The sequence below is a fragment of the Pigmentiphaga sp. H8 genome, assembly GCF_003854895.1.
Lineage (GTDB): Bacteria > Pseudomonadota > Gammaproteobacteria > Burkholderiales > Burkholderiaceae_B > Pigmentiphaga.
Genome location: NZ_CP033966.1, coordinates 2,873,857 through 2,930,089, shown reverse-complemented (window position 1 = coordinate 2,930,089; position 56,233 = coordinate 2,873,857). Strand labels below are relative to the sequence as shown.

Below are 56,233 nucleotides of genomic sequence, written 5' to 3'. Positions count from 1 at the left end.
GACCGCGACCTTGGCGCCGCGCGCGGCCAGCAGCCGCGCGGTCTGCGCCCCCAGCCCGGAGGCGCCGCCGGTGACCAGTGCTGCCAGTCCTTCGATCTTCATGATGGGCTCCCGGAGGATGCATGGGGAAGAATGACGCGCGGATCGGTGCCGGCGTACATCAGTTCGACCGCGTCGGCGCGATGTTTGAGCACGTTGCGCTGGTTGATGGAGCCCTTGTCGGTGGCCTCGCCCAGGTCGATCGACGGCGGCGTGTCGAGGACCAGCGCGCGGGCCACGCGGGTCGCGCTGCCGGTGCCCGAGGCCCAGAGCCGGTCGACCAGTTCCTGGAACATCTCGCGCACCGCGGGAGCGGCCAGCACTTGCACGGCCGCGGCGTCGGCGGCGAGGCCCGCGAGCTGGCGGCATTCCGCCATGCGCGGAAAGACCAGGATGCCGACGTCGTTGCGGTTGAGGCCGGCGATGACCACGTCCTGCACATAGGGTTCGCCGGCGGCGATGATGCGGGCCCGCAGCGGTCCGGTCGAGACGAAGGTGCCGGTGGACAGCTTGAAGTCTTCCGAGATGCGGCCGTCGAAGGCCAGGCCCAGCTCCAGCCGCTCGGGATCGATGGGGCGGGCCGCGTCGCCCGAGCGGAAATAGCCTTCCTCGTCGAAGGACTCGGCCGTTTGCTGCGCAGCGCGCCAGTAGCCGGGCGTGACGGTAGGGCCGCGATAGCGGACCTCGAGCTTGCCCTGCACCGGCACGAGCTTGACCTCCAGCCCCGGCGCCGGCAGGCCGATGACGCCGGAAAACACCAGGTCGGAATTGGCGCACAGCGCGAACGGCGCGGTCTCGGTCATGCCCAGGCCGGTCAGCATGCGGATGCGCTCGCCGCACAGGCGCTGCGCGGCCAGGTCCAGGCGTTCCCAGACCTGCGGCGACAGGCCCGCGCCCGAGAAGAAGAAGGCCTTGACCTTGGCCAGGAAGGTACGGCCCAGGGCTTCGTCGCGTTCGATGGCGGCGACGATTTCCTCGAAGCCCTTGGGCACGTTGAAGTAGATGGTGGGCGAGATCTCGCGCAGGTTGCGCAAGGTCTCGGCCATGCCCTGCGGCGTGGGCTTGCCTTCGTCGATGTACAGCGTGCCGCCGTTGTACAGGGCGATGCCGATGTTGTGGTTGCCGCCGAAGGTGTGGTTCCACGGCAGCCAGTCCACCAGCACCGGCGGTTCCTCGGCCAGGAAGCGCAGGCACTGCACCAGCATCTGTTGGTTGGCGCACAGCATGCGTTGGGTGTTGATGACCGCCTTGGGCAATTGGGTCGAGCCCGAGGTGAACAGGAACTTGACGATGGTGTCGGGCGTCACGCGGGCATGGGCGGCATCGACCGCGTCCGTGGCCGGCGTGGCGAGCAGGTCGCCAAAAGGCGTGAGCCGGCGTCCGGGAACCTCGCCGCGCACGGCCACGACCTCGACGCCGGCGGGCACCTTGGCGGCGATGGCGCGCGCATAGGCCGTGGCATCCGAGACGAACACCAGGCCCGGCGTGAGTACGTTGAGCGTGTGCTCGAGCTTGGCGAAGTCCTGCGACACCAGGGAATAGGCGGCGGAGATCGGGGCGTAGGGCACGCCCGCCAGCATGGCGCCCAGCGCCACCTGCAGGTGTTCGAGATCGTTGTCCGACAGCACGACGATGGGGCGGTCCACCGACAGGCCTCGATCGATCAGCGCCTGCGCGATGGCTCGGGCCTTGTGCAGGGTGTCGCCGTAGCGCATCTCGGTCCAGGCGCCGCCGTCCCGGCGCTTGGCGGCGAACAGGCGATCGGGATACATGGCGGCCCAATGCAGCAGGCAGTCCGTCAGGCGTCCGGGGTAGGGGCGCAGCGGTTCGGTCGAGCGCAGGTGCAGCGTGCCGTCGTCCCGGCGCTCGATGTGCGCGGACAGCGAACCGCCCCGCGACGCCTGGCGGTACGGGATGTGGGCGGTGGTCATGGCTTGCCCACCTTGGCGGCGCGTCCTTGCAGGAAGGCTTCCAGCCTGGCCTTGGCGTCGATGTCGCCCTGGGCGATGGCGGCCATCAGCGACTCGGTGAACAGGCCCTCGCTTTGCGACTGGTCGGCGATGCGGGGCAGGGCTTGCAGCACGGCATAGTTGCTGAGCGGTGCGTTGGCGGCGATGCGTGCGGCCAGTTCTTCGGCCTTGGCCAGCCCGCCGCCCTGGGGGACCAGGTATTGCGACAGGCCCGCGGCCAGGCCTTCCTGCGCATCGTAGACGCGGCCGGTCAACATCATGTCGCTCATGCGGGCGACGCCGATCAGGCGCGAGATGCGCACCGAGCCGCCACCGCCGACGAACAGGCCGCGCTGGCCCTCGGGCAGCCCGTAGAAGGCGCTGTGTTCGGCGATGCGGATGTGGCAGGCGCTGGCCAGCTCCAGGCCGCCGCCCACCACCGCGCCATGCAGCACCGCCACGACGGGGACCTTGCCGAACTGTATCTGCTCGAAGGCGGCATGCCAGCTGCGGGAGTGGACGATGCCGTCCGCCACGCTGCGCTGGCGCAGCTCCGACAGGTCCAGTCCGGAACAGAAGTGCTCGCCTTCGCCCGTCAGGATGACCACGCGCACGTGCTCGGGCATGTTGATGAAGGCAATGTGCAGCTGGGCGATCAGGTCATCGTTCAGCGCATTGCGTTTGCCGGGGCGAGCGAGCGCAATGCGTCCGATCGGCCCGTTGGTATCGACGGACAACAAGCTGTCTTCTCCACTGGTATCCGCGGCGGGGGCCGTGGATTGTTCTCTGTATTAGTTATTAGTATGAACTAATTTTTCGTGTGAAACGCTGGGGCTTACCCTAGGTCAACGAGAGGAATACAGAGAGTTGGCGGGAGAAAAGGAAAGACGTTGAGTCCGGCCCGGCGATGACAATATGATTAAGAAGAATAATCGTCTGCCGGGCCGGACACCATGCGGCGTCAGCGCGCGCCGCCCGGTCCGGTATGGGTGATGACCGCGCCTTCGGGCAGCGGCCGCACGACCTGCTCGTACACCGACAGCCAGCCGCGCACCCGTCCCGGGGCGGGCGGCGCGAAGGCCGCGCGGCGGCGGGCCAGCTCCTGCTCGGCCACCTTCAGGTCCACGGTGCGCGCATCGATGTCGATGGCGATGGGGTCGCCGTCCTGGACCAGCCCCAGCGGCCCGCCGGCGGCGGCCTCGGGCGAGACCTCGCCCACGACCAGTCCCTTGTTCACCAGGCCGGAAAGCTGTCCGTCGGTGACGACCGCGACGTGCTCGCCCAGGCCCGCGCCGTCCAGGACGAACACGAAGCGCGAGGCCATTCCCATGCCCGGTCCGCCGCGCACGCCCAGCCCGCGCATCACGACCACGGTGCCGCGTTCGATCTCGCCGCGCTGCAGGGCCGCGATGGCGTCTTCCTGCGACTCGAACACCCGTGCCGGTCCCTCGAAGCGCATGGCCTTGCCGGTGGCCAGGCCCAGCTTGACGATGCCGCCCTCGGGCGCGAGCGAGCCGCGCAGGATGACGATGGAGGGGCGGCTGGACAGCGGCTGGTCGGCGGGGCGCAGGATGGTTTCGTCGCGCACCCGGGCCTCGTCCACGGCCGCGCCCAGCGGGCGGCCGGACACGGTCAGCGCGTCCGGGTGGTAGAGGCCGGCCAGGCGCTTGAACACCGCCAGTGTCCCGCCCGCGCGTTCCAGGTCTTCGATGGAGTGGTCGCCGTTGGGGCGGATGGCGGCGATCAGGGGCGTGGTGTCCGCCAGCCGCTCGAACAATCCGTAGACGTCCACGCCGGCCTGCGCTTCATTGGCGATGGCCTGCAAGTGCTTGACGGTATTGATGGAGCCGCCCAGCGCGAGCACCACGCGCGCCGCGTTGGCGAAGGCCTCGGGGGTCAGGATGGCACGCGGCCGCAGGTCGTCCCAGACCATCTGGACGATGCGGGCGCCGGCCTGCTCGACCGTGGCCATCATGCGCGGACTGTTGGCGGCCACCGGGGCGCTGCCGGGCAGAGCCATGCCCAGCGCCTCGCACACCATGTGCATGGAATTGGCGGTGCCGATGCCGGCACAGACGCCGGGGCCGCGTACCGCCTGCTCGCTCATCGCGGTCAGCTCCGCCGGATCCATGCGGCCGGCCGCGACGTGGCCCGCCGCCAGGAACACCTCTTCGATGTCGACGTGCTGCTGCCGGTGGTGGCCGCTGCGCTGGTAGCCGCACACCACGACCAGCGTGGGAAGGTCCAGGCGGGCCGCCGCCATGAGCTGGCCGGGCGTGGTCTTGTCGCACGAGGCCAGGCAGACCATGCCGTCCAGCAGGGCGCCTTCCACCGCCACCTCGATGTCGTTGGCGATCAGGTCGCGGCTGGGAAGGATGTAGCCGCCGCGCGCGCCGGCGCTGGTGATGAAGTCGCTGGGCGCGGCGGTGCGGACCTCGAAGGGCAGGCCGCCGGCCTCGCGTATGGACCGCTTGACCGCGGCGGCGACGCCGTCCAGGTGGCTGAAGCAGCTCGACAGTTCCGACGAGGTATTGACCACGGCGATCTTGGGTTTCTCCATGTCGGCGTCGCTCAGGCCCAGCGCGCGCCATTGCGCCCGCCTGACCGCCCAGCGCGAGGTGCCGGGTTCGAAGTTGCTGCGCAGCGGTCGGCGGGGCGCCGTCTTGCCGGATTCGGACGAGGACATGAGGTCTCCATAAAAATTTGAAACGTTATTTCAATTTATCATTCAGAAGGTCTTCCGGACAACGATGATCCATGGTTAAAATTAAAATGAAACGTTATTTCGAAAAATATTGACGCCGGGGAACAGGCCGTCGGAGAATCCGACGCGACACGGGCCCCCAAGACCTGAACGCATTGCCGCATCAAGGAGAGTCCGCATGGCAAACCAAGTACGAACCGTCCGACGAACCGAAAACCGCCCCTGGCACGTCGATGCCGACCTGTGCGTGGTCGGGGCCGGCATCTCGGGGGTCTCGGCCGCGCTCGAGGCCGCGGCGCTGGGCCGCCGGGTCGTGCTGGTCGACAGCCTGCCCATGCTGGGCGGCCAGGCGGTGGGGTCGATCATCGGTACCTTCTGCGGACTGTTCTCGAACGGGCCCAACCGCATCCAGCTCACGCACGGCATCGCCGACGGCATCCTCGAGGACCTGGGCAAGGCCGGCGCGCTCCACCACAACGTCGGCCCGCTGACCACGGTCGTCTACTACGACGAGGTGGCGCTGGGCCGCTGGATCGAACAGAAGATCCGCGACGCCGGCATCACGGTGGTGCTGGGCGCGGTGCTGCGCGAGGCGCGGCGCGAAGGCGGCCGGCTGCAGCGGCTGGAGCTGGCTACCCGCTATGGCGACGTGCACGTGGATGCGCGGGGCTATGTCGATGCCAGCGGCGACGCCGCGCTGGCCTGGCTGGCGGGCCTGGACTGCCGCGAGCCGGACGTGCCGATCTTCGGCACCCAGATGTTCGTGCTCGAACACCTGGACGAGGCCCACCTGCCCACGCGCGAGGCCTTCACGGCGCGCATCAAGGAAAAGGCTGCGCGGTACGGCATCTCGCGCGACGATGGGCTCTTCTTCCGCTTCCCCGGACGAGGCGTGGCGGCGATGAACATGACGCACATGGAAACGCCGCTCGACCCGCTGGCGGCCTCGGCCACGGCGCTGGCCGGGCGCGAGCAGGTGGACCGCGTCATCGAGTTCCTGAAGGCGGAATATCCGCAGGCCTTCGGCGCCGCCCGCATCCGCGCCTACGCCTTGCCAGGCATCCGGCAGACGCGCTGGATAGCCGGCCTGCATCAATTGACGACGGACGAAGTGCGGGCGGCCACGCGTTTCCCGGACACCGTCGCGCGAACTTCGTGGCCGGTGGAGCTGCACGACCAGCCCGAGGGCTACGTGTGGGAGCCCTTCGGCGAGGACCACGTGCACACGGTGCCGCTGCGCAGCCTGATCCCGGCCGGTAGCGACAATCTGGTCGCGGCCGGGCGCTGCATCGACGCCGACGCGGCGGCGCTGTCCAGCGTGCGGGTCATGGGGCCGTGCATCGCCATGGGGGCGGCGGCGGCCCATGCCCTGGACCTGACCCTGGGCGGGAAGGTGCAGGACGTGGACGTGCCCGCCCTGCAGGAACGCATACGCGCCAACATCTGACCCAAGCGGGGACACTCCCGCGCCATTCCCGAAGGAGACACCATGAAAATCCTGTTCGCGTCCCTGCTGGGCGCTGCCTGCGCCGCGGGCGCCACCCACGCCGTGGCCGCGGCCGGCCCCGCCTATCCGTCCCGGCCCGTCACGCTGATCGTGCCGAATGCCCCGGGCGGCGCCATCGACATCCTGGGCCGCCTGTTGTCCGAGCGCCTGCAGAAGACCTGGGGGCAGCCCGTGGTGGTGATGTACAAGCCGGGCGCCAACACGGTGGTGGGCACCGACCACGTCGCCAAGTCCGCGCCCGACGGCTATACGCTGGGTATCGTCGTGACCTCGCACGTCATCAACCCCACGCTGCGCAAGAGCATGCCTTTCGACACGGTCAGGGACCTGGCGGGTGTTTCCATGCTGGTGACGTCGCAGATCGTCATCACCGCGACGCCGTCGCTGCCGGCCAAGGACCTGGCCGGCGTGATCGCGATGGCCAGGAAGGATCCCGGCAAGATGAGCTATGCCTCGCCGGGCAGCGGCAGCTCCATGCACCTGACCGGCGAACTGCTCAAGAGCATGACCGGCGTGGAGATGCTGCACATTCCGTACAAGGGCAGCGGCCCCGCCTACACCGAGGTGATGGCCGGCCGCGTGCCGCTGCTGATCGACCCGCTGTTCTCGTCCATGCCCTACATCAAGGCGGGCAAGCTCAAACCCATCGCCGTCACGGGCAAGACACGGGATCCCAGCGCCCCGGACATCCCCACGGTGGCCGAGACCATCCCGGGCTTCAACGTGCAGAGCATCTTCGGCCTGGTGGCGCCGGCGGCGACGCCGCGCGAGGTGATCAACAAGATCAGCGCCGACGTGGGCACCATCCTGCGCAGCGCGGACTTCAAGGCGCGGCTGGCCGAAGTGGGCCTGACCTCGGCGCCCAGCACGCCCGAGGAATTCGACGCCCTGGTCAAGACCGAGATCGAGAAGTGGGCGCCGGTGGTGAAGGCCTCGGGCGCCACCGCCGATTGAGGCTTATCCATGGAAACCCGCCGGCTTCTCTATAAAATGGACGGTCCTTTTTTACCGCCGCATCCGGAGTCCCGCCATGCCACGAAGCGCCCCCCGAGCCCAGCCCGCCGCCAAGAGCCGGCGGGCGTCCACCGCGGCCGAGCCGAGCGGCACCGTGTCCGCCCTGGAGCGGGGGGTCGCGGTGCTGCGCTGCTTCCGCGAGGACCTGCGCGTCTTGAGCAATGCCGAGCTGGCCGCGATGACCGGGATACCCAAGCCCACGGTCACGCGGCTGGCCACCACGCTGGTTTCGCTGGGCCTGATGAAGCAGGAGCCCGAGACCGAGCGGTTCTCGCTGGCGGCCGGCGTGGTGTCGCTGGCCCAGGCCTTCCTGGGCGGGGTGGACACGCGGTCGATCGCGCGCCCGCACATGCTCGCGCTGGCCAACGAGACCGAAGGCTCGGTCTATCTGGCGATACGCGACGAGCTGCACATCGTGCTGATCGAGACGGCTTCGCCGCAATCGGCGCTGCTGCTGGCGCGGCTGCGGGTGGGGTCGCGTTTCTCGGTGGCCAGTTCGGCGCTGGGGCGCGCCTACCTGAGCGCGATGACCGACCAGTACGAAAAGGACCGCCTGCTGCGCAGCATCCGCGCGGAATGCGGCGAGGCGGAGTGGGCGCGGCTCGAGAAAGGACTGGAGCGCGGGCAGCGCGACGCGCGCATGCACGGCTACTGCCTGTCGCTGGGCGAGTTCCACCGCGACATCAATTCGGTGGCGGTGCCGCTGGTCGTGCCGGGCGGCGAGATCATGGCGCTGAACTGCGGCGGCCCGGCCTTCTCGTTCACCGAGAAGCGCCTGCGCAACGAGGTGGCGCCGCGCCTGATCGAGGCCGCGCAGGCCATCGCGCGCGACACGGGCGGCAAGGTGCCGCTGCCGGACAAATTGCTCAAGGTTTCCTGACCCGCGCGGCGTCGCGGGCCGGCTGCCAGGAAGGAGGGCGGCAATGCGACTGACGGATCACGAGAAAGCCATGCTCGATGGCGCGCATGGCGCGGCCAGGCAGAAGGCCATGGACCTGTTGCTGCGCTACGGCAACGCGCTGGGCGCCGAGCGCCTGGTCCAGACCAACAACGTGGCGGGCACCATCGGCGCCACCACGCCTTTCATGCGCAAGTTCGCCGACGAACGCGGCGGCCTGGACGCGGTGTTCTCCGAGTTCAACCTGGACAGCGCGGAGGTGGTCGCCATCCCGCCCGTCGAGGTCTACAGCAGCCACCTGCAACAGGGCATAGACCCCGAGCACGCCGCCCGGCAAGGGGTGGGCGAAGAGGTCGTGCGCATCTTCCGCAAGGGCGATGCCTACAGCGCCGGACTGGGCGTGCAGCTCCTGAACACCTGCACGCCTTATCAGGTCGGCAACCTGCCTGCCCGGGGCGAGCACTGCGCGTGGATGGAGTCCTCGGCCGTCATCTACATCAACGCCGTGCTGGGCGCGCGGTCGAACGCGGAAGGGCGCGAAAGCACGGGCGCGGCCATGCTGACGGGCCGCATTCCCTACTGGGGCTACCACATCGAGTCCGAACGGCGCGGCACCCACCTGGTGGAACTGGATATGCCCGTCGAGACGATGTCGGACTGGGGCATGCTGGGCTACTACGTGGGCGACAAGGTGCAGGACAAGGTGCCCGTCATCACCGGTGCCGGACTGGCGCCCAGCACCCTCAAGCTCAAGCACTTCGGCGCCGCGGCGGCCTCGTCGGGCGGCGTGGAGATGTATCACATCCCCGGCTTCACGCCCGAGGCGCCGACGGTCGAGGCCGCCTTCGGCGGCAACCGTCCACGCGAAGTGTTCCGCTTCGGGCCCAGGGAACTGCGCGAGACCTACGAGAACCTGAACGCCACGGCGCGCGATGCCGACGTCGATTTCGTCATGCTGGGCTGCCCGCACTACAGCATCGAGCAGATCTGGGAAGTGTGCCGGCTGCTGCAGGGCAAGCGCGTACACGAGAACACCCAGCTCTGGATCTTCACGCCCCGGGCGACCAAGCAGATCGCGGACCAGAACGGCTACACCCGGATCATCGAGGAGGCGGGCGGCTACCTGATGTCGGACACCTGTTCGGCGCTGGGGCGCGTGATTCCCCAGGGCACCAAGGTGGCGGCGGTGGATTCGGCCAAGCAGGTCCACTACCTGCCGGCCATCATGGGCATACAGGCCTGGTTCGGCAGCACCGCCGATTGTGTCGAGGCCGCGGTAACCGGCCGCTGGAAAGGAGGTTTGCGATGAGCGGGCAGGACCGTTCCACGGCCGTTTCCGAGGTCATCGTGCTGCAAGGCCGGGGCATCGTGGGTGGACGCGCCGAGGGCGAGGCGCTGGTCACGCGTGACCGGATCTCGGGGTGGGGCGGCATCGACCCCCGCACCGGCACCGTCATCGAGACCCGCCACGAACTGCGCGGAATCAGCTTCGCCGGCAAGGTGCTGGTGTTTCCCGGGGCGAAGGGATCGTCGGGCTGGTCCGGCCAGTTCCACATCGCCCGCATCTCCGGCATGGCGCCCGCGGCGATGCTGTTCAACGAGATGACGACCAAGATCGCGCTCGGCGCCGTGGTCACGCACGCGCCGTCGGTCACCGACTTCGACGTCGACCCCCTGTCGGTGATCGAGACGGGAGACTGGGTCCGGGTCGACGGCGATCTGGGCCGGGTCGAGGTGACCAAGCGGAACAGGGGCTAGGCATTTCCCCGGTCGAGCACGATAATGGGCTGCCGCCCGGCAGTCAGCCGTGGGCGACCGGAGTCCCAGCAAACCAAGGTTCGGAGTTCACGATGAAAAAAACGCTAGCAGTGTCCCTGGCCGCCCTGTTCCTGGCCCTGACCGGCCCCGCCCTGGCCGCCGAAAACACCCAGCAGAACAAGATGACCACCTGCAACAAGGACGCCGGCGACCGCAAGGGCGACGACCGCAAGGCCTTCATGAAAGAATGCCTGTCCGCCAAGAAGATGACCCAGCAGGAAAAAATGACCGCCTGCAACAAGGAAGCCACCGGCAAAAAAGGCGACGACCGCAAAGCCTTCATGAAACAGTGCCTGAGTAGTTGATCCCCCCTACGCCCTTCGGGCGCCCCCCAGGGGGCGGCACTGGCGGACCGGCAAAGCCGGATCCGCGGTGCCCTGGATCAAAGCAAGTAAGCGGTGCTTCGCACCGAGATATCCCACGCAGACCCAGGATGCGGTGGATCCGGCTCCGCCGGTCCACCCGCATCGCCCCCTGGGGGGCGCGCGAAGCGCGTAGGGGGGGCTAAACCTGCAGGCTGTATTCCAGCGTGGCCATGCTGGCGGGCATGTCGACCTTGGCGCCCAGGTCGCGCATGGTCGAACCCAGCGCGTGCAGCGTGCGGAACAGATTGTGGGCCCGGCACTGTTCGCCCATCTGGCCGATGCGCACGATGGGCTGCCCGAACGAGCCCGAGATCTCGACCCGGTAGCGTTCGGAGATGTGGGCGCAGATGCCGGTATTGGTCAGGCCTTCCGGCACCGTGATGCCGACCACCGAATTCAGGCGCGAGGCCGGCGGCGCGAACAGGCGCAGGCCCATCGCCTCGATGCCGTTCTGCAGGGCGAAGGACGAGCGCGAATGGCGCGCGAAGCGCACCGGCAGCGTCTCGGCGCAGACCAGGCGCAGCGCCTCGTGCAGCGCCAGCACGCCCGACACCGGCGCGGTGTAGTGGTAAGACCCCTTGTGCCAGAAATTCTCGGCCAGCCTGGCGTCCAGCACCCAGTGGGTGTTGGGCGTCTTGCGCCGGCTGATGTGTTCCCAGGCGTCGTTGGAAAACGCGATCAGCGACACGCCGGGTATCGACGACAGGCCCTTCTGGCCGCCAGTGATGACGGCGTCGATCTGCCAGTCGTCCATCTGCAGCGGCATGGTGCTGAGCGTGCAGACGGCATCGACCACGACCAGGCAGCCGCGCTTCTTGGCGGCCTTGGCGATGGCGGGCAGTTCGCGGTTGAAGACCGTGTTGGAGGTCTCGCCCTGGACGATGGTCAGGACGTCGGGGCGGTGCTGTTCGATCGCCTGTTCCACCTGCTGGGCGGACGCGGCGTGGTTGCCCTCGATTTCCAGCGTGACGACGTCGGCATCCAGGCGTCGGCTCATCTCGGCCATGCGGGCGCTGAAGAAGCCGTTGACCACGCACAACACCTTGCTGCCCGGGGACACCAGGTTGCAGATCGCCATCTCCATCGCGGCCGAACCCGGCCCGGCCACGCCCAGCACCCACTCCGACTGGGTCTGGAACACATAGCCCGCCATCTGCTTGACCTGCGAGATGATGGTCGACATGGTCGCGCCCAGGTGGTTGATGACCACCGAATTGGCGTGGGCCACCACGTCGGGAATGGGCACGGGGCCGGCGCCCATCATCAGCAGGGGATCGTCGGGCAGGATATCGCTCAGCAGGCGCACGCGGGGCGGCTGCGAGTAGACAAGCGGAGGATGGTCGGTCGAGGAAGCGGTGTCAGCGGTTTCTTCGGCGGCGCGAAGCGGACGGGTAGGCATGTTGGATAAACGGCTGTGCGACAGCGTCAATTATAGATTCACCGCGCGTCCGAGCGCCTGCCCCATGCGGAGCCCGCTAAGCGGCCCGAGCGCATCGCTCCAGTCGACCCGGCCGGCGCCGAACAGCAGGACCACGGTCGAACCGAGCTTGAAGCGGCCCATCTCGGCGCCTTTATCCAGCCGGACGGCGCCGTCGTCGTAGCGTGTGGTCACGATGCGCGAGCCGTGCGGGGCGACCTGGCCGCCCCAGACGGTTTCCATGGCGCCCACGATCATCGCGCCCACCAGCACCACGGCCATGGGGCCGAGTTCGGTATCGAACAGGCAGGCCAGGCGTTCGTTGCGCGCGAACAGGCGCGGCACGGACCGGGCCGTGAGCGGGTTGACCGAGAACAGGCGCCCCGGGATGTAGACGGTTTCGCGCAGGGTGCCGGCCACCGGCATGTGCACCCGGTGATAGTCGCGCGGGGAAAGGTAGATGGTGGCGAAGCTGCCATCCTGGTAGGGATCGGCGCGCCGGGCATCGCCGCCCAGCAGTTCCTCGGCGCTGAAATCATGTCCCTTGGCCTGGAAGACGCGGCCGGCGCGGATGGGGCCCAGCTGGCTGATGGCGCCGTCGGCGGGGCACAGGACGGCGTCCGGGGCGGGATCCAGGGGCCGCGCGCCGGGCTTGAGCGCGCGGGTGAAGAAAGCGTTGAAGTGCTCGTAGGCGGTGGGATCGGGCTCCAGGGCCTCGCTCATGTCCACGCCGTACTGGCGGATGAAGCGGGCGATGGCGGGATTCTTCAGGGCGGCGACGCGGCAGTGCGCGAGGCGTCCGAACAGGCTGGAGACGAGCGCCTGGGGCGCGAGATATTGGCCGTAGATGAAAAGCTGGTCTTTGATGGACATGTCGGGGCCTCGCGCGGGCGAGGCAGGTTCGGGTTTGCGCCTGGGATATTACAGCGGTGCGGAGGAGCCGCGCACGACCAGCTCCGGCCGCAGGACGACCGTGGACGTCGTGCCCGGCACGCCGCGCAGACTGTCCAGCAATAAACGGGCCGCCCGGAAGCCCATTTCGTAGTGCAGGATGCGTACGGTGGTCAGGGGAGGGGAGACGCGGTCCATCAGCGGCATGTCGTTGTGCCCGACGACCGACACGTCCTGCGGCACCTTGCGCCCCTGCGCCTGCAAGGCCTGGATCGCGCCCAGCGCGATCAGGTCGTTGGCGGCGACGATGGCGGTGAAAGCGGCCCCGGTGCCCAGCAGCCTGCGCGTGCCTTCCTCGCCAGCATCGCAGGAATAGGCGTCGCATTCGGCGTAGCCGGCCGGCTCCAGCCCGTGCGCGGCCATGGCCTGGCGAAAGCCGGCCTGCCGCAGCGAGCCGGTGGACAGCGCCAGCGGCCCGGACAGGTGGGCGATGCGGCGGTGGCCGATGGATACCAGGTGGTCGACGGCGAGTTTCATGCCCAGCATGTCGTCGCTGACGACGGCGGGCAGGCTGCCGTCTTCGTCGCGGCGGTTGACCAGCACGACCTTGACCTGGTCGCGCACCAGGCGTTCGACCAGCGGGTCGTGCAGGCTGGAGGTCGCGATGATCAGCCCCTCGACCCGCTGGGCCAGCATGCGGTCCGCCGCCTGGTCGGGCGCCTGTTCGTTGCCGGTGTCCGCCACCAGCACGAAGAAGCCTTCGGCCGCCAGCGCCTGTTCGATGCCGCGCAGGATGGGCGGGAACACGGGGTTGGTGATGTCGGGCAGCAATACCCCGACCGTGCCGGAGCGCCCCGTGCGCAGCGCCGACGCCGCGCGGTTGACGCGGTAGTTCAGGGCGCGGGCGGCGGCCTCGACACGGCCCACCACCTCGGGGCTGACCATGTGGCGGCGTTCGGGATCCAGCGCGCGCGAGGCAGTGGTCTTGTGCACCTGGGCATGCAGGGCGATGTCGGCGAGGGTGGCGGCGGAGGAACGCTTGGGCATGGGCGAGATGATAGCGAAGTGCCGGCGCATGGTTCGAGGGAAATCTCCTTGTTGACAAGCGGAACGAACCGGATAAACTTAATGCTATCGATAGCATGAGGTTTTGCCAAATGTTGCCAAGCACTCCCGAATCACTGACGCCTATCGTTGTGCAATCGATGGCAAATACATCCGACGCCCGGGTCAAGGAACTGCTATGCAGCCTGGTCCGGCACCTGCACGCCTTCGTGCTGGAAACCCGCCTGACCGAGGCCGAGTTCGAATATGCGCTGGGCTACATCAACGCCATCGGCCAGGCCACCTGCGACACCAAGAACGAAGCGGTGCTGGTGGCCGACCTGCTGGGGGTGTCGTCGCTGGTGGCGCTGTTGAACAATGCCGACCACCACGGCGAGTCGGACGCCGCGCTGCTGGGCCCGTTCTGGCGCGCCAATTCGCCCAGCCTGGCGCCCGGCGCGTCGCTCGCGGCGCCGGGCACGCCGGGCATCCCGCTGGAGGGCAGCGGGCGGGTGCAGGACCGCGAGGGCCGGCCGGTGGCGGGCGTCACGGTGGACATCTGGCATGCCTCGCCCAGCGGCCTGTACGAAAACCAGGACGAAACCCAGCCCGACATGAACCTGCGCGGCCGCTACACCACCGACGAAGACGGACGCTTCCGCTTCCGCTCGGTGCGGCCGGCGGGCTATCCGGTGCCGGTGGACGGACCGGGCGGCGTGCTGCTGCGCGCCCAGGAACGCCACGAGTTCCGGCCGGCGCACCTGCATTTCATGTTCTCCAAGCCCGGCTACAAGGTCCTGATCACCCAGGTCTATGCCGACGATTCGGAGTTCCTGCACAGCGATCCCACCTTCGGCGTGACGCGCCGGCTGGTCGGCCAGTACCGGGTGGAGCCGCGCCCGGGCGGCGACGTCGCCGTGTTCGACCACTGCTTCACGCTGCTGGAAGGCGAGATGGTCTTCCCGCATCCCCCGATTCCCTGATTTCCCCACGCATTCCCCTAAGGAACACCCCCATGACTCAAGCAACTCCATTCGCGCCGCAAGACCGCCTGGACGGCAAGGTGGCCGTGATCGCCGGCGGCACCGGCGCGATCGGCCATGCCACCGCGCGGCGCCTGGCGGCCCGCGGGGCCCGCTGCGTGCTGCTGCACAACGGCGATCCGGCCGCAGCGGCCCGGGTGGCCGAACTGCCCGGCGAAGGGCACGCCGACGTCGTCGCCTCCATCACCGACAGCCCGGCCCTGAAGGCGGCGGCCGACCGCGTCCGCGCCGAATTCGGCACCTGCCACATCCTGGTCAACAGCGCCGGCTACACCAAGCCCGTGCCCGCGGCCGACCTGGACGCGCTGACCGACGAACTGATCGACGACATCCTGAAGGTCAATTTCCGGGGCGTCTTCTCGACCATCCGCGCTTTCGCGCCCCTGCTCAAGGAAAGCGGCGACGGCCTGATCGTGACGCTGTCGTCCATCGCGGCCTTCACCGGCGTCGGCAGCAACCTGGCCTACGTCGCGGCCAAGGCCAGCGTGGACGTGGTGGGCGAAGCCCTGGCGCGTGTGCTCGCGCCGCAGGTGCGCGTGCTGTCGGTCAGCCCGGGCGTGGTCGATTCCACTTTCGTGCCGGGCCGGGGCGCCGACTTCAACGCCAAGACGGCCGCCACCACGCCGCTGGGCCGCATCGGCACCACCGACGACATCGCCGCCGCCGTGGAAGCCTGCGCCACCTCGCTGCGCTTTGCCACCGGCACCCGCATCGTGGTCGATGGAGGGCGCCACCTGTGAACCCGACCGTCATCACCTGCGCGATCACCGGCAACCTGACCAAGCCGGAGCAGACGCCGCACCTGCCCATCACGCCTGAACAGATCGCCAATTCGGCGCTGGAGGCGGCCCGCGCCGGCGCGGCGCAGGTCCATATCCACGTGCGCGATCCGCAAACCGGCCGGCCCTCGATGGACGTGGGGCTGTACGACGAGGTCATCCGCCGCATCCGGGCCGAGAACCGGGAAGTCATCATCAACCTGACCACCGGCCCGGGCGGCCGCTACGTGCCGAGCGAGGCCGAGCCGCGCGTGGCCGGTCCGGGCACCACGCTGCTGGCGCCGGAAAAACGCGTCGAGCACGTCGCGCGGCTGCGGCCCGACGTCTGCTCGCTGGACCTGAACACCATGAACTCGGGCGCCGAGGTGGTCATCAACACCCCGCGCAACGTGCGCGTCATGGCCGGCGTGATCCGCGAGGCGGGCGTCAAGCCCGAACTGGAGATCTTCGACAGCGGCGACATCCACCTCGCGCGCGACCTGATCGCCGACGGCACGCTGGACGGGCCGGGCATGTGGACCTTCGTCACCGGCGTCAAGTACGGCTTCGAGGCCACGCCCGAGACGCTGCTGTATGCCCGCGGCCTCCTGCCGGCGGGCGCGTTCTGGTCCGCCTTCGGAGTGGGCCGCCACGAGTTCCCGATGCTGGCGGCCGCCTTCGTGTCGGGCGGACATGTCCGCGTGGGCCTGGAAGACAACATCTATCTGTCCCGCGGGGTCCTGGCGCCCAGCAACGCGGCGCTGGTGGAGCGCGCCGCGCGCATCGTGCAGGACCTGGGAGGCAGCGTGGCGACCGCCGGCGAGGCGCGCGACATGCTGGGCCTGCCCATCAGGAATTGAAGGAACCGCTACCGATCATGTCCACCGTCATGCAAGCAACCCAATCTGGACCGGCCGTGCGCGTGCTGGCGAAAGCCGAGTCCGCCGCCCATCTGGCCCCCGCCATCGAAACCCTGGCCATGCCCCGGCCGGCGCCCGACCATGCCATCGTCAAGGTGGCCAGCGCGGCCGTCAATCCCAGCGACGTGAAGGCGGCCATGGGGCTGATGCCGCAGGCCGTCTGGCCGCGCACGCCCGGCCGCGACTTCGCCGGCACGGTGGTGGCGGGCCCCACCGAGTGGATAGGCCGCCGCGTCTGGGGCTCGGGCGGCGACCTGGGCATCACGCGGGACGGCTCGCATGCCGCCTGGCTGACGTTGCCGCTGGCCGCGCTGGAGGAAATGCCCTCGGGCCTGGACTTCGACGCCGCCGGGTCGATAGGCGTGCCGTTCGTGACCGCCCACGAAGGCTTCCAGCGCAGCGGCATGCCGCAACCGGGCCAGGTGGTCGCCGTCATGGGCGCCAACGGCAAGGTGGGGCAGGCCTCGGTACAGCTCGCGGCGCAGGCCGGGGCGCGGGTCATCGCGGTCCAGCGCCGGCCGGGTCCCTATGCCGGCTTCGCCTGCGCGCCCGTCGAGGTGGTGGACGCCAGCCGGGAAGACGTCGCCGCGCGGCTGCGCGAGCTGACGGACGGCCGCGGCGTGGACCTGGTCTACAACACCGTGGGCAGCCCGTACTTCCAGGCCGCCAACCAGGCCATGGCCAAGCGCGCCACGCAGATCTTCATCTCGACGGTCGAGCGCCCCGTGCCGTTCGACATCTTCACGTTCTATCGCGCCATGCACACCTACGTGGGCGTGGACTCGCTGGCCATGGACTGCACCGAGGCGGCCGCACACCTGCGGGCGCTGCGGCCGGGGTTCGAGGCCGGTACGCTGCGGCCTTTTCCGGTGGGCGCCGATGCCGTCTACGCGCTGACCGACGCGCTCGAGGCCTATCGCACGGTAATAGGCGGGTCGGACCAGCGCATCGTGCTGCGGCCGTGGGACGCCGGGGCATGAACGTCACCCGCTATCCCGAGGCCCCGGTCTACGAGGCCCCCAACCACTTCGACATGCGCTGCGTGCGCCTGCAGGGCCGGGAAGCCGGCCCGGCGGAACAGCTGTGGCTGGGCGTCTCGACGCTGGAGCCCGGCGGCCATACCTCGCTGGATGGCTCGCCCATGGAGAAGCACTACGTGGTCCTGGAAGGCGAGCTTGTCGTCGTGAGCGAGCTGGACGGGATACGCCAGGAGGCCACGCTGGGGCGCCTGGATTCCTGCCGCCTCGCGCCCGGGGAAAAACGCCAGTTGATCAACCGCAGCGGCCGGACGGCATCGGTGCTGCTGGCCATGCCATTCAGTCCGCCCGTCCCGGGCTAGCGCCGCCGTTCCATTCGATAAATCAGAGAGGAGACATACCATGCAACGACCTTCCCACGCGCGCCGGACTTCGCTGCGCGTTCTCGCCGCCGCCGCGATGCTGACCGCGGGCGCGAGCGCCCAGGCCCAGGGCAACTGGCCCCAGGGCACGCCCATCCGCTTCGTCGTCCCGTTCACCGCGGGCAGCGGCACCGACGTGGTGGCGCGCTCGATCGCCGACAAGCTGGGCCCCATCCTGGGCGCGCAGATCGTGGTCGAGAACAAGCCCGGCGCGGGCGGCACGCTGGGCGCGGCCCAGGTCGCCAAGGCGCCCGCCGATGGCTACACCCTGCTGATCCACAGCTCGGGCCACCTCGTCAACCCGTCCATCTATCCGAACCTGCCGTACGACACGCTCAAGGACTTCGAGGGCATCACGCCGCTGGCCAGCCTGCCCAACGTGCTGGTGGTCTCGCCCTCGGCGGGGTTCAAGAACCTGGGCGACCTGATCGCCAAGGCCAAGGCCGAGCCCGGCAAGCTGTTCTACGCCTCGGCGGGTAACGGCTCGGCCACGCACATGAACGCGGAGCAGTTCCGCGTGGCGTCCGGCATCGAGGCGGTACACGTGCCGTTCCGCGGGACGCCCGAAGCCATCACCGAGACCATCGCCGGCCGTACGACCTGGTTCTTCGCACCGCTGGTGTCGGCGCTGCCCATGATCAAGGACGGCAAGCTGCAGGCGCTGGCCGTCGGCACCGCCGCGCGCTCGGCCGCGCTGCCCGACGTGCCTTCGATGACCGACTCGAACCTGCCGGCCGCCGCCTACACGTTCTGGGTGGGGCTGTTCGCGCCCGCCAAGACGCCGCAGCCCGTGGTCGACAAGATCCACGCCGGCGTGCTGAAGGTGCTGGAGATGCCCGACATCAAGACCCGCTTCGCCAACCTGGGCGCCACTCCCATGCCGATGGACCAGAAAGCCTTCGAGAAGTATCTGGCCGACGAAACGAAGTCCGCGTCCCGGCTCGTGAAAGCGGCCGGCATCAAGATCGAGTAGGCGAGCGGCGCTTCGCGCCTGTCGTCCGCCAAGAAAAACGGCCTCGCATCTTTCGAAAGCGAGGCCGTTTTCAGTTTCGGAGAAACGCGATCAGTCCAGCATCGGCAGCTTGGCTTCCTCGGCCAGCTTCTTCAGCGAGGCCTGGCCGTCCAGCATGAACTTGGCGAAGTCCTTGCCCACGATCATGTTCAGCTGCGAGCCCATCTGGTCGAACTGTTCGCTCATGCCGGGCTTGGACAGTTCGGTGGTCAGGATGTTGGTGATCTTGGCGATCACCTCGGGCGGGGTGTTGGCCGGCGCGTACAGGCCCAGCCAGGTGGAGAACTGCAACTGGGGATAGCCCAGTTCCACCGTGGTGGGGACGTCCGGCAGGGTGGGCCAGCGCTTGGGACCCATGACGGCCAGCGCGTGGACGCGGCCGCTCTTGGCGTTGGGCGCCACGCTGCCCGGGGAGTCGAACATGGACTGGACCTGTCCGCCTATCAGGTCGTTCATGGCCGGAGCCGCGCCGCGGTAGGGGATGTGCAGCATGTTGGCGCCGACGCCGTGGGCGAACAGTTCACCCGCCAGGTGGTAGCCGGTGCCGTTGCCCGAGGATGCGAAGGTCGTGCCCGGGTGCGACTTCACGTAGGCCACGAAGTCCTTGAAGTCCTTGACCGGCAGCGAATGGGTGGCGACTACCACGTGCGGCGACACGGTCACCGTCATGATGGGCGTGAAGTCCTTGTTCGCGTCGTAGGGCACGGCCTTGCGCAGCACGGGGGCCACCAGGTGCGTGGACGAAGATGTCAGCAGCAGCGTGTAGCCGTCGGCCGGCGACTTGGCGACGAAGCTCGCGCCGATCGCGCCGCCCGCGCCGGTCTTGTTCTCGACGACGGTGGCCTGGCCCCAGTTCTGTTGCAGCTTCTGGGCCAGCAGGCGCGCTACCGTGTCGGTGTTCGTGCCGGGCGGGAACGGGTTGATGATGCGGACGGGGCGGTCGGGGTAGGATCCGGCATGGGCGGGAGCGACGGCCAGGGTGCCCAGCACGAGGGCGGCGGCGAGTGCGCGATACATAGATGAAACAACCTTGAAATGGTAAATGGGCTTTGTGGTCTTATCGTTGCCGCGAGCAACCATCGATTATACGTGCACGGCCTGCACGGCCGGCTCGCGGGTCCTTTCGCTCTGGCGGTCGAGAGCGGCGAGTGCGTGGCCTTGTCCGGCCCGTCCGGCGTGGGCAAGAGCCTGCTGCTGCGCATGATCGCCGACCTCGAACCGGCCCGGGGCCGCGTCGAGCTGGACGGCGTGGACCGCGCTCGCATGCGGGCCCCGGCGTTTCGCCGCCAGGTGACCTATGTCGCGGCCGAGGCGGGGTGGTGGACGGACATCGTGGCCGACCACATGGCGTATCCGGATCGGGCGCGCGAACTGCTGCCGGAACTGGGGCTGGCCGACGCGCTGTTCGTGGCGCCGGTGGCCACGCTGTCGACCGGCCAGCGCCAGCGGCTCGCGCTGGTACGCGCCATCTCGCAGGAGCCGCGCTTCCTGCTGCTGGACGAACCGACCTCGGCCCTGGATCCCGAAGCCACCGCCCGGGTCGAGGCCCTGCTGGCGCGGCTGCGCGCACAGGGCACCGGACTGCTGGTGGTCACGCACGACGCCGCGCAGGCCGCGCGCATCGCCACCCGGCGGCTGCGCATGACGCCCGCGGGACTGGAGAACGAGACGCCATGACCCCCATTTCACTGACCCCGCTGGAATTGGCCATGGCGGCGGTGCTGGTTCTGGCCAGCGCCGCGCTGTCGCTGCGCCTGGCGCTGGGCATCCAGCGTCCGTTGCTGGTGGCGGCGGCGCGCATGGTCGTGCAGTTGATCCTGGTGGGCCTGTTCCTGCGGCAGGTGTTCGCGCTGACTTCGCCCTGGGTGACCGGCGCGGTCGTTGCGCTGATGATCGCCGCGGCCTGCCACGAGGTCGGCTCCAGGCAGGAACGGCGCTTCCAGGGGGCATGGCGCTACGGCGTGGGTGGCGTGCCGGTGGGCATCGCCACGCTGGGCATCGCACTGCTGGCGCTGGCCACGGCGCTGCGTCCCGATCCCTGGTACGACCCGCGCCATGCGATCCCGCTGGCCGGCATCGTGCTGGGCACCGCCATGAACAGCGCCAGCCTGGCCCTGAACGGGGTGTTCACCTCGGTGTCGCGCGAACGGGCGGCCATCGAGGCCCGGCTGGCCCTGGGCGCCGACCGCTACACCGCCTTCCGGGGCGTCATCCGCGGCGCGGTAAGGGCAGGGGTGCTGCCGGTCATGAACCAGATGGCGGCGGCCGGCGTGATCACCATGCCCGGCATCATGACCGGGCAGATCCTGGCCGGCATGGATCCCATCGAGTCGGCCAAGTACCAGATCCTGCTGATGTTCCTGCTGGCCGGGGGCGGTTTCGCGGCATCGGCCGGCTCGGTCTATCTGGCCGTGTGGCGGTTGACGGACGCGCGCGACCGCTTGAGGCTGGAGCGGCTGGTCTCGCGGCCGCGCGGCTGACGCCGCTGCAACCGACCGCTGCAACTGGATACCTTGTCGAGACCGCCTCTTGCGGCCTTGCGCTATGCTTGGCTCGTTGCACACCTGTGCTCGAGGAGCCGACTGAAAATGATGCTCAAACCGCGACGCGAAATTTTCCTGGTCCTGCTGCTGGCGGGTTCGCTGGGCATGACCCCCGCCTTTGCCGATCCACCCAGCGGCAAAGGCAGCGGCAATGCCCATGCGGGAGGCGGCCACGGCGGCGGCAAGGGGCAGGGAAGCAAGGGCCACGGTCAGGGGCAGGGCGACAAGACGTCGGGCAAGGGCGGCGGCTCCAGGCAGGACAAGCGCGCCGGCGGCGACGACCTGGTCCGAGCCGGCATCACCGTCTCGCTGGCCCGGAACTACGCCTCCGACTATCGCGCGGTGGGCTATGGCCCCTTGCCCCCGGGCATACGCAAGAACCTGGCCCGTGGCAAGCCACTGCCGCCGGGCATCGCCAAGAAGGCCGTGCCGTCCGACATGCTGGCCAGGCTGCCGGTCTATCCCGGCTACGAGTGGCGCGTGGCGGGCACGGATCTGATCCTGGTGTCGCTGGCCACCCTGGTCGTGGCCGACGTGCTCGCGGACGTATTCCGCTGACCCGATTGCACAGCATTTCCCAAGCGCTCATTCCCAAGGAGAACAAGGTGCGAAGCCTGATCACTGCCTTCCTCGTCATGCTGGCGGCCACGCTGTCCGGCTGCGGCTACAACGACCTGCAACGCGCGGACGAACAGGTCAAGGCCAGCTGGTCCGAAGTCCTGAACCAGTACCAGCGGCGCGCGGACCTCATCCCCAATCTGGTCAACACGGTCAAGGGCTATGCCAGCCACGAGCAGGACACGCTGACCGCCGTGGTCAACGCCCGCGCGCAAGCCACCGGCATCAACGCCACGCCGGAACTGGTCAACGATCCCGAGGCCTTCGCCAAGTTCGACGCCGCCCAGCAGCAGCTGACCAGCGCGCTGTCGCGCCTGATGGTGGTGGTGGAGCGTTATCCGGACCTCAAGGCCAATGAGAACTTCCGCGACTTGCAGGCGCAGCTCGAAGGCACCGAGAACCGCATCACCGTGGCCCGCAACCGCTATATCAAGTCGGTCCAGGACTACAACGTGATCGTGCGCTCGTTCCCGAGCAACCTGACCGCGAAGGCCTTCGGCTATCCGGTCAAGGCCAATTTCTCGGTGGCCAACGAAAGCGCGATTTCCACGCCGCCGACGGTCGACTTCGGCGGCAACAAGCCCGCGGGCGCGCGATGAGCGCATGGCGGGCCTGGAGACGCGGGGCGGCCGCCTGGCTGGCCGCCGGCGCCGCCGTGCTCTGGCTGGCGGCCGCCCCGGCCCTGGCCGCCAGTGATGGCCTGGTGGCGATTCCGCCGTTCGGCGGGCTGGTCACCGACCTGACCTCGACGCTGACCGCCGAGCAGCGGTCCGGACTGGAACAGCAACTGCGCGCCTTTCAGGAACGCAAGGGCAGCCAGCTCGCCATTCTGGTCGTTCCCAGCACCGCGCCCGAGAGCGTCGAACAGTACTCGCTGCGGGTGGCCGAGGCCTGGAAGCCCGGCCGCAAGAATGTGGACGACGGCGTGCTGTTCCTGGTGGCCAAGGACGACCGGCGGATGCGGATCGAGGTGGGCTATGGCCTGGAAGGCGTGCTGAACGATGCCACCGCCAACCGCATCCTGAACGAGATCGTCACGCCCCGGTTCCGCGAAGGAGACTACTACGGCGGCATTTCCCAGGGCGCCGACCGCATCATGCGGCTCATCGACGGCGAACCGCTGCCGCCGCCTCCCGAGCGCGCCGCGCAGGAAGGCGGCGACCTGGAAGGCATCGCGCCGGTCTTGCTGATCGTCGCGCTGGTGGCGGGCGGCATGCTGCGTCGCGCGCTGGGCAGGCTGCCCGGTGCGCTGGTAACCGGCGGCGTCGTGGGCGGAGCCGCCTGGCTGCTGTCCGGCGCGGTGGCCATCGCGATCGTGGGCGCCCTGCTGGCGTTCTTCTTCACGCTGGTGGGCGGGGGCTTCGCCGGACTGCCCGGCGGCTATGGCGGCAGCCATCGCGGCGGTCGGGGAGGGGGCGGCGGCTTTGGTGGCGGAGGCTTCGGCGGAGGCGGTTTTGGTGGCGGGGGCGGCGGCGGCTTCGGCGGCGGCGGTGCCTCGGGACGGTGGTAGCCATGGCGATCAAACGATTCCTCAAGCATCTGGCGACGACCCGCCGCGCGGCGCACCAGGCCTTCCCGGCCCAGGCGCTGGACCGCATCGAACGGACCATCCGCGAGGTCGAGTCCCGCCATGACGGGCAGATCCGTTTCGTGGTCGAGGCCGCGCTGGACATGGGCCCGCTATGGCAGCAGCAGTCGCCGCGGGAACGGGCGCTGGAAGTCTTCGCGCTGCAAGGCGTGTGGGACACGCCCGGCAACAACGGCATCCTGCTGTACGTGCTGATGGCCGACCATGCGGTCGAGATCGTCTGCGACCGCGGCATCCATGCCTGCGAAAGCGCCGGAACCTGGGAAGCCGTCTGCCGCGGCATCCAGGAAGCGTTCGGCCAGGGCCGCTACGAACAGGGCGTGGTCGATGGCATCACGGCCCTGGGCGCCTCGCTGGCCCGCCACTATCCCGGCGCTTCCCGCGCCAATACGCTGCCCGATCGTCCGCAGATCATGTAGCGGCGTAGGGACGGCCACGTCCCTTTCATGAAAGTGTCACCCATGCCTCCTAGCATTCGCCCAGACGCGAATCGGGAGGCATGATTCCCTGGTTTCCGGAACCGGGATGCCGCCGTCGATTCGACGTTGCAACGCAGCCCTCCTTGGAAACCAGAACAATGTCCGATACGCTACTCAACAGTTCGCGCCGCCAGGCGCTGAAGTTCCTGGCCGGCGCGCCCGCCATGCTGCCTCTCGGGACGGTTACCGCGTCCCTGCTGGCCGCTTGCGGCGGGGACGACGACCCCATCACGCCCACGCCGCAACCGTCCGCGGATTTCGTGTCGGCCTCGTTCACATCCACGCCCGCGCCGTCGCTGTCCAATCCGGCCGCCATGGCCACGACCACCGTGAATTCCACGCTGACCGTCAAGCTGAGCGACGGCAGTTCGCACGCCTACAAGCTGGCGTACCAGCCGTTCTTCATCACCGGCGACATGGTCTCGGACGGCAAGGGCGGCAAGATCCTGGCCGGCGGCTACGTCGACATCAACAACCAGCCGATCATCGACAAGTCGGTGGCGGGCAAGGAACGCCAGATCTTCTCGGACTCGCCCGACGGCACCTCGCTGCTCGCGCTGTCCAACGCCAACGTGGCGGGCATCAAGGGCAAGGCCGTGTTCGCCGTGGTGCAGTTCGAGTACACGACGCGCGACCAGAGCGGCGCCGACACCTACGGCACGCTGCCGTCGCCCATTGCCGTGCTGACCCTGGACCAGGATCAGGCCACGGGCAAGCTGAGCCTGGTCAAGTACCACAACGTCGACACCTCGTCGGCGCATGGCCTGTGGATCACCTGTGGCGCCAGCCTGTCGCCCTGGAACACCCATCTGTCCAGCGAAGAGTACGAACCCGACGCGCCGTTCGTCGCCACCAACGCCCAGTTCAAGGCCTTCAGCAAGAACGTGTACGGCGACGAGACCCGGGCCCGTCCCTACCACTACGGCCACATTCCCGAAGTGACGGTGAACCCCGACGGCACGGGCTCGATCAAGAAGCATTACTGCATGGGCCGGATCTCGCACGAGCTGATTCAGGTCATGCCCGACAACCGCACGGTGCTGATGGGCGACGACGCCACCAACAGCGGCCTGTTCGTGTTCGTGGCCGACAAGGAGAAGGATCTGTCGGCGGGCACGCTGTACGTCGCCAAGCTGGGGGCCGGCTTCTCGGTCGATCCGGCCGCCGCGGGCGCCAGCCTGAGCTGGATCAAGCTGGGCCACGCCACCAGCGCGGAAATCGAGCAGTTGGCCAATACCCTCGACCCCGAGGACATCATGACCGTGCTCAAGGCCGATCCCTCGGACGCGACCTACACGAAGATCTTCTCGAACGGCGCGGCCAACTGGATCAAGATCAAGCCAGGCATGGAGAAGGCCGCGGCCTTCCTGGAGACCCACCGCTACGCCTACCTGGCGGGCGGCAGCATGGGCTTCACCAAGATGGAGGGCACCACCGTCAACGCCAAGGACAAGGTCGCCTACTCGGCCCTGCAGAACATCCAGGACTCCATGGTCAAAGGCAGCGCCAAGGGCTGGAACGAGCAAAGCGGCATCGCGCTGGAAAAGGCGTTGATCGCCGGCGGCGTGCTCGCCCATACCCTGGCCGGCGGCCAGAAGGACCAGTCCGGCGCGGCCATCAACAGCGAATGGATGCCGGTGCACACCAGGATGCTGCTGGTGGGCGAGGACATCTCCGCCGACGCGCTGGGCAACAAGGCCAACCCCGAGCGGGTCGCCAATCCCGACAACCTGAAGTTCTCGGAAAAGCTGCGCACGCTGTTCATCGGCGAGGACAGCGGCTCGCACGTGAACAACTTCCTGTGGGCCTACAACGTCGACACCAAGTCGCTGTCGCGGCTGCTGTCGGTGCCCGCGGGCGGCGAGTCGACCGGCCTGCACGCAGTGGACGAGATCAACGGCTGGACCTACATCATGAGCAACTTCCAGCACGCCGGCGACTGGAGCTCGCTGCACGACAAGGTCAAGGACACGCTGGACCCGCTGATCCGCAGCAACTACAAGGACCGTTTCGGCGCGGCGGTAGGCTACCTGACGGCCGATCCCACGAGCATCAAGCTCAAGGGTTGACGGCAGTGCCCGGGCCGGCGTCGCCGCCGGTCTCGGGCAGCCGGACCAGCAGCACGGGCACCGGCGCCTCGCGCAGGATCTTCTCGGCGCTGCTGCCCAGCACCATGCGGGGCAGGCCGCGCCGGCCGTGCGTGCCGATCACGATCAGGTCGGCCGGCCACTTGCGTGCTTCCTGGATGACCAGTTCGTGCACCGGGCCGGCGAAATTGTCGTGCAGCACGGTGTCCGCCTCGACGCCGGCGGCCTTCGCCCTGGCCTCGGCCTGCTGGACCAGTTCGGCGCCGTTGGCGCGCAGGACGTTGATCCAGTCGGAGTAGGCGGCGTAGGCGCCCATGGAGCCGGCCAGCGACAACTCGTCGATCACGTGCATCAGGCGCAACCGGCCCTTGGTCAGGGCCGCGATGCGCAGGGCCTCGTCCAGGCCGCGGTTGGAGGTGGGGCTGCCGTCGACGGGAACGAGTATGCGCTGGTACATGGGATGCTCCTGGAATGGCGGGTGACCGGTCCGGTCAGAAATAGAAGGAAACCTCGGCGCGTCCCGAGGCGGGAACGCGAACCTGGCGGCTTTGCCTGGCCGATCCGTATTCGGCATCGATCCGGTAGTTGCCCGGCGCGAGCCTGGCCAACAGGTAAGGGCCCTGGGTGGTCAAGGACAGGACGTCCTTGCCGCCGCTGTCGTGGATGGCCACGCGCACGTCGGCCACATATTCGCCGCTCTTGGCGGCCGCCAGCATGCGCAGGCTGTAGTCCTTGGCCATGGCGCGGATGGCGGTCGATTCGTCCTGGCCCACGCCGCCCGTTACATAGGCGATGCCGTTCTGCTCGCCCTTGTCCATCGCCTGGCCGGCCAGCGGCCATGCAGCCGCCAGCGCAAGCGCCAGGGGCGCCGCCCATCGTAGATTCTGCTTCATGGTGCTGCTCCTTGCCGATCCCCGGGCCCTCCAGGCCCGTGGATCAATGGGAAAACAGGACCGGCACGGTCATCGACTCCAACAGGGTTCGTGTCGTGCCGCCCAGGACTGCCTCCCGCACGCGGCTGTGGCCGTAGGCGCCCATCACGATCAGGTCGCAGGCGTTGTCTGCGGCCGCGTTCAGGATGCAATTGCCTATCCCTATCCTCGCGCTCTCGCGCACGGTTTCCTGCGGGATGGGATATTGCCGCCCGGCGCAGTAGGCCAGGAAATCGGCCCGCTTGACCTGGGCGGCCTGCTCCGGTTCGGACGGCGGGTCGACCCGCAGCGCGAACAGTTCGGAGGCTTCTTCCAGGATGGGACCGGCATCGGCCAGCGCGCGAGCCGATTCGCGCCGTTCGTCCCAGCAGAACAGCACGCGGCGGCCGATGGCGTTCAATTCGCCCACCGACGGCAGTATCAGGACGGGGCGGCCCGCGCCCAGCATCACGGCGGCAATGAGGACCGGCATCTGCTGCGGGCCCGGATCGGCGTCGTCGGGCTGGCCCATCACCAGCAGATCGCAATAGCGGGCCTGCTCGCTCAGGACGTTCTCGGCCAGGCCGTTGCCGGTGCGCCAGTGCGCCGTCACGCCGGTCTCGCCGGCGACTTCCTGCAGCAGCGCCTCGGTGGCGGCGCGGTCGTCGTCCACGCGCTGGCGCAGCATGCGATTGACGTCGTCGGAAACGAAGAAACCTTCGTAGAGATAGGGAAGGGGGCGGCCGAAGCTGGCGTGGATGCCGACCAGCGTGGCATCGTGCTCGGCGGCCAGTTGCGCGGCGGCGCGCACGCGCCGCCTGCAGCCCCGGTCCAGATCCAGATGAACTGCGATACGTCCCAGCATATGCGCCTCCAGCCGTGAGTGGATGACTCCATCCTAGCCGCGACGCGATGGGTGAACCTTGATCTGGCTCAAGTCCGCCGCACGCGTGGGCGACGGTGGCACCTCATGAATAGTCTGGTACGAAAAAAGCCAAAAGGAAAGGGCGCCGGCGGGGGAGTTGGTAACCAGAACTGAATGCGGAACCGAACAGGTTCTAGACCGCCGCCGAACGCCGCGCCAGCAGGATGGCATTGGCCGCGGCCAGCGTCAGCAGGACGACCACCAGGCCGATGAAGCCGTTCCAGCCGGCCAGGTCCAGCGCGTAGCCGCCCCCCAGCCCGATCAGGCTGGAGCCGCAGTAGTAACCGAACAGGTACAGGGACGATGCCTGGGCGCGGCCCTGCCGGGCGGCGCGCGCCACCCAGGAACTGCAGATGGAATGCGCGCCGAAGAAGCCGAAGGTCAGCACCGCCATCCCGAGAACCAGCAGCCACAGGTTGCCCGACAGGGTCAGCAGCGCGCCGGCCAGTTGCAGCAGGACGCCCGCCGCCATGACGCGTCCGTGTCCCAGGCGGGCGGCCAGGTCGCCCATCCACGCGGAGCTGACGATGCCCGCCAGGTAGACCACCGAGACCATGCCCACCACGGCATGGCTGAGCGAGAACGGCGGGGCGAGCAGCCGGAAGCCGATGTAGTTGTACACGGCGACGAAGCCGCCCATCAGCAGGAAGCCCTGGGCATACAGCCGCAGCATGACGGGATTGCGCAGGTGGGCCCGGAAGCTGCCCAGGGCGCCGGCCAGGTCCAGCGCGCGCGGCTTGAAATGCCGGGACGCGGGCAGGGTCTTCCAGAACAGCACCGCGCCGGCGAAACCGATCAGGCCGATGACCAGCGCCGCGACCCGCCAGCCGTGGCCATCGGCGATCACGCCGGCCAGCAGGCGGCCGGACATGCCGCCGATGGCCGAACCGCCTATGTAAAGCCCCATCGCGAGGCCCGCCGCGCGCGGCTCCATTTCCTCGCCCACGTAGGCCATGGCGACGGCCGGCAGGCCGCTCAGGGTGATGCCCATCAAGGCCCGCAGCGTCAGCAGCGCCGGCCACTGTGGAAAGAGAGCCATCGCGGTGGTCAGGGCCGCCGAGCCCAGCAGCGAGGCGAACATCAGCGTGCGCCGCCCCAGCCGCTCGGACACGGCGCTGGCCACGAGCATGGAAACCGCCAGCAGGGCGGTGGAAAGCGACAGCGCCAGGCTGCTGGTCGCGGCCGACAGGCCGAAATCGTGGGCGAACAGCGGCATCAGCGGCTGCACGAAATACAGCAGCGAGAAGGTCGAGAAGCCGGAGGCGAACAGCGCGACCACCGCCCGCCAGAAAGCCGGCGTGCCGCGCTCGATATGGCCGGCCGGCAGGGCAGGAGCGGTGGGGGTGGCCGTGTTGTCCACGGAGGGCAGGGAGGCGCCGACGGGCGGAGCGGAAGACATGGCGGTCGAACGAGTGACGAACTAGGGTTAACTCTAGGCCTTTTGTCTGATATCGTCCAATACTGAAATCATGCTCAGTAATATCGAATCCCTATGATCGATCTGCGCCGGGTGAGGTACTTCGTGGCAGTGGCCGAGGAACTGCATTTCGGCCGGGCGGCGGCCCGGCTGGGCATGTCCCAGCCGCCACTGAGCCAGCAATTGCAGGCCCTGGAGCAGGATCTGGGCGCGCGGTTGCTTCACCGCAACAGGCGCCAGGTTTCCCTGACCGAGGCCGGCCAGCTGTTCCTGCCCGAGGCGCGCGCGCTGTTGGCCCAGGCCGAGCGCGCGGCGTCGATCGCGGCGCGGGCCGCGCGCGGCGAACTGGGCACGCTGCGGGTGGGGTTCACCGAAAGCGCCGTCCTGACGGGCGCGCTGCCCAATCTGTTGTCGCGTTTCCGCGAACGCCATCCGGCGGTGGCGGTGCAATTGATCGAAGAGACCAGCCAGGAGCAGATCCAGGCCCTGCTGGACGGGCGCAGCGACGTGGGTTTCATGCGCCTGCCCGCCAGCGGCGCCTTTCCCGCGGAGCTCGATGCCTACCCGCTGCTGTCCGACCCGCTGGTCGCGGTCTTGCCTCGCCAGCACCGGCTGGCCGACGCCAGCGAGGCGCTGGGCGTGGCCGCGCTGGCCCAGGAACCCTTCGTGTTCTTCGCGCCGGGCGCGGGTACCGGCGTCTACAGCCAGGTGTTGAACCTGTGCCGGGCGGCCGGCTACGCGCCCCGCGTCGCCCAGGAAGCCCGGGAAGTGATGACCATTGCCGGGCTGGTGGCCGCGCGGCTGGGGGTTTCCATCCTGCCGGCCTCGGTGCGCCGGCTGGACGTGGCCGGCGTGGTCATCCGGACGCTGCGCGAACCCGAGGCGGCCTCGAAGCTGTGGCTGGCCAGCCGCCGCGACGGCGCCTCGGCCACGGGGGCGGCTTTCCGGCGCCTGGCGGTGGGGCCGGAGCCCGCGTCCTTATAATCGTCGGCAACCGCATCCCGCTTTCTGCTTCCTGTCGCCTCGCCATGTCCCAGCCTTCCCCTCGCACTCCCGCCACGCAGACCTCGCCCTGGAAACGCTGGCTGGGCTGGGCCTGCCTGGTGCTGGCGCTGGGGCTGGTGGGCGCCTTGACGGTCAGCTGGGTCATGCGCGAGAGCTCGCCCCAGTTCGGCGAACAGCTGCGCACCGGCGGCCAGGCCCGGTCGCTGGACCTGCCCGACGGCTCCCGCATCGACGCCGGCCCCGACACGTCGTTGTCGGTCGCGTACTACTCGCGCCGGCGCCAGGTGATCCTGGCCCGCGGCCAGGCATCCTTCCACGTGCGCTGGCAGTACCGCGCCGCGTTCTCGGTGCAATGGGGCGTGAACGAGGTGGTCATCGACGGCACCCGCATCGAGACGCCCGACGTCAGGTTCCGGGTCGCGGCCGAGCCCGAGCGCCTGCGGGTCGAACTCATGGCAGGCAAGCTCAAGGTACGTACCGTGACGGCCGGCCCGCGCGAGTTCGTGGAGCTGCAACCGGGCGACGCCCTGACCGTGGACATGGGCACGCGCACCCACCAGCTCACGCACGCGGATCCGGCCCCCGCGCGCTAGGACGTTCGTCCGGCCGCCGTGCCGGCAGCGGCGGCGAGATCGCTTCCAGCGACTTGCGCTCGGCGTCCACGCCATGGCGCAGCGCCCCCAGGCCCGCGGCTGCCATCATCACGGCCGCCACCGCGTAGCCGGCGGCCACGGCCACGTGGCTGCCGGTGCCGATCAGTTCGCCGAACAGGGCAGGGCCGGCGAATCCCCCCAGCCCCGTTCCCACCGCATAGAACACCGCGATCGCCATCGCCCGCATCTCCAGCGGGAAGATCTCGCTCACGGTCAGATAGGCGGAACTGGCCGCCGCCGAGGCCAGGAAGAAGACCGCCGACCAGCACCATGCCTGGCTGCGCGCGTCCAGCCATCCCTGCGCGAAGGCCCAGCCGGTCAGCGCCAGCCCCAGGCCGGCCGAGACATAGGTGGCCGCGATCATGCGCCGGCGGCCGACCAGGTCGAACAGCGGTCCCAGCAGCAGCGGGCCCAGCACGTTGGCGAGCGCGAACGGAAAGACGTAGAGGCCGACGCGGCCGTCCGCCACGCCGTGGAAACGCGTCAGCACCAGCGAATAGGTGAAGAAGATGGCGTTGTAGAAGAAGGCCTGGGCCACCATCAGGCCGAGGGCCACGGCGCTGCGGCGGCGATAGTCGCGCAGCAGGATGCGGGCGACCTGGAGCAGGGTGGGGGAGCGTCCCGCCACGGGCGAGGTGCCGGTGACCGGCGGCAGCGCGCCATGGCGGCGGGCGGCTTCGGCCTCGACCGCGAGCACGATGCGCCGGGCCTCGTCCAGCCTGCCGTGCGCGGCCAGCCAGCGCGGGCTTTCCGGGACGTGGCGCCGCACCAGCAGGATGGCGGCCGCCATGACGCCGCCGGCCAGGAAGGCCGCGCGCCATCCCCAGACCGGCCCCAGCATGCGGACATCGAGCAGCACCAGGCTCAGCCCCGCCCCCAGGGCCGCGCCCAGCCAGAAGCTGCCATTGATGGCCAGGTTCACCCGTCCGCGCACCCGGGCCGGTATCAGTTCGTCGATGGCGGAATTGATGGCCGCGTATTCGCCCCCTATGCCCAGGCCCGTCACGAAACGGCAGGCGGCGAAGAAGGCGAAGCCGGGCGAGAACGCCGTCGCCAGGCTGCCGGCCATGTAGATCGCCAGGGTGATCAGGAATAGCCGCCGGCGTCCCAGGCGGTCGGTCATCCGGCCGAACGCCAGTGCGCCCAGCACCGCGCCCGCGATGTACAACGAACCCGACCAGCCGACCTGCGCCGCGCTCAGGGCCAGCGTATCGCCGCGCTCCAGGACCCCGCCCACGCTGCCGACCAGCGTCACCTCCAGGCCATCGAGCACCCAGGCCACGCCCAGCGCGACGGCCACGCGTGTGTGCCACGGCGACCAGGGCAGACGGTCGAGACGGTTCGGCAGGTCGGTTTGCGTCATGGTTGGTCCAGTCTGGTCACCTCCACTTCGGAGATGCGGTTGTCGTCCAGTTCCCTGACGGTGTAGCGGTAGCCGGCATGATCCAGCCAGGCGCCCACGGGAGGCAATTCGGCGAACCTGGCCAGCAAGAAGCCGGCCAGGCTGGTGTAGCCGGCGCCGGCCAGTACCGAAGGCAGGCCGAGTGCCTGCTCCACGTGCTGCAGGTCGGCGGCGCCGTCCATGCGCCAGCGCCCCGGCCCCAGCGGCTGGATGGAAGGGGCTTCGTCCTCGTCGGGGAAATCGCCGGCGATGGCCTCCAGCACGTCCACCGGCGTGACCAGCCCCAGGACCGCGCCGTACTCGTCGGTCACCAGGACCAGTTGCCCGCGCGAATCGCGCAGCACGTCCATCAGGTCCAGGATGGGGATCGTTTCGTGCACGTAGATGGGGGCGCGCAGGCGGGAGACGTCGATGGCTCCGGTTTCCAGCAGGCTGGCCAGGAGGTCCTTGGCGCGCGCGACGCCGGCGATGTCGTCGAAGTGCCGCCGGCAGACCGGCATGTAGCTGTGGGGCGTATCGAGGATGCGCGCGCGCTGTTCGTCCGCGCCGGCCGTCAGGTCCACCCAGGATATCTCCGCGCGCGGCGTCATGATGGAGCGCACCGAACGGTCGGCCAGCGCGAGCACGCCGCTGACCATGTGGCGTTCCTCTTCGGCGAAGGCGCCGGGCGTGGGAGAGGGCGCGCCTTCCTCCGCAGCCTGGGCGGTGCGGTGGCCGCCCAGCATCGTCAGGATGGCGTCGGCGGTCCGCGCCCGCAGCGGCCGGCGCGCCGCGTGCTTGAGCGCGTTGCGGCGCGCGGTCTGGTTGAAGGCCTCGATCAGGATGGAAAAACCGATCGCCGCGTACAGATAGCCCTTGGGGATGTGGAACCCCAGGCCGTCGGACACCAGGCTCAGGCCGATCATCAGCAGGAAGCTCAGGCACAGCACCACGACCGTCGGGTGGGCATTGACGAAGCGCGTGAGCGGCTTGGACGCGAACAACATGATGGCCATGGCCACGACGACCGCGATCATCATGATGGACAGCTCGTTGACCATGCCCACGGCGGTGATGACCGAGTCCAGCGAGAAGACGGCATCGAGCAGCACGATCTGCGCGATGACCAGCCAGAATCCCGCCTCGACCTTGCGGTTGCCCGCGTGGTCGCCGCTGCCTTCCAGCCTTTCGTGCAGTTCCAGCGTGGCCTTGAACAGCAGGAACAGGCCGCCGGCCAGCAGGATCAGGTCGCGTCCCGCGAACGAAAAGCCCGCCACGCTGAACAGCGGACGGGTCAACGTGGCCAGCCAGGAGATGGCGGACAGCAGCGCCAGCCGCATGACCAGGGCCAGCGACAGGCCGATGACCCGGGCCCGGTCCCGCTGGGCGGCCGGCAGCTTGTCGGCCAGGATGGCGATGAAGACCAGGTTGTCGATGCCCAGCACGATCTCGAGCACGATCAGGGTCAGCAGGCCGGCCCAGGCAGTAGGGTCCATCAACCAATCCATGGCTTGCTCCGCGGGAAGGGAAGATCCCGCAGTGTCGCATGGCGTCCGGGAATCCGGACACCGCGAGGGGAGACGATTCCGCGTTTCCAGAAGTATCCGCGGCGCGTTTGCGCCGTGGCCCAGGGCAGCCATGCATGAGCGGCAATTGGCGCGCATATTGCTTACGTTGACGCCTGCAGCGGTCCGAGTCCGGGCCGCTAGCCACGATAAGGAGAACAACGGTGACAAACCACGCAGTATCCGTACCCCAGTCCACATTCCGTCCTTCCTGGATGCCGCCGCTAGGCCGCGGCCTCGTCTACACCCTGGCGCTGGCCGGCATGATCGGCCTGGCCGGCTGTGGCAGCGATGACGATCCGCCGCCCGCGCCACCCGCGCCGCCAGCCAATACCTATCCGCATGCGCAAGAGCCGATAGGCACGGTGCGGGAGATGTACGACGGCACCCTGACGCCCGATCTCGCGGTCAACACCTTCCGCAACATCGACCGCCTGTTCCCCACCCGCAGCATCGCGCCCGCCGCCACGCCGCGCCCGCTGCCCAAGGCGGCCAAACAGTTGCCGGCGATCAAGTTCACGGCCGGTGGAAAGGACTACGACATCTACGACTACCTGGCGCTGAACCGCGTCTCGGGCCTGCTTGTGCTCAAGAACGGCGAGATCGCCTACGAGGCCTACCAGTACGGCAATACCGAGAAGACCCGCTGGATGTCCATGTCGGTCGCCAAGTCCATCACCTCGACGCTGATCGGCGTCGCCATCCAGGACGGCCTGATCGGCAGCGTGAACGACCAGGTGGTCAAGTACGTGCCCAAGCTGGCCGGCAGCGCCTATGACGGCGCCACGGTGCGCGACGTGCTGATGATGTCCTCGGGCGTGAAATGGGACGAGACCTATACCAACCCCGCCTCGGATCGCCGGGCGCTGCTGGAAGCCCAGATCGGCCAGAAACCGGGCACGGCGCTGGAACTGATGAGCAAGCTGCCGCGCGCGGCCGCTCCGGGATCCACCTTCAACTACAGCACGGGAGAAACGCAGATCGCGGGCGAACTGCTGCATGGCGCCATCAAGAAGCCGCTGGCCCACTACCTGTCCGAGAAGATCTGGTCCAAGTTCGGCATGGAGGCCGAAGCCAACTGGTGGCTGGATTCGCCGGACGGCATCGAGATCGGCGGCAGCGGCCTGAGCGCCACGCTTCGCGACTGGGGCCGCTTCGGGCTATTCTTCATGAACGATGGCGTGATCGACGGCAAATCCATCCTGCCCAGCAACTGGGTGGCCGATGCCGGCAGCGGCAAGACGCTCAGCGGCGGTGATCCCTTGCCGTACTACGGCTACATGTGGTGGGTGAACACCAGCGGCCAGTCGGAGATCGACAAGGCGTTCTACGCGACCGGCATCTTCGGTCAGAACATCTACATCAACCAGAAGGAAAAAGTGGTCATCGTGACCTGGGGCGCGCAGTCCAAGCCCACGGGCGCGGGCGTCATCAACAACACGGCGTTCTTCGACGCGGTGGTGAAGGCGCTGCAATAAGGGCAGGGCGGCCGCCGGGACGAGGAGGGCGGGGCGGCGCCCCGCTTTCCTTCGTCCCGCGGTCCAACTCCAGGAACATTCCGCCATGTCTACCTGCAGGATCCGGGCGCGCTGCCCGAACGCCGTGGACAAGGCGTGGGCCCGGGCGCTGATCGAATACGTCTACCGGGCTGCCGCCGGCGCCAACGCGGCGCGCGTGCATTGGCTGACAACTTTGGCGACGTTGCCCCTGTAGGCGAAGGCGTCGGTGAAATGCGAATCGATGAAGGCACGGGCTATCGCGTTTACTACGGAAGGCAAGGCAACGTGGTTTATGTCCTGCTGTGCGGCGGCGACAAGAAGAGCCAATCGCGCGACATCACACACGCGAAACGCCTTTGGGCGGACATCAAAGGAAGAGAATTTCCATGACCGATTTGCGAGAGTTCGACCCGGCGAACTACCTTGTCGACGACGAAACGATTGCCCATTACTTGGCAGCGGCCGCCCGGGAGGAAGATCCGGACGCGTTTCTCCAGGCGTTGGGGGACGTGGCTCGTGCCAGAGGGATAGGCACTATCGCCAAACAAACCGGACTGGCCCGGACGAACCTGTATCGCGTGCTGGCTCCGGGAGCCAATCCGAGCTATCACACGCTGCGCCGGGTCATGGATGCGCTTGGCGTGTCGCTGACCGCCGTAGCCAAGGACAAGGGACATGTGCACGCGTAGGGAGCAAAGGAAGCGGCCGGCTTGCCTTCCTTATTACGTGACTTTACATAATATACATTATGCGTATTATTGGCGGGTTCGAAAGTGCGGCGTATCACGTCATGAACAGATCGATCATCTGCTCCCGCATCCAGATGCACGCCGGGCTGGTGTGCGAGCGTTCGTGCCAGAAGATCGCCACGTCGAAGGCCGGCATGGCAATGGGCAGCTGCGCGACTTGCAGCCTTCCTTCCTTGGCCAGTTCCGTGGCGATCCGGCGCGGCACGATGGCGACCAGATCGGTGCGTGTCAACGTCATGGCCAGAGCCATGATGTTGGGGAAATACGTGACGATCCGGGCGTGCTTCTTGAGAAGAACTTCCTCGATGATCTGGTGTCCGCCTCCCAGGGACGTCACGACCGCATGCGGCGCCTGCAGCAGCGACTTCTGGGTCAGTACGCTCCGCGACAACGGATGGCCGGCGCGCATCAAGACGACGTAGCGCTCCTCGAACAAATGCTGTGTCCTCAAACGGCTGCCGCGCAGCCTGGGCAGGTGGCCGGCGGCGAAATGGATGCGGCCGTTCTCGAGTCCGATGCGTATGTCCTCCTGCGACAGGGTCTCGGTCTGCACCCGTACCCGGGGGGCCACCTGCTGCAAGCGCTCCAGCAGCATGGGCAGGATGTTTACCTGCCCCATGTCGGGGATATGAAAACGAAAGGTCTGCTCGCTCACGCCAGGGTCGAAATTCTTGCGATGATCCAACGCCCGTTGCAGGCCGCTCAGGGCATTGACCACGGTTTCGGCAATTTCGAGCGCGTACGGCGTGGGCTGCATGCCGCTTGTGCTGTTGACGAACAACGGGTCGCCCATCAGTTGGCGTAGCCGGGTCAAGGCATTGCTCATCGCGGGCTGGGTGATGCCGAAGCGGTCGGCGGCCAGCGTCACGCTGCGGGTCTCCAGCATGGCTTGGAAAACCGAGAAAAGATTGAGGTCGGCACGGTAGGTATTCATGGCCTATGCATTCATTTAGTGAATTCTAGGAATACAGCAAATAAACTTAAAAAATGACTACGGCAAGCCTACTATGAATTTCGACGTGGACGCACGCCAGATGCGCCCGCCGCGAACATGGAGATACCGCAGTCATGACCACCCGGGCCGTTGCTACCACTGCCGCGCGCCGCCTGCTGGAGCTTGCAGCCAGGCTGGGCGTGGATTACTTCTTCACCAACCTGGGCAGCGACCACCCGGCGTTCATCGAGGCCTTCGCGGCCATCGACGACGAAGGCGCCGCCATGCCCCGGATCGTCGTCTGTCCGCACGAGATGACCGCCCTTACCGCCGCCCACGGCTATGCCATGGTGACGCGCCGCCCGCAGATCGTGCTGGTCCACGTGGACGTCGGCACGCAGAACCTGGGTTGCAGCCTGCACAACGCCTCGCGCGGCCGGGTTCCCGCCATCATCGTGGCCGGCTTGTCGCCCGTGACCGTCAGCGGCGACCGCGCCGGCGCGCGCACCGAGTTCATCCACTACACGCAGGACGCGCCGCGCCAGCATGAAATCGCGGCGCAGTACATGAAGTGGACCTACGAATTGCGTGCTCCCGAGATGCTGGACAACGTGCTGATGCGCGCGATGCAGGTGGCGACCACGGCGCCGGAAGGTCCGATCTATCTGACCGGGGCGCGAGAGATCTGGGAAGGCCAGGCCGAGCCCCTGTCCGACGAGGCGCTCTCGCATTGGTCCCCTGCCCGCCTGGGCGGCTTGCGCGAGGAGGCGCTGGCGGAGCTGCACGAGGCGTTGGCGCGGGCCCGGCGGCCGCTGGTCTTGACGACCTACCTGGGCCGCAATCAGGCCGCCGTCGGCCGTCTGGTGGAACTGTCGGAGCGGCTGGGCCTGCCCGTGGCCGAGATCGCGCCGCAATACGTCAATTTCCCGGGCGGGCATCCGCACCATGTGGGCTACCGGCGCAATGCGCTGGTGGCCGACGCCGATCTCATCCTGATGCTGGACGTGGACGTACCGTGGATCGTCTCGCGCACGGGCCCGGCACCGGACGCGCGCCTGTTCCACATCGATACCGATCCGGTGAAGGACAGCATGGGGTTCTGGCATTTTCCCGCGCATCGCAGCTATCTTGCGGATAGCGACTATGTCCTGCGGCAGTTGCTGGACTACGGCCGCGATCGCGCGGAACCGGTGTCGGCCGAACGGCGGCAATGGATAGCCGAGGCGCGCGAGCGGGTGGCCGCCGCTCCCCTGCCCTCGCTGTCGGTCAGGCAGGGTGGCATTACCGTCAGGCAGTTGACGCAAGCGGTGGGTGAACTGGTCAACGACCGCACGGTCATCGTGTGCGAAGAGCCTTCCGGGACCGAGACCATTCTGTCGACGCTGCGCTTGAACCGGCCCGGCAGCTACTACGTCAACGGCGGCAGCGGCCTGGGCTGGGGCATCAACGCCGCCGTGGGCGTCAAGCTCGCGGATCCCGAGGCGGAGGTGATCGCGCTCAGTGGCGACGGAAGCTTCCTGTTCGGCGTGCCCAGCAGTACTTATTGGGTGGCGCAAACCTACGGCGCACCCATTCTCACGGTCGTCTACAACAATCGGGGCTGGAATTCGCCCAAGGTCTCCACGAACCTGGTGCACGCCCAGTCCACGGCGAAAAGCAGGGATCGCTACTGGATAACGGTGGCGGACGGCGCGCGCCTGGCGGACATAGCCGCGGCGGCGAGCGGGGCCGCGGCCTTTCGCGTCAGCGAAGGCCAGGCGCTGCGCGCCACGCTGCAAGAAGCGCTGGAGACTGTCCGCTCGGGCCGCAGTGCCGTCGTCGAAGTCATGCTTGATCCCATTTCCGAACAGGTGCTGGAATGAGGGCCCCGGACTTCCTGGATGTCCGGCCCTGGACCGGTAAGCTGTTCCAGGGCAGTTGGTCGCCGGCCGACGGGCTGGCATACGACGCGATCGACAAGGCGGACGGCACCCTGCTCGCGAGGCTGACGCTGGCGACGCCCGCCGCGCTGTCGGCGTCGACCCGCCTGGCCGAGCAAGCCCAGCCCGCGTGGGCCGCGACGCCGCACGACGAGCGGGCGGCGATCCTGCGCCGGGCGGCCGGCCTGGTCGAGCGTCATCACGCCGAAGCGGCGGAATGGATCATGCGCGAGACAGGCGCCATCCGGGCCAAGGCCGACATGGAGTTGCGCTCGGCCGTGCTGATCCTGCATCAGGCCGCCGCCATGCTGGGCGAACCCCAGGGGCTGGTATTTCCCTCCGCTGCCGACAGGTTGAGCTATGGCCGCCGCATCCCGCACGGCGTGGTGGGTGTGATCGCACCGTTCAATTTCCCGCTAACCCTGTCCATGCGCGCCGTGGCGCCGGCGCTGGCCACGGGCAATGCCGTCGTGCTCAAGCCGGATCCGCAGACCGCGGTCAGCGGCGGCCTCTATATCGCCCGACTGTTCGAGGATGCCGGGTTGCCGGCCGGGCTGCTCCACGTGCTGCCCGGCGGCGCCGAGGTGGGCGAGGCGATGTGCGTCGACCCTCGGATCGGCATGGTGGCCTTCACCGGATCGACCGCCGCGGGCAAGCGCGTGGGCGCTCTGTGTGGCGAGCGCTTGAAGAAAGTGTCGCTCGAACTGGGCGGCAAGAACTCCCTGATCGTGCTGGACGACGCCGATCTCGAGCTCGCCGCGGGGTGCGCCGCGTTCGGCGCCTGGATGCACCAGGGACAGATCTGCATGGCCACGGGCCGGATCCTGGCCCACGAAAGCATCGCCGGCCGTCTGGTCGACCTGCTGGCCGACAAGGCCGGCAAGATGAAAACAGGCGATCCACGGCAACCCGGCGTGCGGCTCGGCCCCATGATCAATGCCCGCCAGCTCGGCCGCGTCGACCAACTGGTCAAGCGCACGATAGCCGCCGGCGCGCGACTGTGCGCGGGTGGTTTGGCCGAGGGCCCCTTCTATGCCGCCACCGTCCTCGATGGCGTTCAGCCGGGCATGCCGGCCTTCGACGAAGAGGTGTTCGGGCCGGTCGCGCTGGTAACGCCTTTTTCCTGCGACGAGGAGGCCGTTGCCCTGGCCAACCGCAGCGAATACGGGTTGTCGGCCGCCGTGGTCTCGCGCTCGGTGGCGCGGGCAATGGCCTTGGGCCGACGCCTGCGCACCGGCTTGCTGCACATCAACGACCAGACCGTGGCGGGCGATCCTCGCGTGCCCTTCGGCGGCATGGGAGCCTCGGGAAACGGTGGCCGCATCGGCGGCCCCGCCAACTGGGACGAGTTCACGCAGTGGCAGTGGGTCACCGTCCAGGACCGGCCTCCCGCCTACCCCTTCTGATCCACCATCCCGGCACCGCCGGTTCATCCAGCTGTCCAGCCGTCGCAGAACGGCAAGGAGAGGAGACATGTCCATGAACTATCTGGCTTACCCGTTGCTGGCCGCTTGCGCGCTGGCAAGCCCCGCCGCCGTTGCCGCCGGGGACTACCCTTCGCGCCCGATCCGCATCGTGGTCGACTTCCCGGCCGGCGGCACCATCGATTCCCTTGCGCGCATCGTCGGCCAGCGCCTGGGCGACCGGTGGGGCCAACCCGTGGTGGTCGAGAACCGTCCGGGCGCGGGCGGCAATATCGGGGCCCAGGAGGTCTACGCATCCGCCCCCGATGGCTATACCCTGCTGGCGACGCCCCCCGGGCCATTGTCGATCAACGAATACCTGTACAAGGACCTGGCCTTCAAGCCCTCGTCCTTTGCGGCAATAGGCTTGCTGGCAGGCAGCCCCAACGCGATCACGGTCAAGTCCTCCCTGCCGGTCGGTTCGGTACCCGAGCTGATCGCTTACGCCAAGGCCCACCCAGGCAAGCTGACCTACGGCTCCCAAGGCAACGGCTCGACGTCGCACCTGACCGGCCAGTTGTTCGCGACGATGACGGGCACCTCGCTGGTCCACATTCCCTACAAGGGAGAAGGCCCCGCGTTGACCGACCTGATGGCGGGCCGCATCGATCTTTTTTTCGGAAACATCTCGGCCGTGCTCAAGCTGCGTGACACCGGCAAGGCGCGCATCATGGCGGTGGCCGATCATGCGCGTACCGAGATCGCCTCCGATATCCCCAGCGCCGCCGAGTCCGGGTTTCCAGGCTTCGAGAGCAGTGCCTGGTTCGCGCTGATGGCGCCGCCGGGCACGCCGGCGCCCATCGTCGGCAAGCTGCACGAGGCACTGGCAGCCATCCTGGCCGATGGCGACGTGAAGAAGCGCTTCCTGGCATTGGGGGCCGAGACCAAGCCCTCTACCCCGGAACAAGCCCGGGCATTCATCGAGGCCGAGCGCGTACGATGGAAGAAGGTCATCGCCGAAGCCCGCGTGACCATGGATTGATACGGCTTCAAACCTCAAACCGACAACCCGCTGATGCGCCTGACCCGCCGGGCCACCGCTTCCTCCAGCACCCCGGGCGCGGTCTCCACCATCGTGAACCAGGTGCGCGCGCGCGTCACGCCGGTGTAGACCAGTTCGCGCGTCAGGATGGGGCTGGTCCGGTCCGGCAGCAGCAAGGCGGTATGGGCGAATTCCGAGCCCTGGGACTTGTGCACGGTCATGGCGTAGACCGTCTCGACGGCGTTGAGCCGGCTGGGCAGCGCGAAGCGCACGCCGTCGGTGCCGTCGCTGCGCAGGAAGGCCACGCGCAGCGCGGTGCCCTCCCCGGCACCTTGCGGCACGCGCAGCGCGATGCCGATGTCGCCGTTCATCAGGCCCAGGGCGTAGTCGTTGCGGGTGACGAGGACGGGCCGTCCTTCGTACCAGCCCTGCTCCTGTTCGATCAGTCCGCGCGCGCGCAGCGCCCGGGCGATGCGCGCGTTCAGGCCTTCGACGCCCTGCTCGCCCTTGCGGACGGCGCACAGCAGGCGGAAGGCGTCGAACGCCGCCAGCACCCGGGCCGCCCAGCCTTCCCAGGCGGGATCGTCGCCCGGCCGGTCGGCTGCCGGACGGTGGCGCTGCATGACGTCCAGGTAGTACGCATAGCCGCAGGGTTTTCCGCGCGCGGTGGCGGGATGGCCGTCGAGCAGCAGGCGGTCGAGCGCGTCCGGCCGGATGCCGCGCGTGTCGTAGACATCGGGGTCGGGCGCGGCGGACTCTCGTTCCAGCACGGCACGCATTTCCTGCGGCAGCCCGGCGTTGACCGCGCGCGCCAGTTGCCCGATGCCGCTGCCGGCGCCGAAGCGGCGCGAGCGGCGCAGCATGACGATCTGCTGCGCCATCGCATGGCGTTCGGCGTCGCCGGGCGAGAGACCCGTTCCGGCCAGGCTCTCGCCGCTGGCTCGTTCGAGCCAGGCCTGGGTCTCGGGCGTGTAGTGGCCGGCCTCGGCGTCGCGGCAGAGATCGCCCAGCACGGCGCCCGCCTCCACCGACGCGAGCTGGTCCTTGTCGCCCAGCAGCACCAGCCTGGCGTGGGGCGGCAGCGCGGCCATCAGGTGCGCCATCATTTCCACGTCTATCATCGACGCCTCGTCCACGACCAGCATGTCGATAAGCAAGGGGTTGCCGGCATGGTGGCGGAAATGGCGCGTGTCCGGCCGGCTGCCCAGCAGCCGGTGCAGCGTCGAGACGTCGGTGGGGATGGCCGCTCGGACCGCGTCGGACACCGGAAGCCGCCCGACCTGGTCGGCAATGGACGCGGACAGGCGCGCCGCCGCCTTGCCGGTGGGCGCGGACAGCAGAATGCGCAGCGGACGCCCCTCCTGCACCGCCGTCATCTGCAGCAGTGCGAGCAGGCGCACGACCGTGGTGGTCTTGCCCGTGCCCGGGCCGCCGGTGACGATGCCGATGCGGCCGCGCGCGGCCAGCGCGCAGGCCAGTTTCTGCCAGTCGGGGCCGCTGTCGGCCCCTTGGCTTTCGTCAAACAGCCGCGCCAGGGATTGCGCGAGGTCCGGCGGCGTTTCCACCGGGTGCGCCAGGCGTTCCCGCAGGGCCCGGGCGATGCGCCGCTCGAAGTCCCAGTAGCGGCGCAGGTACAGGCGGCCGGCATCGAGCACCAGCGGCCGGCCGTCATCGGGCGCTTGCGCCCGCGCGGCGTCCGCGACCAGCGGGCTGGCAGCCAGCGCGGCCAGCCACTGCGCGACGTCGACACCGGCCAGCAGGTCCGAGGGCAGGCGCATCGCGGGCCCCATGTCGCCTTCGGGCGGCAGGGACAGCGCCTCGTCGGGCCGCTCCAGCGTCAGGGCCAGGTCCAGGCAGACGTGGCCGTGTCCGAGCTGATGGCTGGCCAGCGCGGCGGCCACCGCTACCAGCGGTTGCGTATCGGGCTGGCAGTCGACCAGGAAGCCGACGAAAGCGCGGTCCAGCCGCCGCAGCCAGCCGCGTTCGACCCAGGCGTCGAGCAGCGTCAACAGCGCCTCGCGGTCGCGCAGGTCCGGGGATGCCTGCGCGGGCGCATCGAACGGCAGTTCGTAGTTCGAGGCACCGTGGCTCATGCCTGTGCCTCCACTTGCGCGGTGCCGGCGAACAGCCGGTCGAGTTGTTCGATCAGTTCGCGCGGCGGGCAATCGAAGTACGCGCCGCGCGTCGGCGCCCGGGTACCGCGCAGGAACAGGTACAGCGCGCCGCCCATGTGGCGGTCGTAGTCGTAGTCCGGCAGCCGCGCCGTCAGTTGCCGGTGCAGCGCCAGCAGGTACAGCACGTACTGGAGGTCGTAGCGCTTGGCCAGGATCTCGCTCGCCATCGCGGCCGAGGTGTAGGCCGCATCGGTCGCGCCCAGCCAGTTCGATTTGTAGTCGGCCACGTAATAGCGCCCCTGGTGCTCGAAGGTCAGGTCCATGAAGCCCTTGAACATGCCGTTGAGCATGGCCGGCTCCAGCGCGGGCCGCGCCGCGCCCGGCATGACGTGGCGCCGGACCAGGGCATCGATGCGTTCGACGTCGACGTGGCGGCTCTCGAACCAGAATTCCATTTCGACCCGGTAGGACTCGAGGTCCGCGAAGCGGAAACTCTGTCCCGCGCCCAGCGGCAGAGGCTCGGCCAGCACGCCGGACAACCAGCGGCCCAGCGGCGTGATCCAGCTTTCCCAGCCGCGCCGGTTGCAGCGGCGCGCGACGGCGTCGGCCAGGCGGTCCGGAGCGGCCACGGCGGCGCCGAAGCCCTCCTCTCCCGCCCACTCGAACAGGCCGTGCAGGAAGGTGCCCGGCCCCGGGCCGCGCGGAAAGCGGTGCATGCCGGTACCGGCCGGCGTGGCCAGCGTCTCGTCCGTGTCGGGGACGTCGTCGTCGAACAGCTTTTGCGCCTCGGGGGTCTCGGGACTGGTGTCGCCGTGCAGGCGGGCTTCGCGCGCTTCCTCGTCGCCTTCGGTCAGGCTGGCGACGCGCAAGGCGCTGTAGGAGGCGATCCACCACGGTTCGCCGGGCTGGCGCTCGGGCGTGCGGTACACGGGTTCGGCGGGGCCGCCGGCCTGCATGTCCAGGACGTCGGCGTCCGGCCGTGGGGCCGGCACGGTACGCAGCAAGGTCCCGGAAGGATCCAGGGTGCGCAGCACGGACTCCAGCTGGCCTGATCCCGTCAACGGTTCGCCGCCGCCCGCCAGATAGCCCAGCGCGCACAGCGGCCAGCCCGATTCGGCGGCGCGGCCGCGCTTGAGGTCGGCCACGCCCAGCCAGCAGGCGTGGCGCGCCCGCGTCAGCGCCACGTACAACAGGCGCAGGTCTTCGGCCAGCCGCTCGCGGTCCGCCAGCGCTTCCTCGGCCTCGTCCGGGGCGATGCTGACGACCAGGCGGCCGGATTCGTCGTGGTAGCGCAGCGGCGGGCGCGTACGGTCGGCGGGACGGAACGAGCAGGCGAACGGCAGGAAGACCAGCGGATATTCGAGCCCCTTGGACTTGTGGACAGTCACGACCTTGAGCAGTTGGGCATCGCTTTCCAGCCGCAGGATCTGCGCTTCGCTGGCCTGGCCGTCCTGTGCCAGGTGTTCCGCCAGGTGGCGGATCAGCGCCTGTTCGCCGTCCAGTTCGCCGGCCGCCTGTTGCAGCAGCTCGGCCAGGTGCAGCAGGTTGGTCAGGGCGCGTTCGCCGTCCGCGCGGCGGGCCAGCGCCGCCGGCAGCCCGAAATCGTCCATGAAGCGCCGCAGCATGGGCAGCACGCCCTGGCGCCGCCACAGGTCCCGGTAGCCGCGAAAGCGCAGCACCCAGGATTCCCAGAAACGTTCGTCGCGGTTCAGCCGGTCGAGTTCGGCCAGCGGCCGGTCCAGCGTCGTACTGGCCAGCGCCGCGCGCAGCTTGCGGTCGTCGTCGGGTTCGGCGCAGGCATGCAGCCAGCGCAGCAGATCGGCGGCTTCCTGGCCGTCGAACACCGAGTCCTTGTCCGACAGATAGACGCTGCGCACGCCGCGTTCGGCCAGCGCGGAACGGATGGCCTGGGCCTCGCCCATGTCGCGCACCAGCACCGCGATGTCGGCGGGTGCGAGGCCCCGGATCGTGCCGTCTTGCAGGAAACCGGTGCTACCCGCCCGGCCGCCGGCCAGCAGGCGGACGATCTCGGTCGCGCAAGCGGCGGCCATGGCCGCGCGGTAGGCGCCGCCGGCGATGGGGGCGTCCTGGTCGGCCAGCCAGAAGGTCAGCGGCGCGGCGGGCGTGCCGTCCGTGACCAGGGACTCCGCCCTGCCCTGCGCGGCCACCGGCACGAAGGGGAGCGGGTCGTCGCCGCCGCGCCGGAACAGGAAGGCACCCTGCCCGCCCGGCCGGTTCTCGGCAGCCTCGAAAACGGCGTTGACCGCGGCGACCATGCCGGAGCTGGAGCGGAAGTTGGTGCCCAGCGTGTAGTGGCGGCCCGCCGTCGCCCGGCGGGCACGCAGATAGGTATGGATGTCGGCGCCGCGGAAGGCGTAGATGGCCTGCTTGGGATCGCCGATCATCAGCAGCGCGCAATCGTCGGCATCGTCGGCGATGCGGTAGACGCGGTCGAAGATCCGATACTGGACGGTATCGGTATCCTGGAATTCGTCGATCAGCGCCACCGGGAACTGGGCGCGGATGACCCGCGCCAGCCGCTCGCCGTTTTCCCCGCGCAGCGCCGCGTCCAGGCGGGTCAGCATGTCGTCGAAGCCCATCTCGGCGCGGCGCCGCTTTTCCTCGTCGAAGCGTGTCCGCACCCAATACGCGGCGTGCGCCAGCATGTCGGCATCGGCGGATGGCAACTGGGCGAGCAGGCGCGGCAGGTCGACCATGGCGTCCAGCGCCGGATGGTCGATGCGATGGCCGGCCTCGCAGATCTCGGCCAGGCCGGCCGGGGTCAGGCGCTGGAAGCCCGTTCCCAGGTCCAGGGCTTCCAGCGCGGCATCGGCCGCCCAGGCCGACAGCCGGTCGAACCAGGGGCCGTACCAGCGCGCCTGGAACTTGCGGGCGTTGACGCGCTTGGCGGCGCAGGCCGCATCGCACAGCGCGCGCAGCTCCTCGCTCCAGGCGGCCCAGGGGGCTTTCAACCGGGCCAGCGCCTCGGCGCGGCGGGTACGGGCACTGGCGTGGATTTCCGTCAGCGTGCCGGGAATGTCGCGAGCCGAGGCATGGGCCAGCAAGGGCGCGATCCGGCGCCGCAAGGCATCGGGGGTGATCCAGTTCGTCGACACCCAGTCCAGCGTCTCGTCCCGCAAGGCATAGCAATGCTGGCGCCAATAGTCGCGCACGACCTCGGCCAGGAGATCGGTATGGTCGGTTTCCAGCGTCTGGGTGAACAGGCTGCCGCTGTCGAAGGCGTGTTCGCGCAGCATGCGCTGGCACCAGCCGTGGATGGTGGACACGGCGGCCTCGTCCATCCATTGCGCGGCCACGTCCAGCTTGTTGGCGCAGGCGGGCCAGTCGGATGCGTCGTAGTCGTCGCGCAAGGCGGCGATCAAGTCGTCAGGCGCATCGCTTTCCTTTCGGAAATAGCGCGCTGCCGTGGCCAGCCGGGCGCGGATGCGGTCGCGCAGTTCCTGGGTGGCGGCGTCGGTGAAGGTCACCACCAGGATCTCGGGTGGCAGCAGCTCGCGGCCGAAGGCGCTGTCGCCGCCATGGCCCAGCACCAGGCGGACGAACAGCGCGGAAATGGTGAAGGTCTTGCCCGTGCCGGCGCTGGCCTCGATCAGGCGGCTGCCATGCAGCGGCAGGGCCAGCGCCAGGTCGCGTTTCGGGGACGTAGCGTTCATGCCCGCCCTCCTCCGGCTTTCCTCTCGGCGCGCGCCGGACGAGCCGTCTCGAACAGGGGCAGATACAGCGTCCGGGCCCAGGAACCGAATTCCTCGTCCGACCACAAGGCCTCGAAGTCCGGGAACTGGCGCATCAGGTAGGGATTGCGGTCGACCTCGCCGGGCACCGTGGGGCCGCCCTCGTAGGTCTTGCGTGCCTGCTCGTAGGCCGCGGCTTCGTCCGGCAGCGCCGCCAGCCACGCGAACGCGGTGCGCACGGCCACCGGCGGCGGGACGCGCATGCCGGCGTCCCAGGCGTCGATCAGGTCGCCCAGCCAGGTCCGCGCCTCGTTTTCGGCCACGGGCGGCAAGCTGAATTCGCCGTCGGTGGCCACCAGCACGGTGTGCAGGGACAACCCCATCGCATTGCCCGCCAGATGCGCGACCCAGGGGCGGATCAGCCGGTGCCACCTGGGCAGGCGCGCGGCCACGCCCAGTTCGCCCGGAATGGCGTCGAGCCAGAGGTGGCCGCCGTCGTCGTTGCGTCGCAGGCCGCCCAGCCAGCCCTGCAATTGCACCGCGCCGTGGCGCAGATCCACCGCGGCGGGGACTTCGCACGCCTGCGGCCATTGCGCGCGCCAGGCCCGGTGCCGCTCCAGCACGTCGGGCAGCGGCGCGATCAGCGTTTCCACCACGCGTTCGCCGAATCCCGCCAGCGGCAGCTCGCCGCCGCGCGCCAGCATCCGGGCCGTCGCGCGCAACCGGTCCAGGGCCTCGTCCGCGTTTTCCGCGGGCAAGCCGGCCAGCAACAGGCGTTCGCTCAACTGGTAGTGGGTCAGCCCGTCGAGCGCGAAGGGCTCTTCGTCTTCGGCGGCTTCCTCGGCTTCGTCGAAATGGATCTTCAGCCGCTGGTTGAAGAAGGCCCGCAGCGGGTCGCGGGCATAAGCCTGCAATTGCGGCAGGTCCAGGACCGCTCCCGTGGCCGGCGGCGGCAAGGCTTGCGGTGCGGATGGCGCGGCCTCGTGCGCCTCGTGCATCACCGCCCATTCCCGCGCATAGGTGAAAAGCCGCCCCGAACGCGAGGCGAAATAGCGCGGGCTGAACGGCTGGAGCGGATGGACGGTGGTCAGGCCGGCCAGCAGGTCCGAGCCGTCGTCGCTTACCCAGCCCGCGTCGAGATGGTCGCGCAATTGCGCCACCAGCACCGACGGCGGCCGCTCGGCGTTGTCGCGCACGCTGCGGCCGACCCAGCTTACGTACAGCGCGTCGCGCGCCGACAGCAGCGCCTCGAGCAGCAGATAGCGGTCGTCCTCGCGGCGCGAACGGTCGCCCGGGCGGTAGTCGGCGCGCATCAGGTCGAAATCCGGCGGTGTCTGGACCCGAGGGTAGTCGCCGTCGTTCATGCCCAGCAGACAGACGACGCGGAACGGAATCGCCCGCATCGGCATCAGGGTGCAGAAGTTGACCGAGCCCGCCAGGAAGCGCTGGTTCAGGCGGCTGCGATCCAGGTCGCCCAGCCAGGCCTCGCGCACCACCACCAGCGGCAGTGTTTCTTCCAGCCCGACGCGCTCGCATACCTCCAGCCAGTCGTCCAGCAACTGCGACAGGCTGCCCAGCGCGGCTTCCTCGCGCTCGGTCGTCGGGATGAAAAGACTGGTCATCAGGGCTCGCAGCCGGACACCCCAGGCCTGGGGCGCGGCCGGCGTCGCCAGCGCCGCGCGGATGCGCTCCAGGCTCTCCAGCAAGGCGTCCAGCGACCCGACCAGCGCCGCGTCCAGGCCCCCCACTTCATCGTAGGGTTCGATGCCCTCGAACGCCGGCGCGGCGCCGGCCGCATAGCCCAGCAGCATGCGTCGCAGGCCGAAGCGCCAGGTGTTCTGCTCCATGCCCCCGGGCAGCCCCAGGCTGGCACGCTGGCCGGCGTCCACGCCCCAGCGCACGCCGGCCCCGGCGATCCAGCGATGCAGTTGCGGCAGGTCGCTTTCGCGCAGGCCGAAGCGCTGGCGTACCGCCGGCACGTCCAGCAGGTCCAGGATCTCGCTGACCGCGAAACGGCTTTCGGGCAGCCGCAGCAGGTGCTCGACCGCGATCAGCAGCGGTTCGCGGCCGCGCTGGCCCTGGTCGGCCAGCGTGTAGGGAATGTGGCGACGATCGCGCGGGTCGATCTGGCCGAACACCGCCCGGATGTGCGGCGCGTAGGCGTCGATGTCCGGCACCATGACGATGACGTCGCGCGGCCGCAGGCCGGGATCGGCATCGAAGCGCGCCAGCAACTGGTCGTGCAGGATCTCGACCTCGCGCTGCGGGCTGTGGGCGATATGGAAGCGGATGGAGGCATCGCGCTCGACATCCATCGGCGGCCATTGCTCGCGGCTTTCCTCCAGCGAACGCAGGTTGAGGATGTCGTCCTGGACCTGGGCCAGCAGATGTTCGGCGGGCGGTTCGCTGAACAGGTCGATGCGGCGGTCGCTGATGGACGCGAAATGCTCCTGGTAGCGCTCCGGGATGTCGTAGGTATCGAGCAGGTGGATGTAGTCGCGGCCCTGCTTGCCCCAGGCCGCCAGCAGCGGGTTGCCGAAGCGGTGCATGGCCTGCGCGTCCGGCGCCGCCGGCATGCCGGGCTTGCGCTGCTGCCGCCGGTACTGGTGGCGCAGCAGGTCCTGGTCGGCGACGATGTCGGTCCAGTGATGCTGGCAGGGATTATGGACGCACAACAGGACCTGGCAGAACTTGGACAGCGCCGCCAGCGCCTCCAGCGACTGCGCCGGCATGGACGAGATCCCGAACACGATCACCCGGCGCGGCAGGTCTCGCGGCGGCACCTCGGTCTCGGCCAGGCGCGCCAGGAAACGCCGGTGCACGCGCGCCCGGCTCTGGATCACCCCGTCGTCGCCCACGTCGTCCAGCACCGCGCGCCACAAGGCGGCCTGCCAGCGGTCTTCCGCGTCGAGCGGCACGGTGCCGCGCCGCGATGTCCGCAGCACGTCGCGCCCATGCTCCCAATCGTCCAGCCAGTCGGCGCGGTACACCTGGTACTGGTCGAACAGGTCGGCCAGCCGCTCGGCCAGTTGATGGCGCTTGCGCATGCTGTCGTCGTCGGCCAGGAAACGCCGCAGCGGCAGGAAGGCCTCGTCGCCCAGCACTTGCGGCAACAGGCGCAGCAGGCGCCAGGTCAGTCCGCTGCGGTCGAGCGAGGAGGTCTCGGGCAGCAGGTCCTTGCCCAGCACGGCGCGATAGGCCTGCCAGAGAAAGCGCGCCGGCAACTGCACCTCGACCGCCGCCGCGATCCCGCAGCCCTGCGCCCCCGCCTCGTCCGGATCGGCCGCCAGCGCGAACTTCAGCCACTGCGCGATGCCGTTGCTCTGGACCAGGATGATCTCGTTCTCGAGCGGCGCCAGCGGGTACCGCTTCATCCACGACACCGCCAGCCCGCGCAGTTCCTCCAGCCTGTTGCCGTGAACGACCATGAAACCGGGAGCGAGCGGCGAAGAAGCGGGCATGCGCGAAACGATGGGAATGGGGGGCGACCCCCCCATTCTACAGAGCCGCGTGGACGATCAACGGTATCCGGTGCGGTCCAGGATCTTCTGCGCGGTGACCTGGTTGCGGCCGATCGCGCCGATGGACACCGTCTCGGCCTTGAATGTCCCCAGGGCCTCGAGCGCGGCGTTGTCGGTTTTCACCGAACGCACGGCCGGCCATTCGTTGTTGCCCGCGGCGAAATAGTTCTGCGCCTTGTCGCTGGCCAGGTATTCCAGGAACTTGACCGCGGCTTCCTTGTGCGGCGCATGGCGGGCCACCGCGCCGCCGGCCACGTTCATGTGCACGCCCTGCCCCGCCTGGTCGGGCCACAGGAAGCCGATCTTGGCGATCGCGGCTTTGTCCTCGGGCTTGTCGGACCGGGCCATGCGCACGTAGTAGTAGTTGTTGGTCAGCGCGACGCCGCACTCGCCCGAAGCCACGCCCTTGATCTGGTCGGTGTCGCCGCCCTGCGGATTGCGCGCCATGTTGGCCACCATGCCCTTGGCCCATTTCTCGGCAGCGGCCTCGCCGTTACGCTCGATCAGCGAGCCCAGCAGGGACAGCATGTAGGGGTGCGAGCCGGACCGCGTGCAGACCTTGCCCTTGTTCTTCGGGTCGGCCAGCTTCTCGTAGGTATCGACGTCGGCCGGGTTGACGGTCGCCTTGTTGTAGACGATGACGCGGGCGCGCGTGGAAAAGCCGAACCATTGCGGGTCCTGGCCCGGTTCACCGCCCTGCAGGTTGGCGGGGATGCGCTCGGCCAGCACCTTGGACTTGACCGGCTGGAACAGGCCGTCGGACTCGGCGCGCCAGAGCCGCGCGGCGTCGACCATCAGGATCACGTCGGCCGGGCTCTTGGCGCCCTCGCTTTTCAGGCGCTCGACCAGCGCGGCGTCGCCGGCCTCGATGCGGTTGATCTTGATGCCGGTCTGGTCGGTGAAACCCTTGTAGAGGAGTTCGTCCGTCTGGTAGTGGCGGGCGGAATAGATGTTCAGTTCCTGCGCCTGGGCGCCGGCGGAGACGGCCAGCAAGGCGGCGGTCAGCAGGGAAAGCTTGAGCATGGACGAGGCCTCGGGATAAGGTCGAGTTGACAACGAGATAGGAATTATTGTCATTCCCATCTCTCCCGTCAAATCTTTCAGCTTTTCGTAAGTTTGTCCCGCCGGGAGATGGCGCGGGCCAGCACGATCACGGGCAGCAGGCCGGCCAGCACGATGGTCAGGGCCGGGATGGCGGCTTCCCCCAGCCGCTCGTCCGAAGCGAGATGATCGGTGATGACGGCCAGGGTGTCGAAGTTGAACGGCCGCAGCACCAGGGTCGCGGGCAATTCCTTCATCACGTCCACGAACACCAGCAAGGCGGCGGTCAGCAGGCTGCGCCGCAATAGCGGCTGATGCACCCGCGCCAGCAGTTCCCAGGTCCCCGCCCCCAGGCTGCGCGCGCTGGCGTCCAGCGACGGCGTGATCTTGGACAGCCCCGCTTCCGTCGTTTGCAGCGCCACCGCCAGGAAGCGGACCAGGTAGGCGTAGACCAGCAGCGTCAGCGTGCCGGTCAGCGTGCCCTGGAAGGACCATCCCCACGCCTCCAGCCAGCCGTCCAGCGCGCCCACCAGGATCAACAGGCCCACCGCCAGCACGGCGCCGGGCACCGCGTAGCCCATGCCCGCCACGCCGTTGGCCGCGCGCACCAGCCTGCCGGGCGCCAGGCGCGCGGCGTAGGCCAGCCCCAGCGCCAGCGCCACGGCCAGCACCGAGGTCGTGGCCGCCAGCCGCAGGGTATTGCCCAGCCACATGGCATAGCGGTTCCAGTCGATGACGTGCAAGTCCTGGGCGGCGAACCGCAGCATGATGGCCACGGGCAGCAGGAACCCCAGAACAAGCGGCACGAGGCATACCAGGTTGGCCCACAGCGCCTGTCGGCCCGACAGCCGTCGCGGCGCCTGTACGTGGCGCTGGGCGCCCGCATGGAAGCGCAGGCGGTTCCGGCTGCGGCGCTCCAGCCAGACCAGCACGAACACGAAGGCCAGCAGGGCCGACGCCAGTTGCGCCGCGGCGATGCGGTCGCCCATGGACAGCCAGGCCCGGTAGATGCCGGTGGTGAAGGTCTGCACGCCGAAGTAGGACACCGCGCCGTAGTCGGCAAGCGTTTCCATCAGCACCAGCGTGATGCCGGCCACGGCCGCGGGGCGCGCCAGCGGCAGCACCACCGCGAAGAAGGCTCGCGTCGGGCCGCAGCCCAACGTGCGCGCGGCCTCGGACAGGCGCGGACTGCGTTCGAGGAAGGCCGTGCGCGTCAGCAGGTAGACGTAGGGATAGAAGGCGAAGATGAAGACCAGCGCGGCCCCGTACCACGACCGGATGGCCGGAAACCATGGCAGCCGGGCCTGTCCGGTCAGGTCTCGCAGCAGGGTCTGCACCGGCCCCGAGAACTGGAAGAAATCGGTGAAGGCGTAGGCCATGACGTAGGTGGGCATGGCCAGCGGCAGGATCAGCGCCCATTCGTAGATGCGCCGCCCGGGGAAGTCGTGGGCCGCCACGACCCAGGCGGTGGCGATCCCCACCACCGCCGCGCCCACGCCGACGGCCGCCATCAGCAGCAGCGAGGTCGCGACGTAGCCCGGCAGCACGGTGCCGGCCAGGTGGGCAAGGATGTCCCGTGCGCCGGCGTCGGCATTCGACACCGACCACAGCAGGCTGATGATGGGCAAGGCGATGAAGGCGGCCACAGCGGCGGCCGGCCAGGAAAGCGCGGTGCGTCGGTGCATCGGATACCAGGACAAGTCGACGGACGACGCGGGGGCGAAGGTCCGCCTGGCGTTGGCGGCAAGCAGGAATACGAATTATATTCATGCGCTTGCGCAATCCGTCCGACCCCATGCCCCACCCTCATCTGCAGCTCGACCACGTCCGCCTGGGCTACCGCATGCCGACCGGCATGCACGTCGTCGTCGACGACCTGTCGCTGGCCTTGCACGAAGGACGCATCGGCTGCCTGCTGGGGCCGTCGGGCTGCGGCAAGAGCACCGTGCTGCGCGCGATCAGCGGCTTCGAGCCCCTGCTGGCCGGCAGCATCGCGCTGCACGGCGAAGCCGTGGCCACCCCGCGCCGCAGCCTGGCTCCCGAGAAACGGCGGGTGGGCGTCATGTTCCAGGACTACGCGCTGTTCCCCCACCTGTCGGTGGACGACAACGTCGGTTTCGGCCTGCGGCGCGAACCGGCCGCCGTCCGCGCCGCGCGGGTCCGGGAACTCCTGTCCCTGGTCGGCATGGCCGCGCTGGGCGGCAAGTATCCGCATGAACTGTCCGGCGGCCAGCAGCAGCGCGTCGCGCTGGCCCGCGCGCTGGCGCCCCGCCCCGAACTGCTGTTGCTGGACGAACCCTTTTCCAGCCTGGACGTGGACCTGCGCGAGCGCCTGGCCGGCGAAATCCGGGACATCCTGAAGGAAGCCGAGGCGACCGCGATCCTGGTGACCCACGACCAGGCCGAGGCCTTCGCGATGGCCGACGAGATCGGCGTGATGGAACATGGCCGGATCGTGCAATGGGGCAACGCCTACGATCTTTACCATCATCCCGCCACGGCATTCGTGGCCGGCTTCATCGGCGCCGGCGTGCTGGTGCCGGGCCAGCGGGCGGACAACGGCAGCATCCGCCTCGAATTCGGCGACATCGACGCGCCGGGCCCCGCTTCCACCAACGGACGGGTCCGGGTCCTGCTGCGGCCCGACGACCTGCTGGCCGACGCCGACAGCCCCATCCGGGCGCGACTGGTCCACAAAGTCTTTCGCGGCCCGGGCTACCTGTACACCCTGCGCCTGCCCTCCGGCAGCGAAGTGCTGGCCCAGATGCCCGCCGAGGACGGACATCGCGTGGGCGACGAGGTCGGCATCCGCCTGCGGACCGGCAGCCTGCCGGCCTTTCCGGCCGAGAGCCCGGCAACAGGCGCCTAGCGGCGCTGCTGCTGTTGCCGGCGCTGGCGGTCCTGGTTCAGGCGCTCGACCAGATTGTTGGCCAGTATCGTGTTGCCCGCGTCCCGGCCCACGTCCGCGGCATTCTTGCCCTCGGCATTGCGGACGTAGCCGTCCGCTCCCTCGTCCAGCAGCAGCTTCACCGTCGAGGTGTGGTCGTAGCGCATGGCCATCATCAGGGGCGTCATCTTCCCGGGCGATTCGGCGTCGATGTAGGCGTAGTTTTCCAGCAGCACGCGCACCGCATCGTCGTTGCCCTTGGACGCGGCATAGTGCAGCGCCGTCCAGCCTTCCTGGTTGACCTCGGCGCCGCGCGCGATCAGCTTTTCCATCCGCGTCGCCTCGCCCCGGATCGCCAGGTACATCAAGGGGGATTCGCGCAGCCGGTTCTGGCGATTGACGTCGATGCGCTTGTCGGCCAGCAGCACGTCATAGACCCCCCAGGCCTCTTCCTTGATGGCTTCCAGCAGCGGCGTATTGCTGGCGGCGTTGGGCATGTTGGGATCCATGCCCCGCCCCAGCAGCGATTTGACCGTGGAAGCGCGATCGTTGCGGACGGCAACCCAGAAGTCTTCTTCGGCGCTTGCCTGCGCCGCCGAGAACGCGGTCAGCCAGCACCACAGCAGCAGGAAACCCCATCCCCGGCGAGCCCACGAGCCAAACATAATGTGTTTCCTTATATTTCCCGTTCAACTTATTGATTAAAAAATATTTTTTCTTCGAAAAAAGCCGTCTAATTAAAGTTATTTCTAGCTTTAATTTAGCGCTGTATATCTTTGAATAAATTGAAAAAATTATTGGTTGACGCATCCGCCACGGCGTGGACCGGCAGGCCGCGCAACTCAGCGATCTTCTCGGCCACGTGAACCACCTTGGAGGGGTCGTTCAGCTTGCCCCGATGCGGCACGGGCGCCAGGTAGGGCGAATCGGTCTCGATCAGGATCCGGTCCAGCGGGATGCTGCGGGCCACTTCCTGCAACTCCCGGGCGTTCTTGAAGGTGACGATGCCCGAAAAGGAGATGCGGAAGTTCATCGCGATGGCCGCGTCGGCCACCGCCTGGGATTCGGTGAAGCAGTGCATCACGCCGCCGACCTCGGCGGCCCCCTCTTCCTCCATGATGCGCAGCGTGTCTTCCGCCGCCGAACGGGTATGGATGATCAGGGGCTTGCCGGTTTGCCGGGCGGCGCGGATATGGTTGCGGAAACGGTCCCGCTGCCACGTCAGGTCGCCGGTCAGGCGGTAGTAGTCCAGTCCGGTTTCACCTATGGCGACGACCTTGGGGGTGGCCGCCAGCTCGACCAACTGCTCGACCGTGGGATCGGGCGTGTCCTCGTAGTCGGGGTGCACCCCCACCGAGGCCCACAGATTGTCATGGGCCCGTACCAGCTCCATCAAGCGGGGCCAGTCGGGCAGGTTCACGCTGACGCACAAGGCCTGGGCGACGTGGTTGCCGCGCATGCGCTCGAGGATCTCGGGCAGTT

51 protein-coding genes (2 of these 51 running past the window's edge) are annotated in these 56,233 nt (G+C 68.8%); 29 read left to right on the top strand and 22 right to left on the bottom strand.

Translation table 11 applies throughout. The annotated features are described in order from the left end of the window. From EGT29_RS13930 to EGT29_RS13915, 4 genes are all read right to left on the bottom strand, one after another. Positions 1-102 carry the beginning of an SDR family NAD(P)-dependent oxidoreductase gene (locus tag EGT29_RS13930; RefSeq protein WP_124689556.1) on the bottom strand. It extends 660 nt beyond the left edge of the window, so the window shows 102 of its 762 coding nt (coding positions 1-102); it begins with the start codon at positions 100-102; the stop codon falls past the left edge of the window. Beyond that, positions 99-1,970 carry a feruloyl-CoA synthase gene (locus tag EGT29_RS13925; protein ID WP_124689555.1) on the bottom strand — a complete coding sequence of 624 codons (1,872 nt, stop codon included), beginning with the start codon at positions 1,968-1,970 and terminating at the stop codon, positions 99-101. Before EGT29_RS13925 ends, EGT29_RS13930 begins: the two co-directional genes overlap by 4 nt. Continuing rightward, positions 1,967-2,728, bottom strand: coding sequence for a crotonase/enoyl-CoA hydratase family protein (locus EGT29_RS13920; protein ID WP_124689554.1), 762 nt, complete (start codon positions 2,726-2,728; stop codon positions 1,967-1,969). Before EGT29_RS13920 ends, EGT29_RS13925 begins: the two co-directional genes overlap by 4 nt. Positions 2,729-2,949: 221 nt before the next feature. Next, a complete protein-coding gene (locus EGT29_RS13915) occupies positions 2,950-4,674 on the bottom strand; it encodes a dihydroxy-acid dehydratase (protein WP_124689553.1) in 1,725 nt (574 codons plus the stop codon). Positions 4,675-4,870: 196 nt separating this feature from the next. Between EGT29_RS13915 and EGT29_RS13910 the strand changes: the two genes are divergently transcribed. From EGT29_RS13910 to EGT29_RS13885, 6 genes are all read left to right on the top strand, one after another. Next, positions 4,871-6,139: an FAD-dependent oxidoreductase gene (locus tag EGT29_RS13910; RefSeq protein WP_124689552.1), complete on the top strand. Its 1,269-nt coding sequence runs from the start codon at positions 4,871-4,873 to the stop codon at positions 6,137-6,139. Between the two features lie 42 nt (positions 6,140-6,181). Continuing rightward, positions 6,182-7,153, top strand: a complete 972-nt coding sequence (locus EGT29_RS13905) for a tripartite tricarboxylate transporter substrate binding protein (RefSeq protein WP_124689551.1) — start codon at positions 6,182-6,184, stop codon at positions 7,151-7,153. 76 nt (positions 7,154-7,229) lie between these two features. Beyond that, positions 7,230-8,093 carry an IclR family transcriptional regulator gene (locus tag EGT29_RS13900; protein ID WP_124689550.1) on the top strand — a complete coding sequence of 288 codons (864 nt, stop codon included), beginning with the start codon at positions 7,230-7,232 and terminating at the stop codon, positions 8,091-8,093. A 43-nt stretch (positions 8,094-8,136) separates the two neighbouring features. After that, the gene (locus EGT29_RS13895; protein ID WP_124689549.1) at positions 8,137-9,420 is read left to right on the top strand and encodes an aconitase X catalytic domain-containing protein; all 1,284 of its coding nucleotides are present in this window, start codon (positions 8,137-8,139) and stop codon (positions 9,418-9,420) included. Next, positions 9,417-9,869 (top strand): aconitase X swivel domain-containing protein, encoded by a 453-nt coding sequence (locus EGT29_RS13890; protein WP_124689548.1) that lies wholly within the window; start codon positions 9,417-9,419, stop codon positions 9,867-9,869. Before EGT29_RS13895 ends, EGT29_RS13890 begins: the two co-directional genes overlap by 4 nt. 92 nt (positions 9,870-9,961) lie before the next feature. Further along, positions 9,962-10,234 (top strand): PsiF family protein, encoded by a 273-nt coding sequence (locus EGT29_RS13885; protein ID WP_124689547.1) that lies wholly within the window; start codon positions 9,962-9,964, stop codon positions 10,232-10,234. Between the two features lie 199 nt (positions 10,235-10,433). Here EGT29_RS13885 and EGT29_RS13880 read toward each other — a convergent pair whose 3' ends face one another. From EGT29_RS13880 to EGT29_RS13870, 3 genes are read right to left on the bottom strand one after another with little or no spacing between them, the layout of a single operon-like run. After that, positions 10,434-11,693, bottom strand: coding sequence for an alanine--glyoxylate aminotransferase family protein (locus tag EGT29_RS13880; RefSeq protein ID WP_124689546.1), 1,260 nt, complete (start codon positions 11,691-11,693; stop codon positions 10,434-10,436). A 30-nt stretch (positions 11,694-11,723) separates the two neighbouring features. Next, positions 11,724-12,584, bottom strand: a complete 861-nt coding sequence (gene asd, locus EGT29_RS13875) for an archaetidylserine decarboxylase (protein WP_124689545.1) — start codon at positions 12,582-12,584, stop codon at positions 11,724-11,726. A gap of 48 nt (positions 12,585-12,632) precedes the next feature. After that, the gene (locus EGT29_RS13870) at positions 12,633-13,679 is read right to left on the bottom strand and encodes a LacI family DNA-binding transcriptional regulator (RefSeq protein ID WP_238160407.1); all 1,047 of its coding nucleotides are present in this window, start codon (positions 13,677-13,679) and stop codon (positions 12,633-12,635) included. 128 nt (positions 13,680-13,807) lie between these two features. On the opposite strand from EGT29_RS13870, the gene EGT29_RS13865 reads away from it, so the two are divergent. The 6 genes from EGT29_RS13865 to EGT29_RS13840 are packed head-to-tail and all read left to right on the top strand — an operon-like array spanning position 13,808 to position 18,739. Further along, a complete protein-coding gene (locus EGT29_RS13865; RefSeq protein WP_238160405.1) occupies positions 13,808-14,629 on the top strand; it encodes a dioxygenase in 822 nt (273 codons plus the stop codon). Positions 14,630-14,661: 32 nt separating this feature from the next. Beyond that, positions 14,662-15,429, top strand: coding sequence for an SDR family NAD(P)-dependent oxidoreductase (locus EGT29_RS13860; RefSeq protein WP_124689543.1), 768 nt, complete (start codon positions 14,662-14,664; stop codon positions 15,427-15,429). After that, the gene (locus tag EGT29_RS13855; protein WP_124689542.1) at positions 15,426-16,307 is read left to right on the top strand and encodes a 3-keto-5-aminohexanoate cleavage protein; all 882 of its coding nucleotides are present in this window, start codon (positions 15,426-15,428) and stop codon (positions 16,305-16,307) included. Before EGT29_RS13860 ends, EGT29_RS13855 begins: the two co-directional genes overlap by 4 nt. 17 nt (positions 16,308-16,324) lie before the next feature. Beyond that, positions 16,325-17,347 (top strand): zinc-binding alcohol dehydrogenase family protein, encoded by a 1,023-nt coding sequence (locus EGT29_RS13850; RefSeq protein WP_238160404.1) that lies wholly within the window; start codon positions 16,325-16,327, stop codon positions 17,345-17,347. Continuing rightward, the gene (locus EGT29_RS13845) at positions 17,344-17,706 is read left to right on the top strand and encodes a cupin domain-containing protein (RefSeq protein ID WP_124689541.1); all 363 of its coding nucleotides are present in this window, start codon (positions 17,344-17,346) and stop codon (positions 17,704-17,706) included. Before EGT29_RS13850 ends, EGT29_RS13845 begins: the two co-directional genes overlap by 4 nt. Positions 17,707-17,746: 40 nt before the next feature. After that, positions 17,747-18,739, top strand: coding sequence for a tripartite tricarboxylate transporter substrate binding protein (locus tag EGT29_RS13840; RefSeq protein ID WP_124689540.1), 993 nt, complete (start codon positions 17,747-17,749; stop codon positions 18,737-18,739). Positions 18,740-18,829: 90 nt separating this feature from the next. On the opposite strand, the gene EGT29_RS13835 is transcribed toward EGT29_RS13840, so the two are convergent. After that, a complete protein-coding gene (locus tag EGT29_RS13835; protein ID WP_161567819.1) occupies positions 18,830-19,795 on the bottom strand; it encodes a tripartite tricarboxylate transporter substrate binding protein in 966 nt (321 codons plus the stop codon). Between the two features lie 72 nt (positions 19,796-19,867). Here EGT29_RS13835 and EGT29_RS13830 point away from each other — a divergent pair, with 72 nt between their 5' ends. The 7 genes from EGT29_RS13830 to EGT29_RS13800 all read left to right on the top strand — a co-directional run bounded on the left by EGT29_RS13830 (position 19,868) and on the right by EGT29_RS13800 (position 26,075). Further along, on the top strand, positions 19,868-20,455 hold the full coding sequence (locus EGT29_RS13830) for an ATP-binding cassette domain-containing protein (RefSeq protein ID WP_238160402.1): 588 nt from the start codon (positions 19,868-19,870) through the stop codon (positions 20,453-20,455). Then, positions 20,452-21,258: an ABC transporter permease gene (locus EGT29_RS13825; protein WP_124689537.1), complete on the top strand. Its 807-nt coding sequence runs from the start codon at positions 20,452-20,454 to the stop codon at positions 21,256-21,258. The genes EGT29_RS13830 and EGT29_RS13825 overlap by 4 nt, the downstream gene beginning before the upstream one ends. Before the next feature lie 108 nt (positions 21,259-21,366). Beyond that, on the top strand, positions 21,367-21,879 hold the full coding sequence (locus tag EGT29_RS13820; RefSeq protein WP_370283002.1) for an anti-virulence regulator CigR family protein: 513 nt from the start codon (positions 21,367-21,369) through the stop codon (positions 21,877-21,879). Between the two features lie 77 nt (positions 21,880-21,956). Further along, complete coding sequence (locus tag EGT29_RS13815; protein ID WP_087840287.1) at positions 21,957-22,538, top strand: LemA family protein; 582 nt, start codon at positions 21,957-21,959, stop codon at positions 22,536-22,538. Next, complete coding sequence (locus tag EGT29_RS13810; RefSeq protein ID WP_124689536.1) at positions 22,535-23,449, top strand: YgcG family protein; 915 nt, start codon at positions 22,535-22,537, stop codon at positions 23,447-23,449. The genes EGT29_RS13815 and EGT29_RS13810 overlap by 4 nt, the downstream gene beginning before the upstream one ends. 2 nt (positions 23,450-23,451) lie before the next feature. Then, positions 23,452-23,946: a TPM domain-containing protein gene (locus tag EGT29_RS13805; RefSeq protein WP_124689535.1), complete on the top strand. Its 495-nt coding sequence runs from the start codon at positions 23,452-23,454 to the stop codon at positions 23,944-23,946. A 158-nt stretch (positions 23,947-24,104) separates the two neighbouring features. Further along, positions 24,105-26,075 (top strand): PhoX family phosphatase, encoded by a 1,971-nt coding sequence (locus EGT29_RS13800; RefSeq protein WP_124689534.1) that lies wholly within the window; start codon positions 24,105-24,107, stop codon positions 26,073-26,075. Here the strand turns inward: EGT29_RS13800 and EGT29_RS13795 are convergent. The 4 genes from EGT29_RS13795 to EGT29_RS13780 all read right to left on the bottom strand — a co-directional run bounded on the left by EGT29_RS13795 (position 26,065) and on the right by EGT29_RS13780 (position 29,328). Then, positions 26,065-26,550 (bottom strand): universal stress protein, encoded by a 486-nt coding sequence (locus tag EGT29_RS13795; protein WP_124689533.1) that lies wholly within the window; start codon positions 26,548-26,550, stop codon positions 26,065-26,067. The genes EGT29_RS13800 and EGT29_RS13795 overlap by 11 nt on opposite strands. Positions 26,551-26,584: 34 nt before the next feature. Beyond that, a complete protein-coding gene (locus EGT29_RS13790) occupies positions 26,585-26,986 on the bottom strand; it encodes a carboxypeptidase-like regulatory domain-containing protein (protein ID WP_124689532.1) in 402 nt (133 codons plus the stop codon). Between the two features lie 43 nt (positions 26,987-27,029). Further along, entirely contained in the window at positions 27,030-27,869 is an 840-nt protein-coding gene (locus EGT29_RS13785) for a universal stress protein (RefSeq protein ID WP_124689531.1), read from the bottom strand. 193 nt (positions 27,870-28,062) lie between these two features. Continuing rightward, on the bottom strand, positions 28,063-29,328 hold the full coding sequence (locus EGT29_RS13780) for an MFS transporter (protein ID WP_124689530.1): 1,266 nt from the start codon (positions 29,326-29,328) through the stop codon (positions 28,063-28,065). Positions 29,329-29,421: 93 nt separating this feature from the next. Between EGT29_RS13780 and EGT29_RS13775 the strand changes: the two genes are divergently transcribed. Both EGT29_RS13775 and EGT29_RS13770 read left to right on the top strand, forming a co-directional pair. Continuing rightward, positions 29,422-30,330 carry a LysR family transcriptional regulator gene (locus EGT29_RS13775; RefSeq protein WP_238160401.1) on the top strand — a complete coding sequence of 303 codons (909 nt, stop codon included), beginning with the start codon at positions 29,422-29,424 and terminating at the stop codon, positions 30,328-30,330. Between the two features lie 44 nt (positions 30,331-30,374). Beyond that, the gene (locus EGT29_RS13770) at positions 30,375-30,944 is read left to right on the top strand and encodes a FecR domain-containing protein (RefSeq protein WP_124689529.1); all 570 of its coding nucleotides are present in this window, start codon (positions 30,375-30,377) and stop codon (positions 30,942-30,944) included. Here the strand turns inward: EGT29_RS13770 and EGT29_RS13765 are convergent. After that, positions 30,913-32,367, bottom strand: a complete 1,455-nt coding sequence (locus EGT29_RS13765; RefSeq protein ID WP_124689528.1) for an MFS transporter — start codon at positions 32,365-32,367, stop codon at positions 30,913-30,915. The two genes, EGT29_RS13770 and EGT29_RS13765, sit on opposite strands and share 32 nt — an antisense overlap. Further along, a complete protein-coding gene (locus EGT29_RS13760) occupies positions 32,364-33,893 on the bottom strand; it encodes a TerC family protein (protein ID WP_124689527.1) in 1,530 nt (509 codons plus the stop codon). The genes EGT29_RS13765 and EGT29_RS13760 overlap by 4 nt, the downstream gene beginning before the upstream one ends. 221 nt (positions 33,894-34,114) lie before the next feature. Between EGT29_RS13760 and EGT29_RS13755 the strand changes: the two genes are divergently transcribed. The 4 genes from EGT29_RS13755 (at position 34,115) to EGT29_RS13745 (ending at position 36,138) form a co-directional block, all read left to right on the top strand. After that, positions 34,115-35,428 carry a serine hydrolase gene (locus tag EGT29_RS13755; RefSeq protein WP_238160400.1) on the top strand — a complete coding sequence of 438 codons (1,314 nt, stop codon included), beginning with the start codon at positions 34,115-34,117 and terminating at the stop codon, positions 35,426-35,428. Positions 35,429-35,513: 85 nt separating this feature from the next. Continuing rightward, positions 35,514-35,663 carry a hypothetical protein gene (locus tag EGT29_RS28745; RefSeq protein WP_238160399.1) on the top strand — a complete coding sequence of 50 codons (150 nt, stop codon included), beginning with the start codon at positions 35,514-35,516 and terminating at the stop codon, positions 35,661-35,663. Next, positions 35,630-35,839 (top strand): type II toxin-antitoxin system RelE/ParE family toxin, encoded by a 210-nt coding sequence (locus EGT29_RS13750; RefSeq protein ID WP_238160398.1) that lies wholly within the window; start codon positions 35,630-35,632, stop codon positions 35,837-35,839. Before EGT29_RS28745 ends, EGT29_RS13750 begins: the two co-directional genes overlap by 34 nt. After that, on the top strand, positions 35,836-36,138 hold the full coding sequence (locus EGT29_RS13745) for an addiction module antidote protein (protein WP_124689525.1): 303 nt from the start codon (positions 35,836-35,838) through the stop codon (positions 36,136-36,138). Before EGT29_RS13750 ends, EGT29_RS13745 begins: the two co-directional genes overlap by 4 nt. Before the next feature lie 94 nt (positions 36,139-36,232). Here EGT29_RS13745 and EGT29_RS13740 read toward each other — a convergent pair whose 3' ends face one another. Beyond that, the gene (locus tag EGT29_RS13740) at positions 36,233-37,132 is read right to left on the bottom strand and encodes a LysR family transcriptional regulator (protein WP_124689524.1); all 900 of its coding nucleotides are present in this window, start codon (positions 37,130-37,132) and stop codon (positions 36,233-36,235) included. Between the two features lie 134 nt (positions 37,133-37,266). Between EGT29_RS13740 and EGT29_RS13735 the strand changes: the two genes are divergently transcribed. The 3 genes from EGT29_RS13735 to EGT29_RS13725 all read left to right on the top strand — a co-directional run bounded on the left by EGT29_RS13735 (position 37,267) and on the right by EGT29_RS13725 (position 41,496). Further along, positions 37,267-38,994: a thiamine pyrophosphate-requiring protein gene (locus EGT29_RS13735; protein WP_124689523.1), complete on the top strand. Its 1,728-nt coding sequence runs from the start codon at positions 37,267-37,269 to the stop codon at positions 38,992-38,994. Beyond that, complete coding sequence (locus EGT29_RS13730; RefSeq protein ID WP_124689522.1) at positions 38,991-40,457, top strand: benzaldehyde dehydrogenase; 1,467 nt, start codon at positions 38,991-38,993, stop codon at positions 40,455-40,457. Before EGT29_RS13735 ends, EGT29_RS13730 begins: the two co-directional genes overlap by 4 nt. Positions 40,458-40,524: 67 nt before the next feature. Continuing rightward, positions 40,525-41,496 carry a tripartite tricarboxylate transporter substrate binding protein gene (locus tag EGT29_RS13725; protein ID WP_124689521.1) on the top strand — a complete coding sequence of 324 codons (972 nt, stop codon included), beginning with the start codon at positions 40,525-40,527 and terminating at the stop codon, positions 41,494-41,496. A gap of 14 nt (positions 41,497-41,510) precedes the next feature. Here the strand turns inward: EGT29_RS13725 and recD are convergent, their stop codons facing one another. The 5 genes from recD to EGT29_RS13700 all read right to left on the bottom strand — a co-directional run bounded on the left by recD (position 41,511) and on the right by EGT29_RS13700 (position 53,549). After that, positions 41,511-43,589, bottom strand: coding sequence for an exodeoxyribonuclease V subunit alpha (gene recD, locus EGT29_RS13720; RefSeq protein ID WP_124689520.1), 2,079 nt, complete (start codon positions 43,587-43,589; stop codon positions 41,511-41,513). Continuing rightward, positions 43,586-47,284, bottom strand: a complete 3,699-nt coding sequence (gene recB, locus EGT29_RS13715) for an exodeoxyribonuclease V subunit beta (RefSeq protein WP_124689519.1) — start codon at positions 47,282-47,284, stop codon at positions 43,586-43,588. Before recB ends, recD begins: the two co-directional genes overlap by 4 nt. Next, the gene (recC, locus tag EGT29_RS13710) at positions 47,281-50,763 is read right to left on the bottom strand and encodes an exodeoxyribonuclease V subunit gamma (RefSeq protein WP_124689518.1); all 3,483 of its coding nucleotides are present in this window, start codon (positions 50,761-50,763) and stop codon (positions 47,281-47,283) included. Before recC ends, recB begins: the two co-directional genes overlap by 4 nt. Positions 50,764-50,820: 57 nt before the next feature. Next, positions 50,821-51,846 (bottom strand): extracellular solute-binding protein, encoded by a 1,026-nt coding sequence (locus EGT29_RS13705; RefSeq protein ID WP_124689517.1) that lies wholly within the window; start codon positions 51,844-51,846, stop codon positions 50,821-50,823. A gap of 77 nt (positions 51,847-51,923) precedes the next feature. Beyond that, the gene (locus tag EGT29_RS13700; protein WP_124689516.1) at positions 51,924-53,549 is read right to left on the bottom strand and encodes an iron ABC transporter permease; all 1,626 of its coding nucleotides are present in this window, start codon (positions 53,547-53,549) and stop codon (positions 51,924-51,926) included. An 83-nt stretch (positions 53,550-53,632) separates the two neighbouring features. On the opposite strand from EGT29_RS13700, the gene EGT29_RS13695 reads away from it, so the two are divergent. Next, the gene (locus tag EGT29_RS13695) at positions 53,633-54,733 is read left to right on the top strand and encodes an ABC transporter ATP-binding protein (RefSeq protein ID WP_238160397.1); all 1,101 of its coding nucleotides are present in this window, start codon (positions 53,633-53,635) and stop codon (positions 54,731-54,733) included. Here the strand turns inward: EGT29_RS13695 and EGT29_RS13690 are convergent. Further along, positions 54,730-55,416 carry an ankyrin repeat domain-containing protein gene (locus tag EGT29_RS13690; protein WP_124689515.1) on the bottom strand — a complete coding sequence of 229 codons (687 nt, stop codon included), beginning with the start codon at positions 55,414-55,416 and terminating at the stop codon, positions 54,730-54,732. The two genes, EGT29_RS13695 and EGT29_RS13690, sit on opposite strands and share 4 nt — an antisense overlap. 95 nt (positions 55,417-55,511) lie before the next feature. Further along, on the bottom strand, positions 55,512-56,233 hold the 3' portion of the coding sequence (locus EGT29_RS13685; protein WP_124692341.1) for a TatD family hydrolase. The gene runs 49 nt beyond the window's last position; the window shows 722 of its 771 coding nt (coding positions 50-771); its start codon lies beyond the right edge, outside the window — the gene reads right to left on this strand; it ends in the stop codon at positions 55,512-55,514.

Bases quoted from the DNA above. Each gene is read 5' to 3' on its own strand.
- EGT29_RS13925 (WP_124689555.1), bottom strand. From the start codon at position 1,970: ATGACCACCGCCCACATCCCGTACCGCCAGGCGTCGCGGGGCGGTTCG.
- EGT29_RS13915 (WP_124689553.1), bottom strand. From the start codon at position 4,674: ATGTCCTCGTCCGAATCCGGCAAGACGGCGCCCCGCCGACCGCTGCGC.
- EGT29_RS13910 (WP_124689552.1), top strand. From the start codon at position 4,871: ATGGCAAACCAAGTACGAACCGTCCGACGAACCGAAAACCGCCCCTGG.
- EGT29_RS13905 (WP_124689551.1), top strand. From the start codon at position 6,182: ATGAAAATCCTGTTCGCGTCCCTGCTGGGCGCTGCCTGCGCCGCGGGC.
- EGT29_RS13900 (WP_124689550.1), top strand. From the start codon at position 7,230: ATGCCACGAAGCGCCCCCCGAGCCCAGCCCGCCGCCAAGAGCCGGCGG.
- EGT29_RS13895 (WP_124689549.1), top strand. From the start codon at position 8,137: ATGCGACTGACGGATCACGAGAAAGCCATGCTCGATGGCGCGCATGGC.
- EGT29_RS13890 (WP_124689548.1), top strand. From the start codon at position 9,417: ATGAGCGGGCAGGACCGTTCCACGGCCGTTTCCGAGGTCATCGTGCTG.
- EGT29_RS13885 (WP_124689547.1), top strand. From the start codon at position 9,962: ATGAAAAAAACGCTAGCAGTGTCCCTGGCCGCCCTGTTCCTGGCCCTG.
- EGT29_RS13880 (WP_124689546.1), bottom strand. From the start codon at position 11,693: ATGCCTACCCGTCCGCTTCGCGCCGCCGAAGAAACCGCTGACACCGCT.
- asd (WP_124689545.1), bottom strand. From the start codon at position 12,584: ATGTCCATCAAAGACCAGCTTTTCATCTACGGCCAATATCTCGCGCCC.
- EGT29_RS13870 (WP_238160407.1), bottom strand. From the start codon at position 13,679: ATGCGCCGGCACTTCGCTATCATCTCGCCCATGCCCAAGCGTTCCTCC.
- EGT29_RS13865 (WP_238160405.1), top strand. From the start codon at position 13,808: ATGGCAAATACATCCGACGCCCGGGTCAAGGAACTGCTATGCAGCCTG.
- EGT29_RS13860 (WP_124689543.1), top strand. From the start codon at position 14,662: ATGACTCAAGCAACTCCATTCGCGCCGCAAGACCGCCTGGACGGCAAG.
- EGT29_RS13850 (WP_238160404.1), top strand. From the start codon at position 16,325: ATGTCCACCGTCATGCAAGCAACCCAATCTGGACCGGCCGTGCGCGTG.
- EGT29_RS13845 (WP_124689541.1), top strand. From the start codon at position 17,344: ATGAACGTCACCCGCTATCCCGAGGCCCCGGTCTACGAGGCCCCCAAC.
- EGT29_RS13840 (WP_124689540.1), top strand. From the start codon at position 17,747: ATGCAACGACCTTCCCACGCGCGCCGGACTTCGCTGCGCGTTCTCGCC.
- EGT29_RS13835 (WP_161567819.1), bottom strand. From the start codon at position 19,795: ATGTATCGCGCACTCGCCGCCGCCCTCGTGCTGGGCACCCTGGCCGTC.
- EGT29_RS13825 (WP_124689537.1), top strand. From the start codon at position 20,452: ATGACCCCCATTTCACTGACCCCGCTGGAATTGGCCATGGCGGCGGTG.
- EGT29_RS13820 (WP_370283002.1), top strand. From the start codon at position 21,367: ATGATGCTCAAACCGCGACGCGAAATTTTCCTGGTCCTGCTGCTGGCG.
- EGT29_RS13815 (WP_087840287.1), top strand. From the start codon at position 21,957: ATGCTGGCGGCCACGCTGTCCGGCTGCGGCTACAACGACCTGCAACGC.
- EGT29_RS13810 (WP_124689536.1), top strand. From the start codon at position 22,535: ATGAGCGCATGGCGGGCCTGGAGACGCGGGGCGGCCGCCTGGCTGGCC.
- EGT29_RS13805 (WP_124689535.1), top strand. From the start codon at position 23,452: ATGGCGATCAAACGATTCCTCAAGCATCTGGCGACGACCCGCCGCGCG.
- EGT29_RS13800 (WP_124689534.1), top strand. From the start codon at position 24,105: ATGTCCGATACGCTACTCAACAGTTCGCGCCGCCAGGCGCTGAAGTTC.
- EGT29_RS13795 (WP_124689533.1), bottom strand. From the start codon at position 26,550: ATGTACCAGCGCATACTCGTTCCCGTCGACGGCAGCCCCACCTCCAAC.
- EGT29_RS13790 (WP_124689532.1), bottom strand. From the start codon at position 26,986: ATGAAGCAGAATCTACGATGGGCGGCGCCCCTGGCGCTTGCGCTGGCG.
- EGT29_RS13785 (WP_124689531.1), bottom strand. From the start codon at position 27,869: ATGCTGGGACGTATCGCAGTTCATCTGGATCTGGACCGGGGCTGCAGG.
- EGT29_RS13780 (WP_124689530.1), bottom strand. From the start codon at position 29,328: ATGTCTTCCGCTCCGCCCGTCGGCGCCTCCCTGCCCTCCGTGGACAAC.
- EGT29_RS13775 (WP_238160401.1), top strand. From the start codon at position 29,422: ATGATCGATCTGCGCCGGGTGAGGTACTTCGTGGCAGTGGCCGAGGAA.
- EGT29_RS13770 (WP_124689529.1), top strand. From the start codon at position 30,375: ATGTCCCAGCCTTCCCCTCGCACTCCCGCCACGCAGACCTCGCCCTGG.
- EGT29_RS13765 (WP_124689528.1), bottom strand. From the start codon at position 32,367: ATGACGCAAACCGACCTGCCGAACCGTCTCGACCGTCTGCCCTGGTCG.
- EGT29_RS13760 (WP_124689527.1), bottom strand. From the start codon at position 33,893: ATGGATTGGTTGATGGACCCTACTGCCTGGGCCGGCCTGCTGACCCTG.
- EGT29_RS28745 (WP_238160399.1), top strand. From the start codon at position 35,514: ATGTCTACCTGCAGGATCCGGGCGCGCTGCCCGAACGCCGTGGACAAG.
- EGT29_RS13745 (WP_124689525.1), top strand. From the start codon at position 35,836: ATGACCGATTTGCGAGAGTTCGACCCGGCGAACTACCTTGTCGACGAC.
- EGT29_RS13740 (WP_124689524.1), bottom strand. From the start codon at position 37,132: ATGAATACCTACCGTGCCGACCTCAATCTTTTCTCGGTTTTCCAAGCC.
- EGT29_RS13735 (WP_124689523.1), top strand. From the start codon at position 37,267: ATGACCACCCGGGCCGTTGCTACCACTGCCGCGCGCCGCCTGCTGGAG.
- EGT29_RS13730 (WP_124689522.1), top strand. From the start codon at position 38,991: ATGAGGGCCCCGGACTTCCTGGATGTCCGGCCCTGGACCGGTAAGCTG.
- EGT29_RS13725 (WP_124689521.1), top strand. From the start codon at position 40,525: ATGTCCATGAACTATCTGGCTTACCCGTTGCTGGCCGCTTGCGCGCTG.
- recD (WP_124689520.1), bottom strand. From the start codon at position 43,589: ATGAGCCACGGTGCCTCGAACTACGAACTGCCGTTCGATGCGCCCGCG.
- recB (WP_124689519.1), bottom strand. From the start codon at position 47,284: ATGAACGCTACGTCCCCGAAACGCGACCTGGCGCTGGCCCTGCCGCTG.
- recC (WP_124689518.1), bottom strand. From the start codon at position 50,763: ATGCCCGCTTCTTCGCCGCTCGCTCCCGGTTTCATGGTCGTTCACGGC.
- EGT29_RS13705 (WP_124689517.1), bottom strand. From the start codon at position 51,846: ATGCTCAAGCTTTCCCTGCTGACCGCCGCCTTGCTGGCCGTCTCCGCC.
- EGT29_RS13700 (WP_124689516.1), bottom strand. From the start codon at position 53,549: ATGCACCGACGCACCGCGCTTTCCTGGCCGGCCGCCGCTGTGGCCGCC.
- EGT29_RS13695 (WP_238160397.1), top strand. From the start codon at position 53,633: ATGCGCTTGCGCAATCCGTCCGACCCCATGCCCCACCCTCATCTGCAG.
- EGT29_RS13690 (WP_124689515.1), bottom strand. From the start codon at position 55,416: ATGTTTGGCTCGTGGGCTCGCCGGGGATGGGGTTTCCTGCTGCTGTGG.